This is a genomic window from Chitinophaga solisilvae (genome assembly GCF_009928525.1).
Taxonomy (GTDB): Bacteria; Bacteroidota; Bacteroidia; order Chitinophagales; family Chitinophagaceae; genus Chitinophaga; species Chitinophaga solisilvae.
On record NZ_JAABOK010000010.1, the window covers coordinates 1 to 57,671 of the forward strand.

Sequence of the window (57,671 nt, forward strand, 5' to 3'; positions counted from 1 at the left end):
CCTACAGTACAAGTAATATCGGGCGCACCATTCCGACGCTGTACAGCTATGTGCTGGACAGTTACGGTCAGCTGCTGCCAGCCGGCGCGGCCGGAGAACTGTACGTAGGCGGCGCTGGCGTATGCCGGGGTTACCTGAACCGTGCAGCGCTGACGGTGCAACGTTTTATCGCCAATCCTTTCCGCGCTGGCGAACGGCTGTACCGCTCCGGCGATAAGGTACGATTGCTGCCCGGCGGTGATCTGGAATACCTGGGCCGCCTGGATGAACAGGTGAAGATCCGTGGCTACCGCATAGAAACCGCTGAGATCGTACATTGTCTGCAGCAACATCCCGCAGTCAGCAGCGCAGTGATCCTGGTGGATAAAGTAGGAGGGATCCATGAACTGGCGGCATATGTGGTATGCCGTTCAGAGGTCAGCGCTGCAGCGCTGCGCCAGTGGACCGGCAGTCACCTGCCGTCCTATATGCTGCCGCAGCGGTTTATTCAGACGGATCATATTCCGTTGAACAGCAATGGTAAGGTGGACCGCCGTCAGCTGTTGCAGTCGGGCGGCATCTCCCTGGAGGAGGATCAGGTTCTCACAGCGCCGGCGACGGCGCGGGAACGCCAACTGGCAGGCATCTGGAGCGAAGTGTTGGGCATTGATGCCGGTCGTATCGGCCTGCAGTCCGACTTCTTTGCACTGGGTGGCCACAGCCTGAAAGCCACACGGCTCATCAGCCAGTTGTACCGTTCGTTTGAAGTTAAAATTCCGCTGAAAGATATTTTCTCCTATCCTGTATTCTCAGAACAGGTTGCATTATTATCCGCAGCAGTACGTGCGGCTTTTGTTCCGATTCCGGCAACACCTGTGCAGGACAGCTATACGCTGTCTTCTTCCCAGCGCCGGTTGTGGGTGCTGAGTCAGTTCTCTTCCGGCAATATCGCCTACAACATCCCCGGGGCTTATGTGTTTGAAGGCACACCCGATGTGGGATCGCTGGAAGAAAGTTTCCGCGTGCTGATAGCGCGTCATGAGATACTGCGTACTGTTTTCCGGGAAGGTGCAGATGGAGAAACCGGCCAGCATATACTGGCGGATATTGATTTTCATATAGCCGTTACTGATATACGGGAGGAGCCTGCCGGTATAGATGAGCAGCTCAACAGGGACTTCAGCCATGTATTCGATTTGTCTGCCGGACCGTTACTGCGGGCGTCTTTATACCAGGTAGCAGACAGCCGCTGGATATTCGGTTTTGTGATGCACCATATCATCAGCGATGGCTGGTCGCTGGGAATACTGATCCGGGAGCTGTTAGCGATATATAACGAACTGGTATCCGGCACGCCGGTAACCTTACCGGCATTGCGCATCCAGTACAGGGATTATGCGGCCTGGCAGCGGCAGCAGCTGGAGCAGACTACTCACCGCACCTACTGGCAGGAGGTTTTCTCCGGAACGTTGCCGGTGCTGGAACTGCCTGCAGATCAGCCACGCCCTGCCGTTAAAAGCTATGCCGGCGGTATTGTCTCCGCACAGTTGCCGGCAGCGCTGAGCCATCGCCTGCGTCAGCTGACGAGGGAACAGGACGCCACGTTGTTTATGGGCTTGCTGGGAACCGTGCAGGCATTGCTGTACCGCTACACTGGTCAGGAAGATATTGTCATTGGTACGCCGGTAGCTGGTCGTGAACATATAGACCTGGAAGACCAGATCGGTTTTTATGTGAACACGCTGGCCCTGCGCAGTCCTTTCAGCGGCGATAACAGCTTTATGGAGTTGTTGTCGGCCGTCCGCACACATACCCTCAATGCTTACGCTCACCAGGCATACCCCTTTGATACCCTGGTGGATGAACTCCCGTTGAACAGGGATATGAGCCGGCATCCGTTATTCGACGTATTCGTGGTGCTGCATAATGAAACGGTTTACCAGGATGCATGGCACAGCGGCGGACTGCACATCTCCCGCTATCAGGAGGATACGGCGCTCTCCTGCAAGTTTGATCTGCAGTTCGACTTCACAGAAACGTCCGACAGTATAGCCGTGAGCGTTACCTATAATAAAGATATTTTCGGCGCCCCCACTGTGCAGCGCCTGCTGACACATCTGGAACAGCTGTTGTCTGCGCTTACCACGCATCCGTCAGTAGCGGTGGCTGAGCTGGATTACCTGAGCGATACAGAGCGGCAGCAACTATTGCATCATTTCAACGACACAACGCACGTTTATCCATCCGATAAAACGATCATTGACCTGTTCGGGGAACAGGTATTACATAACGGTGCGCGCACTGCGCTGGTATGGGGCGAAACAGCACTGAGCTATCAGCAGCTGGATAAACTCTCGAACCGCGTAGCGCGCTACCTGCAGCAACATTATCACATCGCTGCCAATGACCTGGTAGGCGTGGAGCTGGAGCGCAGCGACTGGCAGGTGATCTGCCTGCTGGGAATATTAAAGTCAGGCGGCGCTTATGTGCCGGTAGATCCGCAGTATCCGGCAGACCGCATTGATTACCTGCGTACAGACAGCGGCTGTAAAGTGTCCATCAACGCTTCTCTGCTGGAAACCATACAATCCACGTTGCAGGATTACAGCGATGAGGCGTTGCAAACGCAGGTACGCCCGCAGGACCTGATGTATGTACTCTACACCTCAGGATCTACGGGGCTTCCCAAGGGCTGTATGCTGTCGCATCGGGGTGTGGTGAACCGCCTGTACTGGATGTGGGAACACTACGCTTTTACCGGGGAAGATGTTATCCTGCAGAAAACGACTTTCACCTTTGATGTATCAGTATGGGAGCTGTTTCTTCCTTTGTGCTTCGGCGCCACGGAAGTACTGTGCCCGCGGGAACATATAGCATCGCCGGAACACCTGGCTTCACTGATAGATGCTACCGGCATTACCTGCCTGCATTTCGTGCCTTCCATGCTGAACAGTTTCCTCGAATATTCACTGGAATATCCGCAGCTGAAAAGCCTGAATAAAGTGATGTGCAGCGGGGAGGCGCTGACAGCTGGTACAGTGGCCCGCTGGTATGAACGGTTCTCTGTTCCGCTACATAACCTGTACGGCCCTACGGAGGCATCCATAGACGTTACCTGTTACAGTCCGCTTAAAGGCGATGCGCTGATCCCTATTGGCCGCCCTATCTGGAATACGCGCATGTATGTACTGGGCCGCCGTAATGAGCTGCTGCCTCCCGGTGTGAACGGTGAAATCTGCATAGGCGGCGCAGGACTGGCACAGGGCTACCTGAACCGTCCGGAGCTGACCGCAGAGAAATTTACAGCAGATCCCTTTATCACCGGCGAACGCATTTACCGTACCGGCGATACAGGCTACTGGCGGGCGGATGGGAATATTGTATTTACCGGCCGTAAAGACTACCAGGTGAAGGTGCGTGGTTACCGTATAGAGCCGGGCGAGATAGAACATGTGTTGCAGCAGTATCCCGGTATCAGCGCCGTGGCAGTTACAGCCCATGCAGGCCAGGATGGTGATCATACGCTGATTGCCTATATGACAGCCGCAGCATCCCTGCATGTAACGGATATACGTAGCTGGCTGGCAGAAAAACTACCATCGTACATGGTGCCCTCTCATTACCTGCAGCTGGATGTATTTCCGCTGACATCCAGCGGGAAAACAGACAGGAAACTGCTCCCGCTTCCGGAAACAACCGGTATGCAGGGCGCTACAACGTATATAGCACCACGAACACCAATGGAAACCATGCTGGTAGAGCTGTGGAGCGAGGTGCTGGGAATAGGAAAAGATAAAATTGGTGTGAAGGATAACTTCTTTGACCTGGGAGCACACAGCCTGAAAGCAGTAAGACTGATCTCCCGCATAAATGCCACTTTCCAGATCAGGTTTAATATACAAAATGTATTTGCAGACCCTACCATCGAGAACCTGGCCGGACAGATTGCATTTATACAGAACAGCAACAAACAGGCAAAGAATAAGGAATCTCTCATCCAGATTGATATTTAACAGGCAAACCACTCCGATATGAACAGATTACTAAAGGATATAGCTGATAATAATATTCTGCTGGAAGTAGTGGAAGGGGAACTGAAAGTATTTGCCGGTACTACTGGTATAAGCGCAGAACTGATACAACGCATAAAAGAACATAAGCAGCAACTGATCAGCTTTCTGCTGAAGAATGAGCAGACAGGTACAGGCGCCGCTTCAGGAGAAAGTATTCCGGCTGTTCCGGTGCAGGACAGCTATGCCTTGTCTTCTTCCCAGCACCGGCTGTGGATACTGAGCAGGTTTTCTTCAGGGGGTACTGCCTATAATATACCCGGCGCTTATGTGTTTGAAGGCACACCTGATGTAACAGCGCTGGAAGAAAGTTTCCGCCTGCTGATAGCACGGCATGAAATACTGCGCACAGTTTTCCGGGAAGATGTAAACGGTGATGCCACGCAGTATATTCTGACAGCAACGAATTTTCATATAGCCGTTACCGATATACGGCGACACGCAGCTGCGATCGGGGAGTACCTGAACCGGGACTTTAACCATGTATTTGATTTATCTGCAGGTCCGCTGCTGCGAGCCTCCTTATACCAGGTAACAGACAGCCGCTGGATATTCAGTTTCGTGATGCACCATATCATCAGCGATGGCTGGTCGCTGGGAGTACTGATCCGCGAATTGTTAGGGATCTATAACGAACTGGTGGCCGGAAGGGAAGTAAACTTACCGGCATTGCGCATCCAGTACAAGGATTACGCGGCCTGGCAGCGGCAGCAACAACTGGGGCAGACGGCTCACCGCACCTACTGGCAGGAGGTCTTCTCCGGAACGTTACCGGTACTGGAACTGCCGGCAGACCAGCCACGGCCTGCCGTTAAAAGCTATGCCGGCGGTATTGTCTCCGCACAGTTGCCGGCAGCGCTCAGCCATAGCCTGCGTCAGCTGACCAGGGAACAGGATGCTACCCTGTTTATGGGCTTGCTGGGAGCTGTACAGGTACTGCTGTACCGCTACACCGGCCAGGAAGATATTATCATCGGTACGCCGGTAGCCGGCCGCGAACATATAGACCTGGAAGACCAGATCGGTTTTTATGTGAATACGCTGGCGCTGCGCAGCCCTTTCAGCGGGGATAACAATTTTACGCAGTTATTGTCTGCCGTCCGCTCACATACCCTGAACGCTTATGTGCACCAGGCGTACCCGTTTGATGCATTGATAGATGAACTTCCGCTGGCCAGGGATATGAGCCGGCATCCGCTGTTTGACGTGTTTGTGGTGCTGCATAATGAAGCTGAGCACCAGGATGCATGGCACAGCGGCGGACTGCACATCTCCCGGCATCAGGATGCGACGGAAGTGGCCTGCAAGTTTGATCTGCAGTTCGACTTCACGGAAACGTCTGACAGTATAGCCGTGAGCGTTACCTATAACAGTGATATTTTTAACACTGCCACCATACGCCGCCTGCTGGCGCACCTGGAGCAGCTGCTCTATGCCCTTACTACCCGGCCGTCGGTAGCGGTGGCCGAACTGGACTATCTGAGCGATACAGAACGGCAGCAGCTGCTGCATCAGTTCAATGACACCGCACACGTTTATCCATCCGATAAAACAATCATTGACCTGTTCCGGGAACAGGCATTACATAACGGCGCGCGCACTGCGCTGGTATGGGGCGAAACAGCGCTGAGCTATCAGCAGCTGGACAAACTCTCGAACCGCGTAGCACACTATCTGCAGCAACATTATCACATCGCTGCCAATGACCTGGTAGGCGTGGAGCTGGAGCGCAGCGACTGGCAGGTGATCTGCCTGCTGGGAATATTAAAGTCCGGCGGCGCTTATGTGCCGGTAGATCCGCAGTATCCGGCGGACCGCATCGATTACCTGCGTACAGATAGCGGCTGTAAAGTGTCCATCAACGCCGCACTGCTGGAAACCATCCAGTCCACATTGCAGGATTACAGCGATGAGGCGTTGCAAACACAGGTACATCCGCAGGACCTGATGTATGTACTCTACACCTCAGGATCTACAGGGCTTCCCAAGGGTTGTATGCTGTCGCATCAGGGCGTTGTGAACCGCCTGTACTGGATGTGGGAACACTACGCTTTTACCAGGGAAGATGTTATCCTGCAGAAAACAACTTTTACTTTCGATGTGTCGGTATGGGAGCTGTTTCTTCCTTTGTGCTTCGGCGCCACGGAAGTACTGTGCCCGCGGGAACATATAGCATCGCCGGAACACCTGGCCTCACTGATAGATGCCACCGGTGTTACCTGCCTGCATTTTGTGCCTTCCATGCTGAATAGTTTTCTCGAATATACTTTTACTCCGGGGCTGCTCAGCAGTCTGAACAAGGTGATGTGCAGCGGGGAAGCGTTAACGGCCGGTACTGTTGACCGTTGGTATGAGCGGTTCTCTATTCCGCTGCATAACCTGTACGGCCCTACGGAGGCATCCATAGATGTTACCTGTTACAGTCCGCTTAAGGGTGATGCGCTGATTCCTATTGGCCGCCCTATCTGGAATACGCGCATGTATGTACTGGGCCGCCGCAATGAGTTGCTGCCTCCCGGCGTGAACGGCGAAATCTGTATAGGCGGTATAGGACTGGCGAAGGGCTACCTGAACCGTCCGGAGCTGACCGCAGAGAAGTTTACGGAAGATCCCTTTATCACCGGCGAACGCATTTACCGTACCGGCGATACAGGCTACTGGCGGGCAGATGGGAATATTGTATTTACCGGCCGTAAAGACTACCAGGTGAAGGTGCGTGGTTACCGTATAGAGCCGGGCGAGATAGAACATGTGTTGCAGCAGTATCCCGGTATCAGCGCCGTGGCAGTTACAGCACATGCGGGCCAGGATGGAGATCACACGCTGATCGCTTATCTGACAGCCGCAGAACCCCTGCATGTAACGGATATACGTAGCTGGATGGCCCGTAAGCTGCCATCGTATATGATACCGGCGCATTATGTACAGCTGGATGCATTTCCGCTGACATCCAGCGGGAAAACGGACCGCCGTGCCTTACCCGCTCCGGAAGGGCTGCTGCTTTCTGTGAAAACGGTGCACGTCAGTGCGCGTAATGCCACAGAAGCCGGATTGGTAAGTATCTGGAGCCAGGTGCTGGGCATGGCAGAAGAAGGTATCAGTATCACGGATAACTTTTTCCTGCTCGGTGGTCACAGCATTAAGGCGAACCGGCTGGCCGCCCGGATATCCCGGCATTTTGAAGTGAAGGTTTCCCTCCATGATATTTTTACAAACCCGGTACTGGAATCCCAGGCACAGCTGATTGCTTCCCTGGGCCATACAGCGTTTGCACATATTCCGGTAGTGCCGGAGCAGGACAGCTACGTATTATCCTCTGCGCAACGCCGCCTGTGGGTGCTGAGTCAGCTGGATGGTGGCAGCGTTGCCTATAATGTCCCTGCTGCCTACGTTTTCGAAGGGCCGCTGGATGTAACAGCGCTGGAAGAAAGTTTCCGCAGCCTGGCTGCCCGTCATGAAATACTGCGTACCGTTTTCCGGGAAGATGGGGAAGGCGGACTGCGGCAGTTTATCCTGCCATCTCCGGAATCTGATATAACAATAACGGATATACGTGAAAATACTGCTGTGCTGAATGAACAGCTGGAGGCTGATTTTCAGACACCCTTTGATCTCAGCAGCGGTCCGCTGCTGCGCGCAGCATTGTATCAGGTAGCTGACAACCGCTGGGTGCTCAGTGTGGTGATGCACCATATTATCAGCGACGGTGTGTCGGTGGTGATCCTGATGCAGGAATGGCTGCAGCTGTACCGGGGCGCCTCGTTGTTGCCTTTACGCCTGCAGTACCGCGACTATGCCGCCTGGGAACAGCAGCAGCTGGCTGGCGGACAGCTGGCGCATCACCGGGATTACTGGCTGTCGCAGCTCAGCGGCGATCTGCCGGTGCTGTTACTGGAAACGGATAAATCCCGTCCCGCTATGAAGAGCTATGCCGGCGGAACTGTTACCCGCTGGATTTCCGCGGACCTTACCGGTCAGCTGCAACAGCTGCTGCTGCAACAGGATGCTACGCTGTTTATGGGATTGCTGGCTGCCGTCAATACCTTGTTATACCGGTATACCGGCCAGGAAGATATTATCACCGGCAGCCAGATTGCCGGACGTGAGCATATAGACCTGCAGCCACAGATTGGCAACTACCTGAATACACTGGCGCTGCGCCTGCGTTTCCAGGGAACAGGCAGTTTCCTGGAACTGCTGTCTGCTGTACGTCGTCAGACACTGGACGCGTATTCGCATCAGCTGTATCCTTTCGATCAGCTGGTGGAAGAATTGTCTTTACAACATGACCTGAGCCGCCACCCGCTGTTCGACGTCTCTGTGGTATTACAGAATATGGACGCCCTGCAGGCAACGGAAGGCGCTTTACGCATATCCGGTTATGAAGGGTTGCAGGATGAAATCAGCAAATTTGATCTCGCCTTCAACTTCACGGAGTCCGGTGGTATGCTGCGCGCAGACCTTGTCTACAACAGTGATATCTATCTGCAAAGTACTGCCGTACAATTGCTGGAGCATCTGGAACAACTGCTGTTATCTGTTACAGCAACGCCTGCATTACCCTTGTACCAACTGGAATATATTACAGTGGCGGAAAGAAACCGGTTGCTGCTGGAACTGAATGATACCAAACGTCCTTACCCGTCAGATAAAACAATAGCAGCAATATTCCGGCAGCAGGCAGCGCTGACACCTGATAAAACAGCGCTCTTATATGGTGATACCAGCTGCAGCTACCGGGAGCTGGATGAGGCTTCTGACCGGCTGGCGTATTACCTGAAAAATGAATGCGGCATCCAGCGTAACGAGCTGGTAGGTATTTTGACGGAGCGCTCTCCCGCGCTGATAATTGCCATCCTGGGAGTGCTGAAATCCGGTGGCGCCTACGCTCCGCTGGATCCTTCCTTCCCGGAATCCCGTAAATCATTTATCCTGAAAGATACAGGCGCCAGGGTACTGCTGACGCAGAGCGATTATCTTTTTGAACTGAGCTATTTTGAAGGCACCATCTTCGCGATGGATATACAACTGGATGGCCTGGCAACACCACCGGAAAAACCAGTGGTGGCAGATGCTGCTGCAGATGACCTGGCTTATGTGATGTACACTTCAGGGTCTACCGGTCAGCCGAAAGGCGTGCTGATAGAGCAACGCAGCGTACTGCGACTGGTGCTGCCCTGCAGCTATGTAACGCTGACAGGTAATGAAACCCTGCTGCTGACAGGCGCCTTATCATTCGACGCTACCACCTTTGAATACTGGAGTATGTTGCTGACAGGTGGCCGCCTGGTGCTCTGCAGCCGCGATACCCTGCTGGATCCCGTGCTGATGGGTAAAGAAATTACTGACAAGCAGGTAGATACCCTCTGGATCACCACCGGCTGGCTGCATGAGCTGACTGATAAAAATCCGGAAGTATTCGCCGGCCTGAAAGCCATCATCACCGGTGGAGAAATACTATCGCCGGCACGTATAGCCCGCCTGTTCACCTACTATCCGGATCTGCATATCGGTAACGCTTACGGACCTACGGAGAATACTACTTTCTCTACTGTTCATCCTATAGAGGTGGTAGAAGAAAATATTCCGATCGGATACCCGATATACAATAGCCGCATTTATATCGTAGACCAGTACGGACAGCTATGCGGTACTGGTGTGGCCGGAGAAATCTGTGTGGCCGGAGACGGTATTGCACGCGGATATCTGCATCAGCCGGAGCTGACGGCGGAGAAATTTGTACCAGATCCGTTTTATCCGAGCGAACGCATGTACCGTACCGGCGATATCGGCCGCTGGCGCGCTGATGGCGCTGTCCTGTTCATCGGCCGCAGAGACGATCAGGTAAAGATCCGCGGCTTCCGGGTGGAAACCGGTGAGATTACGCATGTGCTGGAAACGCATCCCGATATTACTGCAGCAGTAGTGACCGTTCATACCATGCCATCTGGCGATAAGCAGCTGGCAGCCTATGTCGTAGGCAACAGTAATCTGCAGCCGGGCACATTGCCGGAATTTCTGTCTGGATCATTACCTGCCTACATGGTGCCACTGTATTATACACAACTGGAATCACTGCCGCTGAATGCCAACGGAAAGGTGGACAGGAAACGGTTGCCCTTGCCGGAAGATATGGTGACGCACAGCGCTGCGGCCTATGAAGCTCCCAGAAATGCAGTAGAACGTCAACTCGCTGCCATCTGGAGCGAAATACTTTCCCTGCAAGAAAAAAGTATCGGTATCAGGGATAACTTCTTTGATCTCGGCGGGCATAGCCTGCGGGCTATCCGCCTGGTTAGTACGCTGTACCAGCACTTTGAAGTGAAAGTAGCCCTGAAGGATATCTTCGCACATCCTGAACTGGAATCGCTGGCGCAGCTGATTACTTCTCTCGGCCACGCGGAGTTTATACATATTCCGGTGACGCCGGAGCAGGACAGCTATGTACTGTCTTCCGCGCAGCGTCGCCTCTGGGTACTGAGCCAGCTGGACGGCGGCAGCGTGGCCTATAACGTTCCGTTTGCCTATGTGTTTGAAGGTTTGCTGGATGTCTCTCTGCTGGAAGATAGCTTCCGGCGGCTGATTGCGCGTCATGAGATCCTGCGCACGGTTTTCCGGGAAAATGAAGCAGGAGAACTAAGGCAGTTCATACAACCGGCAGATAATGTTAATGTAACTATAACGGATATACGAAATAATGCATCCGCGCTGGAAGAATTCCTGCTGCAGGATTTTCATCAGCCATTCGATCTGTATAACGGCCCGCTGCTGCGCGCTGTATTATACCGGCTGGAGGATCAGCGCTGGGTGCTCAGCCTGGTGATGCATCATATCATCAGCGACGGAGTGTCGATGGTCATCATGATGCGGGAATGGCTGCAGCTCTACCAGGGTAAGGCGGCTTTGTTGCCGTTGCGCCTGCAGTACCGCGACTATGCGGCCTGGGAGCAGCAACAGCTGTCGGACAACACGCTGGTATCTCACCGCAACTATTGGCTGGAACAGCTCAGTGGTGAATTACCGGTACTGTTACTGCCTGCGGATAAACCCCGCCCTGCAGTAAAGAGTTATGCCGGCGGTACCATCACCCGCTGGCTGCCGGCAGCCCTGACCAGCAACCTGAAGCAGCTGCTGCAGCAACACGATGCCACCCTGTTCATGGGATTGCTGGCAGCTGTCAATACACTCCTATACCGTTATACCGGCCAGGAAGATATCATCACCGGCAGCCAGATTGCCGGCCGTGAACATATAGACCTGCAGCCACAGATAGGAAATTACCTGAACACGCTGGCGCTGCGGCTGCAGTTCAGAGGGGCAGACAGCTTCCTGGAACTGTTGTCTGCGGTACGTCGTCAGACACTGGACGCCTACGCACATCAGCTGTATCCTTTTGATCAGCTGGTGGATGAATTGCCTTTGCAACATGATCCGGGCCGTCATCCGCTGTTCGATGTGTCCGTAGTATTGCAGAATATGGAACCGTTGTCGGCGGCAGACGATCTGCTGCATATCAGCGGCTATACAGGGCTGCACAATGAAGTGAGTAAATTCGATCTGGCTTTTAACTTCATAGAATCAGCAGGTACAATCTGTATAGATCTTGTGTATAACAGTGATATTTATCTCCACAGCACGGCCATACAGCTGTTAGCACATTTTGAACAACTGCTGCAGTCTGTAACCGCTGCTCCCGCACTCCCGTTGTACCAGCTGGAATATATCAGTGCGGCAGAAAGAAACCAGTTGCTGCATACCTTCAACGATACACTGCAACCTTATCCGTCGGATAAAACGATTGCCGCTGTTTTCAGGGAGCAGGTGCAACGTACGCCTGGTAAGCCTGCATTATATGCCGGAGATGAAGTATATACCTATCAGCAGCTGGATGAGATTTCTGACCGGGTAGCCCATTATCTGCTGACCGAATGCGGCTTGCAGCGTGATGAACTGGTAGGTGTGATGGTGGATCGTTCCGCGGAACTGCTGATAGCGATACTCGGTATCCTGAAGGCAGGCGGCGCTTACGTGCCTGTAGATCCTTCCTACCCGGAAGTCCGCAAATCCTTCATCCTGAAGGATACTGCCACCAGGGTGCTGCTGACACAGAGCGGTTACCTCTTTGAACTGCATTACTATGAAGGAACAGTCTTCGCTATGGATATACAGCTCGAAGGACTGGTACAGCCACCCGCAGTGCCGCTGGTGGCAGGGGCATCGGCCGCAGACCTGGCCTATGTAATGTATACCTCCGGTTCTACCGGTCAGCCGAAAGGGGTGCTGATAGCGCAACGCAGCGTACTGCGTCTCGTGCTTCCGTGCAGCTATGTGCCGTTGAGTGGCGAAGAAACGCTGCTGGTAACGGGTTCCCTCTCTTTCGATGCTACCACTTTCGAATACTGGAGCATGTTACTCACCGGCGGCAGTCTGGTGTTATGCAGCCGGGATACCCTGCTGGACCCGGCTTTGCTCGGTAACGAAATAATACAAAGGAAAGTTGATACGATGTGGTTCACCGCCGGATGGCTGCATGAACTGATTGATAAAAGTCCGGAGCTGTTCCGCGGACTACGCACTGTAATCGCCGGCGGCGATCAGTTGTCGCCCGTACACATCGGGCGGCTGCGGGAACTGTATCCGGAGCTTCGCATTGTTAACGGTTACGGACCTACGGAGAACACTACCTTCTCCCTGACCTGGAACATCGGAACGCAGACAGATATTATTCCCATTGGTGTTCCGCTGTATAACAGCCGCGCCTATATCATTGACCGCGACGGACAACTGTGCGGCGCCGGCGTGACCGGTGAAATCTGTGTGGCCGGCGATGGCCTTGCTCGCGGATACCTGCATCAGCCGGAACTGACTGCAGAGAAATTTGTTCCCGATCCTTTTTATCCGGGCGAACGTATGTACCGTACCGGCGATCTGGGCCGCCGCCGCGAAGATGGCGCCATCCTGTTCCTGGGCCGCAAGGATGATCAGGTAAAGATCCGCGGCTTCCGCGTGGAAACAGGAGAGATCGCACACGTGCTGGAATCTCATCCCGATATTACCGCTGCCGTAGTAACGGTGTATACCACGCCTGCCGGCGATAAACAACTGGCAGCATATCTCGTGACCGAAATCCCTGTAACGCCGGGCATCATCAGAGTATGGCTGGAACATGCTCTTCCGCCCTATATGATACCCGCTTATTTCATCTTCCTGGATGAACTGCCGCTGAATGATAACGGTAAGGTGGACAGAAAACTGCTGCCTCCGCCGGGTGATGCTGTAATAGCCGCAGATGTATTCATTGCTCCGCGCAACCCTACGGAAAGCAGGCTGGCAGCCATCTGGAGTGAAGTGCTGGAAATAGCAGAAGAAAAGATCGGCGCCGGCAGTAACTTCTTTATGTCCGGCGGCCACAGCCTGCGGGCTATCCGGCTTATTAACCTGGTGCACCGCGATTTCGGGGTGAAAGTATTGCTGAAAGATATTTTCTCGAATCCGATACTGGAACAGCAGGCGTTATTGTTAAACGAAGCGGATGAAACAGCTTTCGCACATATCCCGCCGGCAGCGCCGCAGGATAGTTATGTACTCTCTTCCTCACAGCACCGCCTGTGGCTGCTCAGTCAGTTCGAAGCCGGTAATGCCGCCTACAACGTACCAGGGGCATATCTCTTTAAAGGCCCGCTGAATAAGGAAAAGCTGGAGAACAGCATCCGCTCCCTGGTAGACCGGCATGAAATTATGCGTACCGTATTCCGGGAAAATGAACAGGGAGATGTCAGACAATATATTCAGGCAGAGAATAACTTTGCCTTATCCTGCTTTGATCTGCGTAACAGCGACTCGCTGCTGCCGGACCTGCTGGAAAAAGATGCTGCGCATACTTTTGATCTGACACAGGGGCCGCTGCTGTCTGCGGCCTTATACCAGCTGACCGCCGATACCTGGGTGTTCAGCTATGTCATGCACCACATTATCAGCGATGGCGTTTCCGGCGAAGTATTGATGCGGGAACTATTGCAGCTGTATAAAGGAACAGAAGACCTGCAGCCGCTGCGTATACAATACAAGGATTACGCCGTATGGCAGCAGGAACAGCTGAACAGCGATGCACCGGATGCTGCCCGTCAATACTGGCTGGAACGTTTGGCCGGTGAACTGCCGGTGCTGGAACTGCTGACAGACAAGGCGCGCCCGGCTGTTAAAACCTACGAAGGCGGAGAAGTAAGCCGTAAATTAAACGGCCCGTTATGCCGGCAGTTCAGGCAACTGCTGCAGGAACAGGATGCCACGCTGTTTATGGGGCTGCTCTCCGCGCTGAATGCACTGTTATACCGGTATACCGGGCAGGAAGATATCATTGTCGGTTCACCGGTATCCGGAAGGGAACATGCCGACCTGGAAGGCCAGATTGGTTTCTATGTAAATACGCTGGCGTTGCGCACACAGTTTTCCGGTGATGACAGCTTCCTGCAGCTGCTCTCCGATATCCGCCGCCATACCCTCAACGCCTATACGTTCCAGCAGTATCCTTTTGATGAACTGGTAGAAGAGCTGCAGCTGCAACGTGACCTGAGCCGCAACCCGCTGTTCGATGTGGCGCTGTCCCTGCAACAGGACAACCGGCATATCTGGAATCAGGAAACCGCCGGGCTGGAGTTGCAACCTTATCACGCCAACAGGGCTGTCAGCAGTAAGTTTGATCTGCAGTTTACTTTTAATGAATCAGGAGAAGATATATATGCTACCATCACCTATACCCGGGAGCTGTATACGGAAGCGATGGCGGCAGGTATGCTGGCACACCTCGAACAGCTGATGACCTCCGCTGCCGCAGATCCGTCAACTGCCGTCAGCCATCTGGATTACCTGGGAGATGAAGAGCGGCATACCGTACTGAAAGCGTTTAACGATACGGCTGTCAGCTATCCGCGCAACAGCAATATCATAGCTGAATTTGAGCAACAGGTAACGCTTACACCGGAGAAAACTGCGCTGGTTTACGAAGAAACATATCTTGCCTATGATGCCCTGAACATGGAAGCCAACCGGCTGGCGGATTACCTGCATCATCAATGCGGGGTTCGTGCCGGCGATAATGTCGCCGTGATGCTGGGCCGGTCAGAAAAAGTAATCATTGCCATCCTGGGCATTCTCAAGGCGGGTGCTGCATATGTGCCGGTAGATCCGGATTATCCGGCCGCCCGTATCACATTCATGCTGGCTGACTGCGCCTGTAAGGCGACTATAGATGAAGATGCCTTTGCTGTTTTTGAAACGGAAAAGCATACCTGCAATGCAGCGAATCCTGCAGCGATCATCCAGGCAGAAGATACGGCCTATATCATGTATACTTCCGGTTCCACGGGCCAGCCCAAAGGAGTCATCATCACGCACCGTAATGTGCTGCGCCTGGTGATCCCCGGCAGTTTCTTCCCGCTTACCGGAGAGGAAACATTATTGTCAACCGGCTCCATGTCGTTTGACGCCACCACCTTCGAATACTGGGGAACGCTGCTCAGGGGCGGTACACTGGTCATGTGCAGCCGCGATACCCTGCTGGACCCTGTTTTGCTGGGTAAGGAAATTGCAGCTAAGCAGGTGAATGCGATGTGGTTTACAAGCGGCTGGCTGCATGAACTGACAGACAAACATCCGGAGGTATTTGCCGGACTGCGTACCATTATTACAGGAGGCGATAAAGTATCGCCGGCACACATCAGCCGTCTGCGCAGTCGCTATCCTGCACTGAGGCTTATTAACGGTTACGGACCTACGGAGAATACCACTTTCTCCCTGACACATACAATTACTGCTGATGCAGATGTGCTACCGATAGGCCGCCCTGTAAACAATGATAACGTCTATATCCTTGATCGCCACCTGCAGCCCTGCGGCATAGGTGTTGCCGGCGAGATATGCCTCAGCGGCGACGGCCTCGCACGCGGATACCTGCACCAGCCGGAGCTGACAGCCTTGAAGTTTATACCGCATCCCTTCAGAAGCGGTGAGCGTCTTTACCGCACCGGTGATATTGGCCGCTGGCAGCCTGATGGCGTCATCGTATTTGTTGGCCGCAAAGACACCCAGGTGAAGATCCGTGGCTTCCGCGTGGAAACAGGCGAAATAGAAGCGGCGCTGCTCGGGTATCCTGGTGTCAGCAGTGCAGCTGTAGATGTACACACAACTGCCGCCGGTGCAAAAGAGCTGGCCGCATGGATCGTCAGCGATGAAACGCTGCATGTTTCCGCCGTGGTAAATTATCTCAATGGAATACTGCCGGCATACATGATGCCCGCGCATTATATACAACTGCCGGCATTACCGCTTACCAGCAACGGTAAGGTGGACCGCCGGGCGCTGCCGTCTCCGGAAGAACACGCCATGAGTACCGGCACAACGTATATTCCTCCCCGTTATGCCACGGAAGAGCGGCTGGCGCTTATCTGGAGTCATGTACTGGGAAAAGAAAAAATAAGTGTGAAGGACAACTTCTTTGAGCTGGGAGGCGACAGCATCAAGGCTTCCCGCGTCATCAGCCAGGTATACAGGGAATTGCAGGTGAAGTTCAGTATGAAAGACTTTTTTATCCGCCCGCTGCTGGAAGATCAGGCGCAGCTGCTGGAAAGCAGCGCTAAAAGCACTTTTGCCGAGATCCCTGCAGTAGCTGCACAGGAAGGATATGAGCTGTCTTCTTCCCAGCACCGGCTGTGGATACTGTACCGCCTGGATCGTGCCAATGCCGCCTATAATGTGCCCGGCGCCTATGTGTTTGAAGGCGCGCTGGATATTGCAGCACTGGAAGAAAGCCTGACTGCCGTAGCCGGAAGACATGAAGCGCTGCGCACTGTTTTCCGGGAAGATGTTCCCGGTAAGGTATTGCAGGTAATACTGCCGCCAGCGCCATGTACGCTGCAACAGACAGATATGCGGGAGCATCCCGCTGACACATACGCACAGTTACAGCAGGAATTTGCGCGGCCATTCGATCTCTCCGAAGGCCCGCTGCTGCGGGTAACATTGTACAGGGTGGCTGCTGATAAATGGATTTTCTGCTATGTGATGCACCACATCATCAGCGACGGCTGGTCGATGAATGTGCTGATACGTGAATTGCTGCACTATTATAACGGCGGACAGCCATTGACACCGCTGCGTATACAGTACAGGGATTACGCTGCATGGCAGCGCCGCCAGCTGGAAGGCGAACAGCTGAAGCACTACCGTGCCTACTGGATGCAGCAGTTCTCCGGTGAGTTACCCCTGCTGAACCTGCCCGGTGATCAACCACGTCCGCCGGTGAAAACCTATGCGGGCAACCGTGTCAGCCGCCGCCTGAATGCCCGTATCAGCAGCGGATTACAGGCATTGATCCGCCAGGAAGGCGCTACCTTGTTTATGGGGTTGCTCACCGGCGTATATGCCTTGTTGTACCGTTATACCGGCCAGGAAGATATCATCACCGGCAGCCCCGTTGCCGGCCGTGAACATATTGACCTGGAACAGCAGATCGGGTTTTATGTCAATACCATTGCGCTGCGTGCACGCTTCAGCGGAGACGACAGCTTCGCCTCGCTGCTGGCAGCGGTGCGCCGCCTGACCACGGATGCGTACGCACATCAGCAGTATCCTTTTGATGAGCTGATAGAACAACTGAAACTGCAGCGCGATATGAGCCGTAACCCGCTCTTCGATGTGATGGTAATGCTGCAGGATGAAGCAGCCGACAGCCATACCCGCAGGCTGGGAAAAGTAGCCGTACATGCGCATGAAGAAGGCAGGAATCTTACCAGCAGATTCGACCTCGCTTTCAGTTTCACGCCGGCAGGGGAAGAGATAACAGCAGATCTTACCTACAACACTGATATTTTTTATGAAGATACTGCCGTAACCATGTTACGCCATCTGGAACAACTGCTGGAAGCTGCTATTACCGCACCTTCCACGCCGCTGCATCATATCGGCTACCTGAATACGACAGAGCAGCAGCAATTGCTGCCGTTACCGGCAACCACGCAACTGCCATACCCGGCTGATAAAACGATTACAGCGCTGTTTACAGAACAGGTAACGCGTACGCCTGCACGAAAAGCGCTGGCATTTAATGAAGTATCGCTGACCTACGGGGAACTGAACAGCCAGGCAAACCGGCTGGCGCATTTCCTGCTGGAACAATACCAGCTGCGCCCCGACGACCTGGTGGCTGTCAGCCTCCGGCGCAGTGAGAAAATGATTGTCGCCATACTGGCGGTATTAAAGGCAGGAGCAGCCTATGTACCAATAGATACCGATTACCCGCAGGAACGCACTGCCTACATGATCCGGGAAAGCCATTGCAAGGCACTGCTGGATGATAATGAGCTGGAACGTTTCTCGCTGCTGCAGTCCGGCTATCCTGACAGTAATCCTGTTACAGCGGCAACGCCGGATAACCTGGCCTATGTGATTTATACTTCCGGTTCTACCGGTACGCCCAAAGGGGTGATGATTACGCATCGCTCACTGGTGGATTATTCTTACGGCATCAGAAGCCGCACCAATATTGAATCCTGTGAGCATTTCGGCTTGATGTCCACCATTGCGGCAGACCTGGGAAATACGATTATTTACACTTCCTTGCTGATCGGTGGTTGCCTGCATGTATTTTCTGTGACGGATGTGATGAGCCCTGAAAAACTGATCAGCGCGAACCTGGACTGTATAAAAATTGTGCCTTCGCATTATGCTTCCCTGCAAAGAAAAGGAAAACTGTTTGCGCCCCGTAAATGCCTGATCCTCGGCGGTGAGCAGTTATCTGCTGAACTGGTGCAGCTCTTAGCCGCAGAAGGCGCTACCTGCAGTATATATAACCACTACGGCCCTACGGAAACAACAATCGGTAAACTGGTACAGCATATTGATCCGGCTGCGGCAGGAAGAATTGCGCTGGGTCGCCCGTTTGGCCATAACTACGTATACATACTGGATAATCACCTGCAGCTGACGCCCGCCGGCGTGAGAGGTGAAATATGTATCGGCGGGCACGGGCTGGCTAAAGGATACCTGGGAGATCCGCTGCTGACCGCAGAGAAATTCATTCCCGATCCGTTCATTCCCGGTGAGCGCATCTATAAAACAGGCGACCTGGGATACCGCTTACCCGATGGCAGTATCGTCTTCCTGGGCAGAAAAGATGAACAGGTAAAAATCAGGGGATTCAGAATAGAACCGGGAGAAATAGAACGGGTACTGATGCTGCATGAGTCTGTTGATACTGCGCTGATACTGCCGGTAAATAATGAAAGCCTTATCGCCTATATCACCGGCGGCGTCGCAATAGATATTCCTGCGCTCCGCAGTTGGATGTCGCGCAAACTGCCGGCATTCATGATACCTGCCCGTTTCGTGCAGCTGGAAAAATTACCGATCACCCTCAATGGAAAGGTAGATCGGAAAGCCTTGCCTGTACCGGATCTGCATGATGATAGCCGGCAGGTGGATTTTGTTGCGGGCAGAAATGAAGTAGAAGAAAAACTGGTGATGATATGGAGCGAAGTGTTGGGAATAGATAAAGACAAGATCAGCGTAAAGGATAACTTCTTTGAGCTGGGCGGGCATAGTATCTCCGCCATGAGAGTGATGATGAAAATACACGAGCATTTCGATATAGCCACAGATCTGGCTGAATTCCTGAATAATCCTGATATAGAATCTATAGGAACAGAAATAGAAAATGTGCTGTGGTTAAGGGAATCAGATCAGCGTATCTCATAGTCACACCCCGATCCATTCTTTAAAATGCAAATTGTTAATCTTTATGAAAGATGTTAAGGAAATAATCAAAGCACTGAGAGAAGCGAATGTCCGCCTGTCGCTGCACAATGGCGAGCTGGTGACAGACGAGGCTTCCGGAGAAGCGGGAGAGGAGTTACGCGCTGCCATCCTGCAGAATAAAGACAAACTGGTAGCTTATTTCAGAAAGAATCTGCAGGGCAGGGCTGCTGCCGCCAGCATCAGGCCCGTTGAAGCGCAGGAGAGTTATCCGCTTTCTTCTTCCCAGCGCAGGCTTTGGATACTTAACCAGGTGAATGGCGGCAGCATCGCCTATAATATGCCAAGGGCTTACCTGTTCCATGGCAGTATTGATACAGCATCACTGGAAAAGGCCTTCAGGGAACTGGTCGCCAGGCATGAAAGTCTGCGTACCGTTTTCCGGGAAACTACCGCCGGAGATCCGCGGCAGTTCATTCTGCCGGCTCCTGATGCCACTTCCGCAATGCTGGAGGTAAAAGACCTGCGCAACAGCAACCTGCGGGAACAACAGGTGGCAGACCTCGTGCAACATGAACTCAGCACCCCTTTCGATCTCAGCAGCGGCCCGTTGATAAAACCTTTTCTGTACCGCCTGGAAGACGAAAAATGGATTTTCTCATTCGTGCTGCATCATATCATCAGTGATGGATGGTCCAACAGTATACTAATGAAAGAGCTGCTGACACTATACAGCGCCTTCAGCCAGGGTACCGCTTCCCCACTGCCACCGCTGCCGGTCCAATATAAAGATTACGCCTTCTGGCAGCAGCAACAGCTGCAGCTCGGAGATATGCAGCAACATAAAGCATGGTGGCTGGAGCAGATGGAAGGAGAACTGCCGGTACTGCAATTGCCCGCCGACAAAGAACCATCCGGCTTTAAAACCCATAGCGGCGGCCTGGTGACAGGCTCCGTGGACGCATCAGTGGTAGCAGGCATCCGGCAGCTGGCTCAGGAAGAGAAAGCGACCCTGTTCATGACTTTACTAACGGCAACGGATATACTGTTGTATCGTTATTCCGGACAGGACGACCTCATTGTGGGAACGCCTGTAGCCGGCAGGGATCATGTAGAACTGGAAGGCCAGATCGGCCTCTATCTGAATACGCTGGCGCTGAGATCGCGCCTCAGCGGAGAAGATGATTTCAGATCTGTGCTGCAGCAGGTGCGTCAGGTAATGCTGCAGGCGTACAGCCATCAGGCATATCCGCTGGATGAACTGGTAGAAGCCTTACCGGTGAAAAGCACCGGCGGTAATGTACTGTTTAACGTGCTGATAGATTTTCATGAAGAAGTGAAGCCCGCCGAAACCCGCCAGCCGGAAGGCTTGCAGGTGACGGCATTTGAAGCCGGCGAACACCTGGTCAGCAAATTTGATCTTACCTTCATGTTCACACTGACAGCCGCCGGGCTTACGCTCACCATAGAATACAGCAGGGACCTGTATCTGCCGGAAACCATTGAAAGAATGCACCGGCATTTCTGCACCCTGCTTCGTGGTATCATCGACCAGCCCGGAACGCCGGTAAACAGCCTGCCTTATATACCCGCAGCAGAACTGGCGCAGCTGCAGGAATCCGGTCCGTCAGATCCGCAGTACCAGCCGGTGTTATCGCGCATTGAACAGCAGGCCGCTGCAGCGCCGGATAAGACCGCCCTGCAGTACGGAGATATTGCCGTCAGCTATCATGCCCTGGAAGATAAAGCTGCCCGCCTGGCGCATTACCTGGTGACAGAATGCGGTATTAAGAAGGGGGAGCCGGTAGGGATTTTGCTGGACAGGTCTGAACACATGATTATCGCCATACTCGGCATCCTCAAAGCCGGCGCGGTATACGTGCCGATAGATACCGCCTATCCCAAACCCAAACAGGAACAGATTATACAGGATACGGAGATGCGCGTACTGCTCACACAGACTTTTTACGCCTTCGACCTGACAGATTATGACGGCCGCGTTTTTGCCATGGATGTACAGCTGGATATACTGGACGCACCATCGGGCCCATTAACAGTTGATATAGCTGCCTCAGATCCTGCCTATATCATCTTTACTTCCGGTTCTACAGGCCGTTCCAAAGGTTGCTGCATCACGCACGGTAATCTTTCCAACTACATCAGCTGGTGCAGTGCATATTATTTCAAATCTGCTGCTGCAGGCAATTTCGGTCTGTATACCTCTTTATCTTTCGACCTGACCATCACCAGTATTTTCTGCCCGCTGGTTCGCGGTAATACCCTGTACATCTATCCGCAGGATGATGCGCTGTCAGATATACTTACCCATAGTTTCAGCGCCGGCAGCGGTATTGACAGTATCAAGCTGACGCCTTCCCATATCAGTTACCTACAGGATATGGGGCTGACTTCAGATACGGTGTCATGCGCAATCGTTGGCGGGGAAGAAGTACTGCCCCGTCATGTGGAGATCCTCCGGAACATAAATCCTGCTATGAGGATATATAACGAGTACGGGCCTACGGAAACTACAGTAGGATGTATGGTGGAAGAGCTGGAGGCGGATGCCCCCGTAACAATAGGAAAGGCGATCAGCAATACGGATATATACATCCTTGATAAAAACCTGCAGCGCTGTGCCATCGGTATAGAAGGAGAGATATGTGTGGGTGGTGCAGGTGTGAGCCTGGGCTATATTACACAGCAGCCCTCTACAGCAGGTAAATTTATTCCTGATCCTTTTAAACCGGGTGCACGCCTTTACCGAACCGGCGATACCGGCCGCCGCCTGCCGGATGGCCGTATCCGTTATACCGGCCGTAATGATGACCAGGTGAAGATCCGCGGATACCGCGTGGAGCCGGGTGAAATAGAAACGGCCCTGATGGAATGCCCCGGTGTGACAATGGCCGCAGTAATTGCGCGGCGCGCACCGGACGGCGTCAATGAACTCGCGGCCTATGTAGCCGGCCGGGAAGACCTTACCACCACCACCCTGCGCACCCATGCCGCAAAATTGCTGTCGGAATACATGGTGCCGCAGTATTTCATTATACTGCCGGAACTGCCGCTGACAGCGCACGGTAAAATTAACCGCAAAGCGCTGCCGGACATGGCAGCGGAAGAAACGGCTGATAATACCACTGCTCCGTTGAACAGCACGGAAGAAAGACTGATTGCCATCTGGAGCGATGTGCTGTTTGTGGATAAGGCCCGCCTTCATGGTAAAAGCGACTTCTCCGCGCTGGGTGGTCACAGTCTCAAAATCACGCGCCTCGCTTCCCTGATATATAAAGAGTTTGAAGTAAAGATTGAATTGCGCACCCTTTTCACTACTACCGTGCTGGAAGAACAGGCCCGGTTGATTGCGGCCTCGCAGCGGATGATCTTCTCTGAAATTAAACCGGTAGAACCGCAGGCAGGAGGTTATGAACTGTCCGCCTCGCAGCGCCGGTTATGGATCCTGAGTAAGCTGAATGAAGAAAATGCCGCTTACAATGTTCCCGGCGCCTGTGTGTTTGAAGGAGGTCTTAGTCTGGATGCACTCACACAGGGCTTCAATACCCTGATCCGCCGGCATGAAGTATTGCGTACTGTCTTCAGGGGAGATGAACTGGGCATGGTACGCCAGGTGGTGCTATCACCGGAAGAATTGGGATTCGCTATCGGCTGCATCGATCTCAGGAATGATCCATCACAGGAGGAACGCCTGCGGGAACTGGTGCAGGAAAATTATGCCAGGCCCTTCAACCTGAGTACCGGACCGCTGTTACGCGCCAACCTCTTCCAGCTGTCAGATAACAAATGGGTATTTGTTTATGCCATGCATCATATTATCAGCGACGACTGGTCGGTAGGTATCCTGAACAGGGAGCTGATGGTGAACTACAACGCTTTCCTGAAAGGAGATACAGACCCGCTGCCGCCGCTCCGTATCCAGTACAGGGACTACGCCGCCTGGCAACAGCAGCAGCTTACCAACGATGCGCTGAACATACATAAAAATTACTGGAAGCTCTGCTTTGAAGGAGAGCTGCCCGTGCTGAACCTGCCCGGCGATTATCCGCGCCCGCCGGTGAAGACATATGCCGGAGGCATCGTCAGAAAATGGCTCAGCAACAGCACGGCTTCTGCATTCCATGAACTGCTGCAGCAACAGGATGCCACCCTGTTTATGGGATTGCTGGCATCTGTAAACGCGCTGCTGTACAGGTATACCGGCCAGGAAGATATTGTTGTGGGTACTTCTATTGCCAGCAGGCAACATCCTGACCTGGAAGACCAGATCGGGTTCTATGTTAATACCCTCGCACTGCGCTCCCGCTTTGAAGGAACAGGCAATTATGAAAACCTGCTGGAAACAGTGAAACAGGTAACGATCGGTGCATTTGAACACCAGCTATATCCATTCGACGAACTGGTGGAACAGCTCAAACTGCAACGCGACGCCAGCCGCCACCCGCTGTTTGAAGTGATGGTGGTGCTGCAGCGCAGCGATGCCGGCAGCTCCGCTTTCGGCGCAGGCATGGGCGATCTGTTTGTCAGCAGGTACGACACCGGAAAAGATGTAGCCAGCAAATTCGATATTACCTTCTTCTTCTCCGAATCCGGCGATGGCAACCTGCACCTCAGTATTGTCTATAACAGGGCCATCTTCAGTGAAAGTGCCGCCGGCCGTATATTACAGCATTTCGAAACACTGTTCGACGCTATTGTTAGCCATCCTAAAACAGCGCTTCCTGAACTGGACCTGCTGCCGCTCACAGAGAAAGAACAGCTTAACCTGTTCAGAGCCTCCACCGTCGAATATCCGGCAGATAAGACCATCATAGATATTTTCCGGGAACAGGCCGCTGCCCGCCCCGATGATACCGCGCTGGTGTTTGAAAACAAGGCACTCAGCTACCGTGAACTGGATGAACAGTCGGATCGTATTGCAGCACACCTGCGGACGACCTACCAGGCAGATAATCGTACGCGCATAGGCGTTATGCTGGACAGGTCTGAGAAGATGATTGTGGCCATACTGAGTATACTTAAAGCCGGCGCCGCTTACGTGCCGGTAGATCCCGACTACCCGAAGGCAAGGAAATCATTCATGCTGAACGATAGCGGCGTAACAGTACTGTTGACAGAATCCCATTACATTTTCGATCTTGATTTTTACGACGGAAGTATTTTTGCCGTTGACATACAATCAGACGATACCATACCGGCGGTACTATCCCCTGAAACAGCCCCGCAGCCGGCAGATACGGCATATGTTATCTATACATCCGGCTCTACCGGCCGGCCTAAAGGTGTAGTCATCCGTCATCGTTCGCTGGTAGATTATGTATTCGGCCTGCTGGACCGGACAAACATCAGCGATTGCCGCAGCTTCGGCCTGATGTCTACCCTCGCGGGAGATCTGGGCAATACCGTCATTTACAGCGCGCTGGCACTGGGTGGCAGCCTGCATGTATTCTCCTCCTCGGCCGTCATGGATGCGGAAGCACTGGCCGCCACGCCGGTAGATTGCATGAAGATAGTACCCTCTCACTGGAAGGCGCTGCAGGAAGAAGGCCGCCTGGTGATTCCCCGCAGAAGCCTCGTGTTTGGAGGCGAACAACTCACGCGCGATGTGATAGACTATCTCATCAGCAACGACGCCACCTGCGAGGTATATAACCACTACGGACCTACGGAGACAACCATCGGCAAGCTGCTGTACCATGTGCCGCTGCAACAGTTCGACGGACAGGTGCCGTTAGGAAAACCTTTCAGCAACACCCGCATCTATATCCTGGACGAGCATCAGCATCAGGTACCCATAGGCATTCCCGGAGAGATCTGTATCGCCGGCGATGGCCTGGCAACAGGATACCTCAACAACCCGGAGCTGACCGCAGAAAGATTCAGGGAAATTGCAGGAGATAATCAGGAACGCATCTATAAAACCGGTGACCTCGGACGCTGGCTGCCGGAAGGTAACATCGCCTTCCTCGGCAGGAAGGACGGACAGGTGAAAATCCGCGGCTATCGCATTGAACCGGGCGAAATAGAAAACGTGCTGGCAGGTCACGAAGCTGTCAGCAGCGCAGCCGTCAGCATCAAAACAGATAAGGATGGCAACAAAATTATTGTCGCCTATGTATCCGGCCGCGAAGTGCCGCCGGCAGTAGAACTGCAGTCGTACCTGCAGCAATCCCTGCCTGCCTACATGATTCCCGCTTACATTGTTCCGCTGGAACAGCTGCCGCTGACTGCCAACGGAAAGATTGACAGGAAGGCATTGCCAGACCCCGAAGCGCTGGGCCTGGGCGGCGAAGTTGTTTATGTAGCGCCGCGCAACGAAAGAGAAGAAGCACTGGTAACAGTATTCCAGGAGGTGCTGAATAAAAAACCGCTGGGCATCAACGATAACTTCTTCCTGCTGGGAGGTGACTCCATCAAAGCGATACAGGTAATTGCCCGCCTCCGGAAACTGGGATTCACTACCGGCATACAGGATATATTGTTGTATCCGGTGATAGAACACCTGGCAGATTACGTAAAGGCCGCCACCCGCTCCATCAGCCAGGAAACCGTTACCGGACTGGTGCCATTAAGTCCCATACAGCAATATTTCCTGCAGCAGCCAACAGCCGTCAAGGCACACTTCAACCAGTCTGCCCTGCTGCACAGCAAAACGCCGCTGGATGAAGCCGGCCTGCATGCCGCATTTGCAAAGCTGGTACTGCATCATGATGCGCTGAGAATGGTATTCCGGGAAGCAGAAGAAGGCTGGGTACAGGAGAACAAAGGTGAGGAGCAGGGATATACGCTGGAAGTACTCACACCTCAGCACGAAGATGAATACAATGCCGCATGCGACCGGCTCCATGCATCCTTCGACCTGGCGCAGGGCCCGCTGTTCAAGGTAGCGCTGTTCCGCGGCAACGACGGGGATCGCCTGCTGATAGTAGCGCATCACCTGGTGGTAGACGGCGTATCGTGGAGAATACTTTTTGAAGATCTCTCTACGCTGTACCAGCAGCATGTGGCAGGAGAAGCATTCAGTCTGCCGCTCAAAACAGACGCCTTCAGATACTGGATGGAAAAGCAGGTGGCTTACGCCTACAGTCCCGCATTGAAAGAAGAGGAACTGTACTGGGATGCCATTAATGCCACACCGTTTAAACAGCTGACACCTGACTGGCCGGGCGGATCTAATCTCAAGAAAGATGCAGCCGCGAAATCAGTATTCCTGGATACCGTGCAAACGGAGCGCCTGCTCACAAAATGCCACAAGGCTTACAGAACAACCATCAACGATATACTGCTCACCGCATTGAGCCTGGCAGTTTATCATAGCATGGGTGCGGATAAAGTGGTGGCCCGCCTCGAAGGCCACGGAAGGGAGCCGATAGAAGAAGATCTGGACATCAGCAGAACAATAGGCTGGTTTACCACGCACTACCCCGTAGTGCTGGATGTCAGGGATGGTAACAACATCATCCGCCAGCTCCTGGAAGTGAAAGAATTCCTGCATCGTATTCCGGGCAAGGGTATCGGCTTCGGTATCCTGAAATACCTGACCGGCAAGCATTACAGCATCGCGCCTGAAATAGCGTTTAACTACCTGGGCGATTTCGGTGGCGGGGTGAGTGCCGGTGAAGGTACCCCGTTGTTCAGTTTCCTGGGCGACTATAAAGGCAAGGAAACACCGGACAACACCGCCAGGGAAGTATTGCTGAATGTAAACTGTATGGTGGCCGCGGGCAGTATGCGGCTGGTCATTGAGTACAGCGCACAGCAATTCAAGGCGGAAACCATCGACGGGCTGCTGACTGCCTTCCGCAACTACCTCCAGGAACTGATCGACCACCTCTCCCGCGAAGAGAAGGTACACGTAAGCCCTGTAGACCTTACCTACAAAGGGCTTAACCTGGAACAACTGGAAGAACTGGATAAACTGTAATACCTGTATCATTCATCTAAAACTTTTATAAACACATAACAATGACAAGCAATAACTGGTACACAAAGCCCAACCTGGTTATCGAACCACTGTACGACAGATGGTATGCCTGGTCCCACCTGATTTCTCCTGCAACAGCAGCCATGAACATCGTAGGCCGGCACCTTAAAATCATGACTTCCTATATTCAGTCGCCACAGATTCATGCGGCCGCTGTACAGAACCCTAAGATGCTGGGAGGTCCTTTTATGGACTACAAACGTCCGCGGGTGGAAGATATTAAAGAGCTGAAAGCAGCTACCATAGAGAAACAGGCACGGCTGATACAATTCGCGGATGCCATTAAGGAGCTGGATGAAATGCTTAAGAAATATGCAAAGGGATACGCACTGGAAACCCTGTACGAAAAAGTGCCGGAAATCCTGAGAGGATATGTGGAGCTGACCTATGACCTCAACAACAATCCTTCCTTCCGTTTCTTTGAAGCACTGCTCTATCACAGTGAATTCTACAATAAAGCTGCCCAGAGCATCGCGTTGTGGATCACTGATAATGACGAACGTCCTTTCTGCCTCAGTACCGCCCGGCTCGATGAACCCAATGTGCTCCATCTCAACGTACCACTGGATCATCCCGGCATCGATGCACTCAGCAGAATGAAAAGGGAAGGCGGTTCCATTGATGAGATAGCAGCGAAACTGGGTATTAAGGAAGAAGACCGTGCGCTCTTCGATACCTTCTTTACACAGGAATCACAGCCTACCTACAAGAAATATGAAGGCCCGTACGCGCGCATGAGATATTTCGGTCATGCCTGCATCCTGATTGAAACAAAAGATATCAGCATACTGGTAGATCCGCTCATCAGCTACTATGGTTATCAGTCCAGCGTAAACCACTTCTCTGATATTGACCTGCCGGATGTAATCGACTATGTACTCATCACGCATAACCACCAGGATCATATCCTGTTTGAAACCTTGCTGCCGCTCCGTCATAAAGTGAAAAATATAGTAGTGCCGAGAAGTACTACCGGTGCACTGCAGGACCCGAATCTGAAGATGGTGTTCAACCAGGTAGGATTCAAAAATGTGATAGAGATCGATGATATGGAAGAAATCGCGTTTGAGAACTGCGTGGTAAAAGGTATACCGTTTACCGGTGAACACAGCGATCTGAACATACAGTCCAAAGCCTGCTTCCATATTGCCGTGGGTGACTTCAAGTTCCTGTTTGTGGCGGACTCCCGGATTGTGGAATCCAAATTATATGAACATGTGCATAAGATCATCGGCGATGTGGATGTGATATTCCTCGGTATGGAGTGCGACGGTGCGCCGCTTACCTGGCTGTACGGCCCGCTGCTCACAGAAGAGCTGGCAAGGGACAAGGATCAGTCAAGAAGATTATCCGGTTCCAACTACGAACGCGGTATACACCTGATGAACATCTTCCATCCGAAAGAAGCCTATGTATACGCCATGGGACAGGAGCCCTGGCTGGAATTTATCAGCACCGTACGATATACAGATGAATCCAATCCGATCATACAATCTAACCTGCTGGTGGAAGAATGCAGCAAGCGTGGCATCATCGCAGAACGTTTGTACGGAGAAAAAGAGATACTCTACAGCTTTAAAGATAAAGAAGCAGTAGAAGAAGCGGCAGCGGCAGAAGTAGCCCAGTAAGCCGGATTAATCAACTTAACAGAAAAGCGGTGAAGAAACTATTGCAACTGATATTGCCTGTTACCGGTAAAACCGGTATACTGAAATACCTGTTCCTGGGTACAGTTACCGGTTTGTGCGGATTTCTCTTCATCAATGCCATGACCAGGGTAATCGGTATCATGATGGCCGATAACTTTACCTTCATCCGGAAGGAATACCTTATTGCCTTCGCATCGATTATCCTGGTATATGTATGGGCCAGAAGAACGCTGGCGCTGACCAGCATGAACCTGTCGCTCCGGATTACCTGGCACCTCCGTAAACAGATACTGGCATTGGTGCTGAATGCCAACTACCGGCAGGTAGCCAGCAGGGTACCGCGGATACAGACTGCCATCCTCAATGATGTAAATGCCCTGACCAACGCATCGCTCAGTGCGATTGATTTCTGTATCGCCGTCATCATGGCTTTCTCCTGTTTCATATACCTGGCCACCATTTCGCTGGTACTTTTCGGTATTACCATAACGGCCGCCGGCGCGGGTGTTGCCATCTACTACGTATCTGCCAGAAAAAACATGAAGAACCTGGAGAAAGCGCGTAAGCTGGAAAACCTGTTCCAGACGAACCTGAACGCGATGTTGCATGGTTTCAAGGAAATTTATATGGAACCGCGGAAAGGCAGTTTTTTTTATGACCAGAAGATCTGTACCAATGCCAACGAATCTTTCCGGCATAGCGTATGGGCCATCAGCGGGTTTATCAACAACCAGATGATAGGGCAGGTATTATTCTATCTGCTGGTATCTTCCGTGCTGCTTATCTTCAGCGTTGTGTTGCATATACCTCCGCCAAGAGTAGTCAGCTTTGTGCTGACGTTGCTGTTCCTGCAAGGTTCGCTGGAAACAATTATGGTGCAGCTGACCACGCTGGCAAGAGCCAGGGTAGCGGCAGATCAGCTGCTAGGCCTGAAAGCGGAACTGGAAGCGTTGGCCAGCCGTAAACAGCCGCCCGTATGGCATCACTTCGGAGAACCCTTTCAGCAACTCACCGTCCGGGACCTCACCTTTGAATATACCCCTGAGGGGGAAGGCGCTGCATTCCGTATCGGGCCGCTTAACCTGGACATCGGCAGGGGCGAAACCATCTTTATCTACGGCGGCAACGGAAGCGGTAAAACCACTTTTATATTTACGCTGCTGGGCCTGTGCCTGCCGGATGCCGGACAGATCGCCGTAAACGGTGTACCTGTTACCGAAGACAATTACGAAGCCTACAAAACGCAGTTCGCAGTCATATTCAGCAACTTCTATCTTTTCAATGAAATATTAAGCACCGAAGAACCGGACCCTGAAAAATGGCAGTATTATCTCCACCTCTTTGAACTGGAAGGAAAGGTGGAACTGAAAGATAACAGGCTGACCACTACAGAACTCTCCGCCGGCCAACGCAAACGCCTGGCGCTGATTGTTGCCCTGATGGAAGGAAAACCACTGCTGATACTCGACGAATGGGCGGCAGACCAGGACCCGTATTTCAGGAAGAAATTCTATACGGTCATACTTCCCCTGCTGAACCGCGAAGGCTTTACCATACTGGCTATTACACATGACGACAGATACTATCACTGTGCAAATAAACTGTATAAGATGCAGGAAGGGAAAATCATAGAAGAAGACCTGCAGCTATACAACTACCTCGTGCCGGACGAAAAAAATCTGTCTTAAAACGATAGTTATGAAGAAACCACAATTGTTCCTGCTACACTTCGCAGGCGGGAATGCCTGGTCGTTCGATTTCCTCAAACCATACCTGCAGAACTTCGACGTGGTAGTACCGGAACTGCCCGGCAGAGGAAAACGAATGGCGGAACCATTGCTGACAGAATTTTCACAGGGCGTGGCAGACGTATATCAGCATGTTACGGGTAAATTATCCGGCCCTCCGTTTTTTATCTACGGCCACAGTATGGGCGCTTACCTGACCCTGAAACTGGGCCACATGCTCGAACAGAACGGCTACCGGCCTGCTGCCCTCATCGTCAGTGGTAATGCAGGCCCCCATCCGGAAGCGACTAAGAAAAAATATTACCGTATGCCCCACCACGTATTTCTGAAAGAACTGGAAGAACTGGGCGGCATACCACCGGACATTTTATCCAACCCGGAATATTTTGAATACTTCGAACCTATGCTGCGGGCAGATTTTGAATTATCCGAAGAACATGGGCTTATACAGGATTTTGCGGTAAAAGCCCCCATCTACGCCATGATGGGAACAGAAGAGGAAGGCGTAGGCAATATCGCCAACTGGCAACGTTTTACCGCTTCCTGGTTCAGATATGAAACATTGCCCGGCGGACATTTTTTTATTCATCATCATCCGGAAAGAATTGCTGCTGTGATCAACTACTGTTACAGAAGCGCGACCAATTTTCAGCATCTCTAAAATTATGGCTATGAAGGAAACCGGATCAGTTTTTAACAGGAAAGTCCTGACGGCTGCTACTGTACGCGATAAAAAATTTAAACGGGTGATAGCGCTGTATGAGGAAGAACTCTTGTTTATCGGCGATTGCTGCACCAGGTTCAGTCAGTTCAGACACTTTAAGGCATGGCTCAACGATGCCGCTATCACCGTCAACTTCGGCGGGAAGAAGAACCCCGATTACTATAAAGCACTGCTGCTGCATAATCCATACATCTGTCAGATGTCTGCATTACCCTGGGACGAAATAGATTTTCGTGCATACGATGCCGTTATCTGCGTAACCCATGATGATCAGCCGCTGCTGGACTTTCTCCATAACAAGTATGGCAGTACCCCCGGCGAAATGAATACGGATGTATATATTGTTCCTGTCAGCCAGGCGCTGAGAGAACAGGTGGATATGTCGCAGCCCGGTGAAATATATATCAGCCGGGAAGAACAGCAATGGGCCGATGAATGGCTGCTGGCAGGCGGTTATCAGCCGGGAGAAGAACTTTTTATTATGGTAGATTCTTCTTCTACCCGCGAAAAAATACTCAACACCGTTGTATACTTCGATGTACTCAAACAACTGCTCGGCAGACCCAATACACGTTTCCTCGTGTTCGATGAACAGAACAAGGGAAAGCGGCAGTTTTACAGGGAGTGGGTAGGCGAAGAAGGCATCAGCCGCATGATATTTTCTGAAGGCCGCAGCCTGCGTGATAATCTCTGCCTCATCGGCAGCTCGTTCACCCGGATGGTGTTCGGGCCGTGTACCGGCCTGCTGCACTGCGCTTCCGGCATCTTCAATCATTATGTGGATAAAGGACTGCCGCCGGAAAAAATTCCGCTGCTGATCACCTACACCGGTCAGTATTCCATAGAAAACCGGAACGCCAACTACTGGTGGGGCAACTGTCCGCTGATTAACTGCCTGTTGCTGAAAGAAATACACGGCAGGAAAAAGCTGCTGCAGCTATCCGATCTTTCTGCCGCTGAAAAAGAACAACGGGATACGCTGGCTTGTAGCGAATACACGACAGCCATGCTGATGAAATATATTAACCGTAAGCTGAACCCGGCAAAACAACAGCTAACTTTGCCGGCAGCAGCGCGCGTGCTGCTGCTGTTTGAAGAAGAACTGCAGCTGCTGGGTGACAGCTGCCAGCGCTTTCACCAGCTGGCTTACCTCCGGGAATACCTGCAGTGCGCACCGCTGACCGTGAACTTCCCGCCGATGAAAAATCAGCGTTTCTATCAGGCATTACTGCAGCATAATCCGCATATCGCCGCTGTTACATCTGAAGAAAAAGAAGATATTCGCTTTGAAGATTACGATCTCATTATAACAGCCTCCTGTCAGGAAGATAAGCTGAAAACCTGGCTGGATAACAAATACGGCGCACAGCTGCCACCGGTATATTCTATGTCCGGATACCTCCTGAAACCGGTAGCCGGCCAGGTAACAGCATTTCCGCCACTGGAAGAAATGAGTGATTATGCAGATAATGCCAGGCCCGGCGAATTATACATCACCCCGGATGAACGGCAATGGGCGGACAACTGGCTCGTATCTAAAGGTATGCAGCCACATGAACGCCTGTTTGTAATAGTAGATACCGCCGCTGCCAGAAGTAAACTGCTGGACTTCAAAATTTATTTTGAACTGCTGAAAGGCTTACTGGATACGCCGGATGTAAGGATACTCATCTTCGATGAAAAGAAACAGGGAAAGCGGGATTTATATAAGCCATGGCTGGGAACAGAAAAGATGCAGCGGATGATTTTTGCTGAAGGACATACGCTGCGTGAAGACCTCTGCCTCACAGGCAGCTCATTCACCCGCCTGGTATTGGGGCCCTGCACCGGTTTGATGCATGGCGCTTCTGCGATATTCAATCACTACCTGGCAACGGGAACGGACAAAAAAGATATTCCTTCCATCATCGTGTACACCGGCATGTCCGGCGATGAAAGCTACGAGGCAGAACACTGGTGGGGTACTTCTCCGCTGGTAAGCTGCCTGCTGCTGAAAGAACGCGATGGCAATAAAAAAATAATGCAGCTGCACCAGCTGGCTGCTGCAGAAAGAAAATCTGCCGGCACGCTTCCCTGCAACGCCTATACTGCAGATATGCTGCTGGAATTCATAGGCAGCAGGTTTTCCCGCGCCGGCGAAACATTCGGCAGCATTGCCGCTCATACGGAGGCAGCAGATTTTAATGACCTGCGGAAAGTGCTGGTATTGTATGAAGAGAAAACTACCCTGCTGGGCGATTCCTGCATCAAATCCGATAAGTTCCGTTACTTCAAATCTTTCCTGCAGGCAGAAGAAATTCATATCAATTTCACCAACAGGCAAAATCAGAAATTCTACGAAGGGCTGCTGCAAAATAATCCCTACCTGCAAAGTGTGACCTCGCTGCCCTGGGAAGCAATTCCATTTCATGAATTTGATGCCGTCATCTGCATCGCCTATAACGAAGACCGCTTCCTGGAATTCCTGCATCAGCGCTATGGAGAAGCAATTGCAGCCGGCCGGATGAAACTGCCGGTGTTCTCTATGTCCAGGCATATCCTGCGGCCGGAAGAAGATGGCGTATATATTTTTCCGGAAAATGCGGCGCTCTTTGAATACATGAAAACACCGCGGCTGGGCGAATTGTATATCAGTAAGGAAGAACGCGCCTGGGCCGACCAATGGCTGGAATCGCAGGGCATGGAAAAAGATGAACAGCTTTTCATTATGCTCGATTCCTCCGCTGTAAGAAGCAAGCTGCTGCCCATGGATGTTTTCTTTGACCTGCTCAAACAGGTGCTGCAGGCGGATCGTATCAAAGTACTCATCTTTGATGAACAGGGTATAGGTAAAGAAGCGTTTTACCGGGAATGGCTCGGAGATGATGCCATGAAGAAGCTGATTTTTTCCAGCCGCCTGACGTTAAGACAAGACCTCTGCCTGATAGGCTCCGGCTACACACGCACGGTGTTTGGTCCCTGCACCGGATTGATGCACTGCGCCTCCGGCATTTTCAATCACTACCTCGCCAACGGTATGGACCCGGCTAAAACCCCACTGCTGCTGGTTTACACGGGATGGTACGGAAAAGAAAGGTATGATATCAACCTCTGGTGGGAAAATGCTCCGCTGGTAAATTGCCTGCTGCTGAAAGAAAGAAATAATATCAGGGAAATCGTGCTGTTGTCAGAACTGAATGCGGCAGAAAAACAGGCAGAAGATAACCTGCCCTGCACCGATTATACGGCAGAAATGCTGAAAGGTTTTCTTGCCGAACGATTCGGCATCCTTGTACCACAGTTAACCGAATAAACGAATTACAGATGGGAAGAATAAACCTGGAGTCAGTATTTCCGCTGCTGGCCCTGATTATTATTACAATGGCGCTGTCTGGTTCTCTGGCAGATATGCCTCCGCTGGGTAAGTTCCTGGACCCGTTTACCGGTGTAGTCAGAAATGAGCGCACAGGCGCGCCTTCCCTGCAGATGCCCGGCGGACAGCTGAAAGAACCGGTAACTGTTTTCTTTGATGAAAGACAGGTGCCGCATATCTACGCCAGGCATACGCAGGACCTTTATTTCGCGCAGGGCTTCGTTACCGCCAGTCTGCGCCTATGGCAGATGGACTTCCTCAGCTATACTGCTGCCGGAAGGCTCGCCGAAATCCTCGGGCAGAACTTTACGGACTACGACCGTTCGCAGCGCAGGCAAGGCATGCTGGAAGCGGCACGCTCATCACTGGAACTGATGCAGCAGGATCCGGAAACCATCGGCATCATCCGTGCATACACACGCGGCGTGAATGCGTATATCCGTCAGCTGCATTACTGGCAGCTGCCCATCGAATACAAGATGCTGAACTATGAACCGGAACCATGGTCGGATCTGAAAACAGTGCTGGTCATGAAATACTTTGCCAACACGCTCTCCGGCTATGAAGAAGATTTTGATATGACCAGCCTGATGCTGGCATTGGGAGAAGAAAAATTCAACAAATATTTTCCGGGCTTTGCCACAGACCTCAGCCCGGTAGTAAATACCAAAGGCGCTAAAAATCCGGCCCTGTCTTTTCTCAAAAAACCGGATTATCTCAACTATGATTTTATGCGCGCCGGCACCACCGTTCCGGACCGTACCTGGAATCCGTCGCTGGGCAGCAACAGCTGGGTAGTATCCGGGAAAAAGACTCGTTCGGGCCGCCCCATTCTTTGCAATGATCCGCACCTGAACCTCACCATGCCCGCCATCTGGCTGGAGATGCAGTTGTCTGCCCCCGGCGTGAATGTCTATGGTGTGAGCGTTCCCGGAACACCCGCCGTGGTCATTGGTTTCAATGAAGATATTGCCTGGGGTATCACCAATGGGAGCGATGATGTTAAAGACTGGTATAAGCTGAAGATCTCAGCTGATTACAAAAAATATGAACTTGACGGACAGTGGACAGACTTAAAAAGCCGTACCGAAGAAATTAAGGTGCGTGGCCGCAAAACGGTGACAGATACGGTTTACATGGCAGCGCAGGGCCCGGTGGTATATACTGCTGCATTCAAAGGAGCAGACCGCGCCCGCGTTAACCATGCCCTGCGATGGAGCCTGCATATTCCGTCCAACGAAATACTGGCTTACATCAAACTCAACAGGGCGCGCAATTACAGCGGGTATCAGCAGGCTATCAGCAGCTACAGCTGCCCGGTACTCAACTTTACCTTTGCTTCAAAAGAAGATACCATTGCTGTCAATCACCAGGGAAATGTTGCGGTGAAATGGCCGGGGCAAGGCCGGTTTGTGCTCGATGGCACACAGTCGTCACATTTATATACGCATTACATTCCGGCTGACAGCCAGCCACAGTCCTGCAATCCGCCGGAAGGCATCCTCGTCTCCGCCAATCAGCACCCTACTACCGACCGCTATCCCTATTACTACAACGGCTACTACTCCGAGCACAGGGCCAACAGAATCAGGGAAGTGCTGCTGCAAAAAGATACAGTGGACATAGATGATATGATGCAGCTGCAGCTGGATAACACAGCTTATTTCGCAGTGAGGGCAACGCCCGCACTGCTGCATTACCTGCAGGGCAGCAAACTGCCGGCGCAGGCCGCACAGGCAAGGCAGCAGCTGCAGGCATGGCGCGGACAGTACGGCCTGAAAGATGAAAATGCCCTGCTGTATGAGCTTTGGTGGAACAAGGTAAAAGACTATACCTGGGATGAGTTTAGAAATTATCCTTTCATTTCCCGCGTTCCGGACGATTATGTATTGCTGCACCTGCTCACCGCTGAACCCGGCAATGAGTATTTCGATCAGCTGGGCACCACGCAAAAGGAAACTGCGCAGGAAGTAGTAACGGCAGCCTTCCGGGAAGCCGTGCAGGCTTACGACAGTATCCGGAAAACAACCGGCAGCGCCGAATGGGGGCAGCATAATAAAGTTACGCTACAGCATATGCTCCACGTCGCCAAACTGGGTGTGCGGAACCTGCCGTCGGCAGGAGCGCCGGGCGCCGTCAATGCCATGTCTGCCGGCTGGGGGCCTTCCTGGAGAATGATTGTAGAACCGGGAGACAGACCCAGAGCCTGGGGTGTTTATCCCGGCGGACAGTCCGGAGATCCTGCATCTGTATACTACGACAACTTCGCCGCCACCTGGAATAAAGGCGGATACTATGAATTAAAGTTTTTTATGTCAGCAGACGAAGCTGCAAAACAAACCAGCAGAAAATGGATACTCAGATAAAGCAACATAACCGCGATATACATACCGCGCTCATACTGGCGGCGATACTGCTGGGCACCCGGCTGACAGATATATTCCCCTGGTGGTCTTTTGTGATTCCCGTGCTGATTACCGGTGTGGTGATTACCTGGTACCATTGGAAAGTGCACAGTTTTTTCGTCGGGTTCATCACCGGTTTCACCGTGTGGACCGGTGTTTCACTCTGGTTCTGTTTTACTTCCGACTCGTTGATACTGCTGCGTTTCGGCTGGTCCGCAGGTGCAGTGATCCTGCTGGCATCCGGTCTTATCGGCGGCATACTCACTGCGCTGGCGCTGTACACCGGAAAATCAATTGTCAGTAATAAAAAGAAAACCCTTTCACTATAGGAAATATCTCATTATGCAAACGCATTTAATCAGTGAATTCAAACAGTTTAATGTACTGGTAATAGGCGACCTGATGCTGGATGTATACCTCAACGGCGCCTGTAACAGGTTGGCGCCGGAAGCGCCGGTGCCTGTGGTAGATATACTTTCCAGTAACATCTCTCTTGGCGGCGCCGCCAATACGGCTATGAACCTGGCGGGACTGGGCGCTGCCGTTACTTTCTGCAGCATTGCCGGTTACGATGATAACGGGCATAAAGCTATCCGTATGCTGGAAGACGCGGGCATCAGCTGCCAGGTGCTGAAGGACAGGGAAAGAAGCACAATTGTAAAAACAAGGGTGATGTCCGGCAATCAGCTGCTGGTAAGGTACGACGCAGGTACGGAAAGCCCGGTGTCCGACGCTGCTGCCCAGGCATTTGCAGAAATACTGCAGGAACAGTATGCCTTGCACGACGCGGTCCTGATTGCTGATTATGATAAGGGCGTTATTACACAACCCGTGCTGGATATGCTGGAAGCGTTGCAGGCAGATGATAGAAAATTCATTGCCGTAGATTCCAAGCGTTTGCAGTACTTCCGGCGGTTATCACCGGCGCTGGTGAAGCCCAACTATAAAGAGCTGATGCAGTTGCTGCAGGTGCCGCCTGTGCATACCGGCCGCGTACAGCAGGTGAATACACTGGGAGCGGAAGCATTTGCAGCTACCGGCGCTGCGCTCACCATTGTTACGCTGGATGAGGAAGGCGCGGTTATATTTGAACGCGACCAGCCGGCATATCGCAGCCATGCGCATCAGGTGCAGGTATTTCATGTTGCCGGTGCGGGAGACACCTACGTCAGCGCCTTCACGCTGGCCATGCTCGCCGGCGCTGATATCACCATAGCTGCAGAACTATCATCAGCTGCCGCAGCAGTGGCGATCAGCAAAAAAGTAACCGCGCACTGCACCTGGCAGGAACTGGATATGTACATGTCTGTCCGCGAAAAATTTATTACCGATCCGCAGCAGCTGGAATATATCAGCGCCCTGTACCGCGCGCAGGGGAGAAAGATCGTATTCACCAACGGTTGTTTCGACATTCTGCATAACGGCCATGTCAGTTATCTCAACAAAGCCAGGGAACTCGGCGATGTACTGATGATCGGTATCAATGTAGACGACAGCATCCGCCGCCTGAAAGGCAGCAACCGGCCTATCAATACACTGAAAGACCGCATGGAAGTGCTGGCCGGACTGAGTGCCGTTACACATATCATTCCCTTCGGCGATGTGAAAGATGATACCGCTTCGCCGCTCATCAGGCTGATACGGCCGCATGTGTATACTAAAGCGGCCGACTATACGATAGAAACGCTGCCGGAAAAATCCAGCGTTGAAGAAGGCGGCGGAGAAGTGATCCTGCTGCCCTTATTACCCGATCGTTCCACCACGCTTATTGTTAACAAAATAAATACGGTATATGGATAATGATTCACGGATACTCATCACCGGAGGCGCCGGCTTCATTGGAAGTTGCATGGCAGGATTCCTCAACAGAAAAGGGTTTAACCAGCTTATCCTGGCAGATAACTTCTTCCCGGAAAATAAAGAGAAAAATCTGCAGGGAAAACAATTCTCCCATAAAATCAACAGAGAAGATCTTTTCCACTGGCTGCCGTCTTCCGGAGAAAACATCCGTTTTGTTTTTCACCTGGGAGCACGCACCGATACCACAGAATACGACTATGCCATCCATGAACGCCTTAACCTGGAATACTCAAAACAGCTGTGGAACTGGTGTGTGCAGGAGAATGTACCGCTGGTATACGCTTCCTCTGCTGCCACCTACGGAGCCGGAGAGCTGGGCTATTCCGACGATCACCGCTTTATTCCACAGCTACGCCCCCTGAATGAATATGCCGTTTCTAAAAATGAATTCGATAAATGGGTGCTGCAACAGACCGCCACGCCCCCCTTCTGGGCCGGATTGAAATTCTTTAATGTATACGGACCCAATGAATACCATAAATCCCGGATGGCCAGCATGATATGGCATGCCTACCGGCAGATACAACAGCACGGCGAAGTAAGGCTGTTCAGATCCTATCACCCGGATTATAAAGACGGACAACAGTTACGCGATTTCATCTACGTAAAAGATATCCTGCAGGTCGGCTACTGGCTGATGCATCACCGGCAGGCCTCCGGAAATATCTACAACCTCGGTACCGGCAAAGCCCGGACCTTCGAAGACCTCGTAAAAGCCACCTTCTCCGGCGCAGGTCATCCGCAACAGATCCGTTATATAGACATAGACGGAGAACTGCGACACAAGTACCAGTATTTTACAGAAGCAGACATGAAAAAACTGAGAGAGGCCGGATACACCGACCGCTTTTTTACATTGGAGGAAGGTGTGGAAGACTATGTGAAAAACTACCTCTCGCAGGAGCGATACTACTGATTAAAATTCCACCATATGAATACATTTACGTCAAACTTTATCCGGAAAAACGATTTTCGCGCGAATGCACACACTATTGCCATGCTGAAACAAGGGTGGCAGGACTACGCCGCCACTATCCCGCCATACCCTGGCGGCTTCGAAGGAAAAGGTATTGTCATCTGTGCCGGCGGTATTACCCATGTGACATGTGCATGGGTTAATATCAGTATGCTCAGGAACAACGGCTGCCAGCTGCCCGTTGAAATCTGGTATACCGGCGCTGAACTCAACGAAGAAACCATCGCCGCGTTCCGGCAGCTGGGCGCTGAATGCATTAACAGTAACGACTATACGACAAACGAAGACGTAAAGGGACTTGTCCTGAAACCATTTGCCATCCTGCACAGCAGGTTCCGGGAAATACTTTTCCTGGATGCCGACAACAACTGCCTGACCGATCCGTCGTATCTCTTCAGCGATGTACTTTATCAGGCCTACGGCACCATCTTCTGGCCTGACTTCTGGAAAACAGATAAAATCAATCCCATCTGGGAAATCATCGGCGACACCGATTATCATGCGCAGGAGCAGGAAAGCGGACAGCTGCTCGTCCATAAGGAAAAATGCTGGCTGGAACTGAATCTCTGCATGTATTTTAACCTGAAACATGAATATTATTATCAGATGCTGCTGGGAGATAAGGATACTTTCAGGTTTGCCTGGAAAGCCCTGGGTACGCGGTATTACATGATCCCTGCAGCTGTAGGTACCTGCGGATTTGAGCTGTCTGACAACGGTTTCCTGTATGGGCTTACCATGGTACAGCATGACAGTGCAGAGAATATCCTCTTCCTGCACAGGAACTGGTTTAAATGGGATGTAACACAGGAAGGTGAATGTGTGTGGGAGAAGATCAGGCGCTTTAAACAGGGAGCCAGGGAAAAAATATGTCAGGTGAACTACATCGATGCCGGCTCCATACGGCGTCCCTTCTGGGATCTTGACGGCGATGTGGAAACCCTTTCCTTCAGGGAGCTGTTCGGCGATTATGAAGACAGATGCCTCGATATACTCAAAACCCTCCGTGGGTATAAGTTTTATGCACGCTTCCTGATCCATATGCACCTGGTGAAATTCAGACCCGGATATGCCATGGGTATCAGGGACAAAACATTTTTAAGTCACCCCTCTATCGTTAATGCCTGATATATGTTATATCTCAATGAAAATGATATCAACCAAATCGGAATCAACTGGAAAGAAATTATTGCTGTCATACATAACGCCTGCAACACAATGGCAAAAGAAGATTTTGCCCAGCCTGTAAAACCTTATCTGCGTTACCGGAACAGGAAGAACAGGATTATTGCCATGCCGGGCTTCCTCGGCGGAGAAACGGAGCTTGCCGGTATCAAATGGATAGCCAGCTTCCCGGATAACCTGGAGAAAGGTATCCGGCGGGCACACTCGGTTACCATCCTGAATGATGCCGGTACCGGCCAGCCGTTAAGCATCATCAACACCCCGCTGATAAGCGGTATACGTACTGCTGCGGTATCCGGACTGATGCTGCAGTTATGGCTGCAGCAACATGGCAGGGAGCCGGTGAAGGTAGGTATAACAGGCATGGGGCCAATAGGCAGGCTGCATGCAGGAATGCTGCAGACCTTACTGGGCGAACACCTGGAAGTATTGAAGGTATACGACATCCGGCCCTGCGGTACAGTGGTGAATGAATTACCTCACCCTGACAAGGTGCATATCTGCTATTCCTGGCAGGAAGCCTTCGCAGACGCAGATGTTTTCATCACCTGCACCGTGTCCGATGAGCCTTACATCAACCTGCCGCCGAAGCCATGTTCCCTGCACCTGAACGTGTCGCTGCGCGATTATGACGCTTCCTGGATCAGGTATGCAGACATGATTATTGTTGATGACTGGGAAGAAGTATGCCGGGAAAATACAGATATTGAAAGAATGCATCTGCATTACGGACTACAGCAGGAACACGTGTATAACATTGTCTCGCTGGCAGGCGGGAGTTATGCAGACCTGCTGAAGAATGCAGGTGCTATTATGTTTAACCCGATGGGTATGTCAGTTTTCGATATTGCCGTTGCAGGCCATTTTGTGAATGAGGCGAAACAGAATGCAGTAGGTACTATACTTGATTAGCCACTGTAAATTTTGCCATATGACATCCAATACCATTGTTTTAGAAGGCCATACTATCACAGAGGAGGATAGGGCCGCCCTGCAGCGTATATGCCATCTTTACCTGTCCAGCGGTAATGAACTGGAAAATATCCTGCATAAAGAAGGGACCGATGAATTTCAGCAGATGCTGGGCGTAGGCGCCTACACCAGAAAGCTGCTGGGTCCCCATTGTAAAGCCATTATTACGGAAACAGCCCGCGGCCTGTTCGCCTGCGATCCGGAAGATTATGGCGTAGGCTGGGACATCCGGCGGGACGGCGCTTACGGGGAGCGCCTGCTGAAATCGCTCTCCCGCGTGCTCTCCCCCTCGTCCAACGTACTGGTGGTAGGCGCACATGTAGGCACCATCGCTATCCCGCTGGCCTCCATGTGCGGATACGTAGCTGCCATAGAACCCAGCCCGCACAACTTCCGCCTGCTGGAAATGAATATCCGCCTCAATAACATCACCAATTGCGGCATTTTCAACGTTGCAGCCAATGATAAGGAAGAATCCCTGAAATTTCTTCTCAACAGGGCTAACTCCGGCGGCAGCAAACGTAAACCGGTCAACGACCACTACATCTACAGCTACGATAAACCGGAAGAAGTCCTTGTTCCGGCTGTTCCCCTTGACAAGTTTTTTGAACGCAGAGACTTCGAACTGATCCTCATGGATATTGAAGGCTCAGAATATTTCGCCCTGAAAGGTATGCAGCAAATCCTGCAACATACCCGCGTCCTCATCATGGAATTCGTACCGCACCACCTCCGCAATATCAGTGGTGTAACCGTAGCAGATCTCCTGGACCAGATAAAGGGCTTCTCCCTGTTACGCATTCCATCGCTGGATAAAAAAGGCGGCCCCGCAGAATTTGCTTCCCTGCTGAACCATATGTATGAGAGGGATGTGAGTGATGATGGGATTATATTTCAGAAATAATTACGAATTACGAATTGCGAATTACGAATGTAGGCGAAGATTAAAGCGAAAATAAATTCTTTATTCGCTTTAATCTTCGCCTACATTCGTAATTCGCAATTCGTAATTCGTAATTATTTTATTTTCTTCAGATTCAGCTGCTTTTCCTGCTTCGTCTCCGCCAATACAAACAAGCTGCGTATTTTGGCAATATTATCCAGTTTGGATAAGCGGGCAGAATAAAACTGATCGTAGGCTTCCATATCGGCTACGACTATTTTCAGGAGGTAATCGAACTGACCACTCATCTTATAGCATTCCTGTACCTCCGGGAAAAAATTCATTTTGTATTCAAAGGCAGACAACCGGTCGTGCCCATGCGCCTCCAGCGTTACGCTGGTATAGGCAACGAGCGCATTGCCGAGCTTGTAGCGGTTCAGCACAGCTACATACCCCTGGATATATCCTTCTGTTTCGAGACGCTTTACCCTGTCAAAGATGGAAGTAACGGACTTGCCCAGTTTTGAAGCGATTTCTTTATTGGTGGTGCGTGCATCCTGTTGAAGTATGTCCAAAATACACATATCCGTCATGTCAGGTACAAAGCTCATGGCCTGTTTTTGATCAAAAATAGGCAACTCGAAGCATTTAGGCGAAAAAAAATCGGGTTTGAATTCTTTTTCATGAATTGTTTTCGGCAATCATCCTTTCCTCCCTTAAATCATCCCGCTACACGCTAATTTCCGGCACGATATCATTTACAACCACGTATGGAAGACGATCAGCCGCTTCCTTAACTATTAAATTCAAACCGATGAGCGAAAACATCGTGCTGCCACTGGAAGAAGTGGGTATGGAAGCTATTGCCCTGGTAGGAGGGAAATCCGCCTCCCTGGGAGAAATGATCCGGGGCCTTAAAAGCACCGGCGTAAAAATTCCGGCCGGATTTGCAATCACGACGAAAGCATATTACGAGTTTATTCAACGCAGCGGACTGGAACAGTTTATTAAAGAACAGATCGGGCAGATTGACTACAACAACATTACCTCCCTGCGGAAAGCCGGTAAAAAAATCCGCCAGGCTATTTCCAGTACGCGCTTCCCGCATGACCTCAGCGAAGAAATTATTGCAGCCTATCATGCGCTGTCAGCCTCCTACGGCCATACACAGACGGATGTGGCAGTCCGCTCTTCCGCTACGGCAGAGGATCTGCCGGATGCTTCCTTTGCCGGGCAGCAGGAAACCTTCCTCAACGTACGCGGCCCCGTTGCATTGATAGATGCAGTCCGTAACTGCTTTGCCTCCCTCTTCACCGACCGCGCCATCAGCTACCGGGAAAATTTTGGCTTCGACCATTTTAGTATAGGCTTGTCCGTATGTGTGCAGAAAATGGTGCGTTCTGACCTCGGCGCCTCCGGCGTAGCCTTTTCGCTGGACACAGAATCCGGCTTCCCGGATGTGGTGCTCATCAATGGCGCATGGGGATTGGGCGAGATGGTGGTGCAGGGCGCTATCTCCCCGGATGAATTTATTGTGTACAAACCATTGCTGGGCACAGGTTATATGCCTGTTCTCGAAAAGAAACTCGGTAACAAGGACCAGAAAATGGTTTATGGCGAACATAGTGATGAACGTACGCGCATCATCCCGGTAGAAAAGCAGCAACAGCAAAAGTTTTGTCTGACCGATGACCAGATTATGCTGCTCGCAGAATGGGTGAAGCGTATTGAAACCTATTACTCCGGGAAGAAAGGCAGGTGGTGCCCCATGGATATTGAATGGGCGGTGGATGGCTACAGCCAGGACCTGTACATTGTACAGGCCCGGCCGGAAACAATTCATTCCCGGAAAGACAGGAACATCGTGACCTCCCAGCGGATAGCTGCCGGCGCTGCGCCTGCCCGCGAAATATTACGGGGTATTGCAGTCGGAAATAAAATAGCTGCCGGAAAAGTCAGGATCCTTTTCTCCCTCGATAACCGCTTGTCTGCCGGTACGGATTTTCAGCCGGGAGACATACTGGTAACGGATATGACGGACCCCGACTGGGAACCGGTGATGAAGATGGCCTCGGCTATCGTGACCAACAAAGGCGGACGTACCTGTCATGCTGCCATCGTAGCCCGTGAAATGGGCGTTCCGGCGGTGGTGGGCTGTGGTAACGCTACTGAGCTGCTGAGCGGCGAGCAGCAGATCACCGTCAGCTGCGCGGAAGGCACTGAAGGCATCGTGTACGACGGCCGCCTGGAAATCATAGAAGAAGAAATAGACCTGTCAGCATTACCGGCTATCAGCACCCCCCTGATGCTGAACGTAGGCTCGCCTGATATGGCATTTCAGTTTACACACCTGCCCAATAATGGTGTAGGGCTGGCCAGGGAAGAATTTATCATCAATAACTACATTAAAGTACATCCGTTAGCGTTACTCCATCACCACACGTTGCAGGATGCTGCACTCTCCGCTGAAATAGCGCGCCTGATCAGGGGATTCGATAATGAAGAAGATTATTTTATCAGCAAGCTGGCCTTCGGCATCGGGAAGATAGCCGCCTCCTGCTATCCGCGTAAGGTGATTGTCCGCTTCTCCGATTTCAAGAGCAACGAATATTACAACCTGCTGGGCGGTAAATATTTTGAACCCGAAGAAGAAAACCCGATGATTGGCTGGAGAGGCGCCTCCCGTTACTATTCCGAGAAATACAAACCCGCCTTCCGCCTGGAATGTGAAGCCATACGGAAAGTAAGAGACACCATGGGGCTGAACAACGTAGTAGTGATGATACCTTTCTGCAGAACAGTGGAGGAACTGGAACAGGTGCTGGCGGTCATGAAGAACTGCGGCCTGCCCAGAGGCCACAACGGCCTGGAAGTATACCTGATGGCGGAACTGCCCTCCAATATTATGATGGCAGAAGAATTTGCACCTTATATAGATGGCTTCTCCATCGGTTCAAACGACCTCACACAGCTGACCCTGGGTATCGACCGCGACTCGGCGCTGGTAGCTGGCCTGTACAACGAAATGAACCCGGCCGTACAACGGATGATCTCCCGGCTGATACAGGCCGCCAAAACCCATGGCGTGAAAGTCGGCATCTGCGGACAAGGACCATCCGACTTCCCGGAGTTTACCAAATTACTTATCCAGCAAGGTATTGATAGCATTTCCGTAACACCTGATGCAGTGGTGAAAACGGTATATGCGATTCATGAAGCAGAAAGAAAATAATTACGAATTACGAATGATGAATGGCGAGTGAAGAGCGGTTATTTGAGATTTTGTTATTTGAGATTTTGTAGCTTATCCTGGTTTTCCCTTGTACTTACCGGTACAAAAGAAAACAAGGATAAGCTACAAAATCTCAAATAACCAAATCTCAAATTATAGTTTCTGTCATAACCAAAACAATCCTAATCAGCAGGGTAACCTGCTCCGGCTGTTGTGCCGGGGCAGGTTTTTTTATTGCTTTTGTCCGTAAACAATCAGCGAGGCTTTCGCTAATGTGGCGAAGTGCATGTTGAAGCCAACGATAGCGGGCGTGGCATGGTGGTCCAGCTCCAGCTTTTTACTGAGTGCATGTACGGTGATGAGGTAGCGGTGTGCAGGGCCATCATTCGGTGCTGCGCCGATGTAACCGGGTATGCCGGCATCAGTATTGCTTTGTACTGCGCCATCGGGGAGTAGCCGTTTGGAGGGATCGCCTGCGCCTGCGGGTAACTCCTGTATGTCTGCAGGGATATTGAAAACTACCCAGTGCCAGAAGCCGCTGCCGGTGGGTGCATCCAGGTCATAGACGGTTACGGCAAAGCATTGCGTTCCCTTCGGGGCATGTTCCCAGTACAGCTGGGGCGACTGATTTGCTCCGTTATATCCCATACCGTTGGCATATTGCTGTATGCCGAGCTGCCCGCCCAGTCCGTTGCTTTTCAGGGTGAAGGTCTGGCTGCTTAAAGCGGCCGCTGTTGTTGCTGTTGTCATCATCTTTACTTTTTTATTTGAATGATGACTCAAAGGTACAGCGGGAGAGAGGCGGCAAAGGATAGGTAACCGTTCAAAAAGTGTAGCTAAACGTTCAGTTTGATAACTGATATTGTTTAGGGGTTACACCATAAATCTGTTTGAAGGATTGAATAAAACTGGAGAGGTTTTCGTAACCCAGTTCATAATAGATCTCGCTTGCCTTGCGGTTTTCCTGGCGCAGCATGTGGGCGGCTCTTTCCATTCTTTTTTCCAGCAGCCATTTGTTGGGACTGTTATCATATATGCGTGCGAACCGGCGTTTAAAGGAGGAGAGGCTCATGTTGCACAGGAAGGCCAGTTCTTCTACCGTAATGTTATTGTTGATATGTGAGGTAACTGCCTGCCGGATGACAAGGTCTTCACTGGCCTCATCGCTCATGTTCCGGATCTGTTGTATCTGTCCGGGATAGTGCAGGGCAAGATATAGAAACAATTCTTCCAGCTTTATCCTTTGCAGCGCATGATGTATAGGCATATCACTTCTGAGCATGCAGTCCAGCGAGTGGATGAAGTTCACGAGGAACTCATCTTTTTCGAACAGGAGAAAGGGGAGGTTATCAGTCTGCGCAGGTAGCTGGCCGGAGAGAAAAGGATGACGGTTAAAAAAGCCGGACAGCAGCTTGCGGTCGTATACCAGCAGGATACTGTGATAGCCCGCATCTTTTGCCGCCACTTTTTCGCTCATGAGGCAGTTGCCGGCGGCCAGCATCACAAACTGGTGCGGCTTTACCGTAACCTGCGTGCCTGCAAAGTGAACGGTTTTTTCACCTGACAGCAAAAAGGTGAACATATTATGCTGCAGCACAATTCTGGCCTTTACAACAGGCGCATCGGTGCGGTGGCGGTGAATGGAAATATGTGCGGTTTCCTGATGCATATGGGAGACTACCGTTGATAACAGCGCAAAGGTAGCACAGGTTTTTTATCTCCCGTTTTCTTTCTTGTTAAAACAAAAAAGGCATTGATGGAAATCAGCGCCTTTATTGTTTAAGAGTACTTAATATACCCTATCGGAATGTTGTCAGATGAAGAAGTATTTTTTATGGTTATCTGAGGAAAGTACGTATCCTGTCCGCTATCTCTGTAACATATTCCTCCAGTGCAAAATGCCCTGTAGGATAAAAATGTATTTCAGCGGCAGGAATATCTTTTTTAAATGCAAGGGCGCCGGGTTTCAGGAATACGGGATCATTTTCGCCCCATACAATCAGTACCCTGGGAGCGAGCTTACGCAAGGTTTCCTGCCACTGTGGATATGCTGCTATGTTGAAGCGGTAGTCATATTTCAGCTGGTATTGTATGGCTTTGTTGCCCGGCCTGTCCATCAGCAGCTGGTCCAGCTGATAGCTTTCCGGCGATACCTTTGAAGGGTCGCCCACACCATGTAAATATTCAAACATGGTATACTCCAGTTCAAAGGCTTTATATACTTCTGCGCGTGATGCTTCGGTGTTGGCATCAATATTTTTCCGGTAATTCTTTAGTATATCGCTCAGCCCTTCTGCATAAATATTGCCGTTCTGTACGATGAGGTGTTCCAGTATAGCAGGATTCCGCTGTATGATTCTCATGCCTACCGGTGCGCCGTAATCGAACAGGTACATACTGCATTTATCCACCCCTTTCAGCTGAAGAAATTTTTCGATGTAGCGGGAATAGTTGTCGAATGTATAATCGAAGGCAGTCATGGGAGGCATGTCGCTGAATCCAAAACCGGGATAGTCCGGGGCCAGTATATGAAAATCATTTTTCAGAAGGGGTATGAGCGTCCGGAAATTATGTGAAGAAGAAGGGAAGCCATGCAGCAGCAGCAGCGTGGGTTTCGCCGGATCGCCGGCTTCGCGGTAAAAAATTTTAATACCATCGATGAGTATTGTGTTATGATATACCGGGTAATTGTTTTGCAGTTCTTTTGCGGCGGTAGTTAAAGCAGGTGTCATAATCAGGGAGATTAAAAAGATTTGAAAAAGATGGCGAAGTTTCATGTGGTCATGATTTAATGCGGATAATATTCTTTCAGGAAGAAAAGCAGGGTGATGACGGCTCCCAGTACAACGATGATTTTGCGGAGTACGGCCTGCGGTATTTTTCTGGCGAGCCTGGCGCCATAGTATCCTCCCAGCAGTGCGCCGGTGAGCATGATGAGGGTATGTTCCCAGATAATCATACGGGAGGCGATAAAGGTAATGGCAGCGATGCCATTGTTCCACGATACCAGCAGTACTTTGAGTCCGTTCATTTCGTTGAGCTGCCTGTATCCGAGGAAGCTGAAGATAGTGAGCAGCAGCATGCCCAGTCCGGCTCCGAAGAAGCCGCCGTAGATGCCGGTCAGCAGCAGGATAACTGTTTTTCCGGCAATGCCGGTGTGCTGTTGTGGTCCGGCAAGAAAACGGCGGATGATGACAGGGCTGCAGACGAACACCAGCCAGGTGAACAGCAGGAAGAACGGTACAAACCTGCTGAAGAGGGCGGGAGATGATTTTACTGCGAGCAGTGAGCCGATCAGCCCGCCCAGGGTAATGGCCATGATAAGCGGACCGGTTTGTTTCCAGCTGTAGTCTGCATCGGTGCGGTAAGCCCTGAAGCTGGCCATGTTTCCGGGCCACAGGGCTACGGTGCTGATGGCGTTGGCTGCCAGTGGGCCTGCGCCTGCGGATATCAGTGACGGGTAGGATACAAAACCGCCGCCGCCAGCAACAGCATTGACGGAGCTGCCGAAGATGGCGGCGCTGAAAATGACAAGGGCATCCTGTACGGGTATCATGTGCATGTGTATTTAGGGAGTAGAATATCCGGGAGTGGTGGTGACAGCGCGCTCCCGGATATGATGTAATCAGGCGGTTATTTGTGTCCGGCGGGTAACCTTTTTGCTGAGAAATTCCCGGATGGTGGCAGCAATTTCATCTCCGTGAGTTTCCAGTGCGAAGTGGCCGGCATCGTAGAGGTGGTATTGCAGGTTCTTCACATCTTTTTTGTAGGCTTCAGCGCCGGCTACCGGGAAGATGTAGTCGTTTTTGCCGTACACAATCAGCATTTCAGGATTGTAGGTGCGGAAGTATTGCTGCCATTCAGGGTATAAGGTAACGTTATGCTGGTAGTCATGGAACAGCTGCAATTGTATTCTGTCGTTGCCGGGGCGCAGGAGGTGACGCAGGTCGTTTTCCCAGTTATCAGGACTTACTGTGGTAACATCGGATACGCCGTGTGTATATTGCCATTTCAGGCCGTCAATGCTGTGAAATCCTTCCAGGGTACGTTCCGCAACTTTGTTGTTTTTGTCTTTCCAGTATTCCTTGATGGGATCCCAGAACTGTTCCAGTCCTTCGTTATAGGCGCAGCCATTCTGCACGATGAGGGATTCAATTCTTTCCGGATGTGCGGTGGCTATGCGGAATCCTACCGGTGCGCCGTAGTCCATGAGGTAGAGGCTGTAGCGGTCCAGTCCGAGTTGGTCCAGCAGTCCCTGTACGATGCCGGCGAAGCTGTTGAAAGAATATTCAAAGTCGGCCATGTGGGGCTGGGCGCTTCTGCCAAAGCCGGGATAGTCGGGAGCAATCAGGTAGTAATCGTCTGCCAGTGAGCGCATCAGGTTGCGGTACATATGGGAGGAGGTGGGGTATCCGTGTAATAATACCAGAGCTGGTTTTCCTTTCTGACCGGCTTCTCTGTAGAAGATATCGATTCCGTTTACGGTGGTGGTGTGGTGTTTTACGCTGTTCATATTATTTGTTTTAAAGAAGATGAAATGATATTACCGAACGTTCGGTAAAATTAAAATGAAAAATTTTTTCAGGTATTGATATAAAGTTTTTTCAGTTCTGCCAGTGCCTGATGAAAGTAGGCGGTATTGCCTGATCCTCTGGCCAGTACGAGGCTGCCTTCCACGAGGATAAGCACCTGCCTGGCTTTGGCGTCTGCCTGGGATGTGGTAAGTCCTTGTCCGGTGCCCAGCGCGGTAAATGCATCTATCCACAACTGCATGGATGTACTGATTTCATTTTTTATTCCGGTTAAGCCGGAATCGAAGGAGAGGGCATTCAGGATGCAGTTTTTCTCTCCTTGCTGATACCGTTCCCGGATATGTTGCAGGGCCAGGTCCAGTTTAGCTTCAGGGGCCATGTCCTGCCGGGTGAGCACCAGGTAAATGTGATCTTTTATCCATGCCTGCACGTGTCTGAGCGCGGTGATGGCTATTTCCTGCTTCCCGCCCGGAAAGCGGTGGTAGAGGCTTGCCTTTTGCAGGCCTGCGGCTTGCGCCAGGTCGTTGAGACTGGCGCCTTCAAAACCCCTGGATTGGAGAACTGTTATCAGTCCTTCTATCAGCCGGGTGTCGTTTGTTTTTTGCGGTCTCATGGTACAAAGGTAAGGGAATATTTTATTTTACCAAACGTTCGGTAAAATATTTTGAAGAAATAATTACCCGGAGGAATTTTATTGCAGCAGATCAGCGGAAGATGGGCCAGGAGAGGAGGTTTTATCATTCGGAAAAAAAATGATCGTTTTTCGCGGAGAATAAACAGGTTAATCTACGCAGAATGTGCGGAGAATATGCAGGTCTGAGGCGAATATTTGATATATTTGACAGATAAGGTGTATAAAATGAGTAATATCTATATTCATCAATTGAAAGACTGGCCACATTTTCAATGGGATAACGGAAGAATTGCTCAAATCCTGGCAGACTTACGTTACCGGCAAGGCCGGTTGTTAGGACGTATGGAAGGATTAGGATTTAATCTGCAGGACGAAGCTACGCTGGAAATGTTGACACTGGATGTCTTGAAATCCAGTGAGATTGAAGGGGAAATACTTAATCATGACCAGGTGAGATCTTCCATTGCACGTCGTCTTGGAATAGAAGTGGCAGGATTGATCCCTGCTGACCGGAATGTAGAAGGCGTAGTTGAGATGATGCTCGACGCAACACAGCATTATGACAGATTGTTAACAAATGAGCGTTTGTTTGGATGGCAGGCATCCATGTTTCCGACAGGTTACAGCGGGATGTATAAGATTGTTGTAGGCTCCTGGCGCAATAACGCAAAGGATGATCCCATGCAGGTTATTTCAGGAGGAATGGGCAGGGAAAAAATTCACTTTCAGGCGCCGGATTCCGATAAACTGAACGTAGAGATGAATCAGTTTGTGGATTGGTTCAATACGGAATTAATAATCGACCCGATGATAAAAGCGGCTATCGCACATCTGTGGTTTGTCACTATTCATCCGTTTGACGATGGGAACGGTCGTATTGCCCGTGCCATTACAGATATGCAACTGGCAAGGGCTGATGAAACATCCCGGCGGTTTTATAGTATGTCAGCTCAAATCAGAATTGAAAGAAACGTTTACTATGATATGCTGGAAAGAACGCAAAAAGGCACATTGGATATTACAGCATGGGTAGAATGGTTTCTGCAGTGTTTGGGACGTGCGTTGGTGGCTACAGATCAGGCGCTTGCAGTTGTGATCAGGAAAGCAAAATTCTGGGACAATCCTGTTACCCGGAAACTGAATGACAGGCAGCAACTGATGCTGAACAAATTGCTGGATGGGTTTGAAGGTAAATTTACTTCTTCCAAATGGGCTAAAATAGCTAAATGTTCTCAGGATACCGCTATTCGTGATATACAGGATCTGATGGATCAGAAGATACTGATTAAAGAACCTAACGGTGGCAGAAGTTCCAGTTATATACTGAATGAGGCGTTATTTGGATCTGATCAGTTTTAACAATTGCAACATACTATATAAAAACAAAAGCCGGTTTATCCATAAACCGGCTTTTGCTTTAAATGGAAGTTATCAGAAGCGGTAAGCTATATTAAATCTGAGGTTACGGCCAGCTTCGGTTTGCCAGGAATAAAATTTTGCCCAGTCTTCATAAGTACCGGTATACAGATATTTATCCAGTATGTTATAGATATTGGCGGTGATCCTCATTTTTCCTTTCTCCCAGAACAGGCTGCCATCCAGGCGGAAATAATCCGGTAATCCGGCAATGTCATCATGCCCGGTCCAGGTCCAGCTGTCACGATTTTTCAGATAGGAGAACCCGCCGGCAAATCCCAGTCCTTTCAGTGCGCTTTTTTCGAGTTTATAGCTCAGCCAGGCGTTTGCGTTATGGGTGGCATAACCGGGAACGCGGTCACCAACTTTTAATTCAGGAATGGCTTTGGTGGCCTGATCAATTTTAGCGTCAGTATAGGCATAATTGATCAGCAGGTTTAATCCTGGCAGTAACTCCCCTTTCATGTCGAACTCAATGCCCTGTGTTTTTGTTTGTCCCAGCACAACGGAGAATTTTTCTGTTGGCTGATTGTTGGGATCCGATCTCAGCTCGCCTTTCCGGATAATACGATAAACGGAGAGGGTAGTGCTCCATTTGCTATCCATCCAATCCCGTTTTATGCCCAGCTCCAGATTATTGCCTGTCTGAGGTTTGATCTGGCTGCTGTCCCGTAAGAACCCGGTTTGCGGAATAAATGACTGATCGTAGAGCGCATAGGCAGCGGTTTGCTTATCAATGGAAACGCTCAGGCCCAGGCGGGGAGTAAACTTCTTTGCATCATAAGTGGGACCGCCTTCATTTTGTTTCACATAGGTGTAGCGTCCTGCCAGTGTGAGGCGAACCCTGTTATCAAAGAAGCCCAGTTCATCCTGGATATACAACCCGGTGTAGGACTGATCATTGATGTTGGTGCCACGCTGGTTCAGTGGCGTGTTCCAGTCCCATACAGGATAACCGTTATTGGGAGGTCCGTAGTTGGGATGGCGGGGATCAAATTCTCCCCCAACGGAGTCCAGCAGGAAATACTGGTTAAAGTCGGCCATGAAATTTTTGGTACCCATGTCCAGTCCGCCGAGGATGCGGTGACGGACTATACCGGTCTGTACATCGCCATTCACATAGGCCTGTGCAAATTTATACTGGCTCCTGGCATCCCAGCTGCCCATTCCCCTTCTGATGGTGCCATCCGGATGTACCGCATCCGGCCAGATGTTGGCGCCCCGTTGTGCATAGTCGAAGTAGGCTACCTGCGCGGTGAGTTTCCACTGACTGCTGATCTGGTGCTGCAGATTTACAAAGGCACTGTGATCATCAATGTTGGTGGGGGTAAGACCGCTGCTTACCAATGTAAAATCGCGGGGTAGTACGCCATAGCCTGCGGTGGAAAAGGAGTACGCACTTCCGGGGTCAGACATCTTTACATGCTGGTAGGTATATTCTGCGGTAAGTGTAGTCTGATCGTTGATTTTATAAGTGATGACCGGCGCCAGGAGATAGCGGTTATTATATTCATTGGGGCGGAATGAGTTTTTTTGCTGGCCCATAACATTTAAGCGGTAGAGCAGCTTCCCGGTTTTTTCGAGTTTACCGTCCAGGTCCAGGGAGGCACGGTACAAATCAAAGCTACCCATGGTAAAGGAGGCTTCCCCGTTAAATCCTGTGCCGGTGGGCTTTTTGGTAACTACGTTATAAATCCCGGCTGGTTCGCCATTGCTCATCATAAAGCCGGCAGGGCCTTTTACAAATTCAATATGATCTGTCATGCTCATATCTTCACTTAAAGGTCCCCAGCTGGAGGTGACATTCACGCCGTTACGGAAGGCGCTGGCGCGTGATCCGCGGGTATTGACACGGGTGTAAAGATCGGCCCAGTGTTCAACGCGGGTAGCGCCGCTCACCAGTTTCTGCACGCCATCGGCCATGGAAAGTATCTGCTGATCGGCCAGTACCCGGGAGGTAACGATCTGTACATTCTGCGGTATTTCTTTCAGTGGCTCATTTAACCGTAGGGAAGAGGAAGGGATGTCTGATTTATAACGGTTCTTTTTTTCGGTGACAGCTATTTCCAGGAGCTCTCCGGTCATTGGCTGCAGGGTGAAATCAGCGACTGTAGTTTTTCCGCTGCGGATGTTTATTCTCCGCTCTTCCTGCTTTACGCCTACTCCGGAAACACGCAGCTGGTGGTTGCCTGCCGGAACGCCGGATAACAGGAAATGCCCGTCATCGTTCGTAACTGCACCTTTGTTTAACGCAGGAATAGCTACGGTAACAGCTACTGCCGGGTTGCCTGCCGGGTTTAAAATGATTCCGGTAACTGTGCCTGTTCCCTGTTGCTGTGCTGTTGTCAGCAAAGGTATTACAAGACTCAATAAAAGGATAGCGGGAGTGAAATAGCGCCGGATGGCTGCTGTCATCCGGTTGTTTATCAAATAGCGTTGATTCATTATCATAGTGGTTAAGACAGGCAAAACTATCGTTGCCGGAAACTGTTAGTTTACGTAATTAGGAAAAATACTTACGCAAATGGGAAATAATGTCATGTAAGGTTGCCTGTCAGGCTATCGGCATTTCATGAATCGCTCCTGCAGCCGGATTTTTGCCGGAATTTTACCCCTAAGTTGTCGTTTTTACACCTGATGAAATCCTTCGGCGATACTTAGTTTTGTATTGTCAGCAAAAATCCGGATCAAAATTGTTTCAGGGATATGAAAAAGTTTTTTAAAACATCTCTTCTTATTAAGTCAATACTACTAATTGCAATAATTATGACTACAGCCTCCACGTCCGGCGGACAAAACATTAAACCTTCCCAAAGCGGCTATGCGCCGGTAAACGGCATTCAGATGTATTATGAGGTGTATGGCGAAGGACGCCCGGTAATTTTACTGCATGGTGCTTATATGACTATTGGCACCAACTGGAGCCGGTTAATCCCGGAGCTGGCAAAAAACAGAAAAGTAATTGCTGTTGAACTGCAGGGACATGGGCACACGCCGTATACAGACCGAAAGCTATCACTTGCAACACTGGCGGATGATGTGGAAGCATTAATGGATTATCTCAAAACAGACAACGCCGATATTATAGGGTACAGTTTCGGCGGCAAGGTGGCTTATCAGTTTGCCATAAAATATCCCCAGCGGTTAAAACACCTGGTCATCATATCTTCTACCCATAAAAGCAGTGGCTGGCGGCCGGAGGTAAACAACGCATTTAAATCACTGAAGCCGGAGCTTTTCGACAACACGCCTATGAAAGCTGCCTATGATGCCGTAGCACCTGATAAAACAAAATGGACTAAGTTTCTGGAACAGATGTTTGCCAGCGCTGCTGAGCCATTTGACCTGGGAGATGAGAATATTGCGAAAATTACGGCGCCGGTATTAATCATCTCCGGCGACAATGATGGAATGGATAAAGGGGAGCTGATAAAAACCTATCAGTTGCTGGGAGGTGGTATCAGTGCAGACTTTGCAGGAGTGCCTAAGTCACAGCTGGCCATTGTGCCCGGACAGGGACATGTTGGTCTGATGCAGCAGACACCGGTGATTGCAGGTTATCTGGAAAATTTTTTAAAGTAGCCTGCCTGGCAGGTTGAATATCTGTTCACGGTATTAAAGGCACTGATAAATTTTATCAGTGCCTTTAATGTATAAAGAATGTTGTTGGAGCTGGTTATAATGCCAGTGCTTCAGTCGTTTTATTCTTTGCGTTATCCGGTGAAATAGCCGTGTCAATCTTAGGTAGTGGTATATTCAGAAAAGCTGCGTAAACCCCGATCTGATGCTGGGCTCCTGCCTGCCCCATCCAGGCCAGTGCATTATTCTCAATGATTCCCTCTTTTTCTATCACCTTTATATTAAGTGGCTTAAGATAACGCATATTTGGTTCTTTGTAATTCAGGGCTTTTAATTTCCCTGCCAGCATCATTATAGCTGCGCTCAGGAATATGGTACCTCCGAAAGGATCCTTACCTATCTCTATAGTGTGGGCAGAAGGATGCGGGTGATACAGATCTTTCACATAATCCATTCCGCTGTAGGTCGGGAAAAAGGGCACCACATCGCTCGTATTCTGATAATGAATCTGCTGCGTCAGTTTTGCATCCAGATCATTGGTGAAGGCAACGTTTCCGGAAGCAGGCGCTGCAAAGGTACAAAGGCTGACCTGCGCCATTGCTTCGGGAGAATGCTCAATTTTACTAAGATAATCCAGGTAAAAGGAGGTATATACTTTTGCTGTATTACCACCGAGACTATGCCCACCGATAACCAGCTGATAGCCGGGGTTAGCTTTGCTGAAGT

26 protein-coding genes (1 of these 26 running past the window's edge) are annotated in these 57,671 nt (G+C 51.1%); 17 read left to right on the forward strand and 9 right to left on the reverse strand.

The features are described 5' to 3' along the window. The 14 genes from GWG06_RS20365 to GWG06_RS20430 form a co-directional block, all read left to right on the forward strand. The coding region (locus GWG06_RS20365) for a non-ribosomal peptide synthetase (RefSeq protein ID WP_160715569.1) at positions 1–3,992 on the forward strand (3,992 nt) is incomplete at its 5' end. Positions 3,993–4,010: 18 nt separating this feature from the next. Further along, entirely contained in the window at positions 4,011–19,799 is a 15,789-nt protein-coding gene (locus GWG06_RS20370; protein WP_160715571.1) for a non-ribosomal peptide synthetase, read from the forward strand. Positions 19,800–19,842: 43 nt separating this feature from the next. Next, entirely contained in the window at positions 19,843–27,738 is a 7,896-nt protein-coding gene (locus tag GWG06_RS20375; RefSeq protein WP_160715573.1) for a non-ribosomal peptide synthetase, read from the forward strand. A gap of 41 nt (positions 27,739–27,779) precedes the next feature. Next, positions 27,780–29,426, forward strand: coding sequence for an MBL fold metallo-hydrolase (locus GWG06_RS20380; RefSeq protein ID WP_160715575.1), 1,647 nt, complete (start codon positions 27,780–27,782; stop codon positions 29,424–29,426). A 29-nt stretch (positions 29,427–29,455) separates the two neighbouring features. Beyond that, on the forward strand, positions 29,456–31,135 hold the full coding sequence (locus tag GWG06_RS20385; protein ID WP_160715577.1) for a cyclic peptide export ABC transporter: 1,680 nt from the start codon (positions 29,456–29,458) through the stop codon (positions 31,133–31,135). Positions 31,136–31,145: 10 nt separating this feature from the next. After that, positions 31,146–31,856, forward strand: a complete 711-nt coding sequence (locus GWG06_RS20390) for a thioesterase II family protein (protein WP_160715579.1) — start codon at positions 31,146–31,148, stop codon at positions 31,854–31,856. 10 nt (positions 31,857–31,866) lie between these two features. Next, entirely contained in the window at positions 31,867–35,211 is a 3,345-nt protein-coding gene (locus tag GWG06_RS20395) for a glycosyltransferase family 9 protein (protein ID WP_160715581.1), read from the forward strand. Between the two features lie 11 nt (positions 35,212–35,222). Further along, complete coding sequence (locus GWG06_RS20400; protein WP_160715583.1) at positions 35,223–37,637, forward strand: penicillin acylase family protein; 2,415 nt, start codon at positions 35,223–35,225, stop codon at positions 37,635–37,637. After that, positions 37,622–38,005 (forward strand): hypothetical protein, encoded by a 384-nt coding sequence (locus GWG06_RS20405; protein ID WP_160715585.1) that lies wholly within the window; start codon positions 37,622–37,624, stop codon positions 38,003–38,005. Before GWG06_RS20400 ends, GWG06_RS20405 begins: the two co-directional genes overlap by 16 nt. 13 nt (positions 38,006–38,018) lie before the next feature. Next, positions 38,019–39,476, forward strand: a complete 1,458-nt coding sequence (locus tag GWG06_RS20410; RefSeq protein WP_160715587.1) for a PfkB family carbohydrate kinase — start codon at positions 38,019–38,021, stop codon at positions 39,474–39,476. Then, positions 39,469–40,452 (forward strand): ADP-glyceromanno-heptose 6-epimerase, encoded by a 984-nt coding sequence (rfaD, locus tag GWG06_RS20415; RefSeq protein WP_160715589.1) that lies wholly within the window; start codon positions 39,469–39,471, stop codon positions 40,450–40,452. Before GWG06_RS20410 ends, rfaD begins: the two co-directional genes overlap by 8 nt. 15 nt (positions 40,453–40,467) lie before the next feature. Further along, entirely contained in the window at positions 40,468–41,640 is a 1,173-nt protein-coding gene (locus tag GWG06_RS20420) for an alpha-mannosyltransferase (protein ID WP_160715591.1), read from the forward strand. Between the two features lie 3 nt (positions 41,641–41,643). After that, positions 41,644–42,609 (forward strand): 2,3-diaminopropionate biosynthesis protein SbnB, encoded by a 966-nt coding sequence (locus tag GWG06_RS20425; RefSeq protein ID WP_127034070.1) that lies wholly within the window; start codon positions 41,644–41,646, stop codon positions 42,607–42,609. Positions 42,610–42,628: 19 nt separating this feature from the next. Next, positions 42,629–43,573 carry an FkbM family methyltransferase gene (locus GWG06_RS20430; protein ID WP_127034072.1) on the forward strand — a complete coding sequence of 315 codons (945 nt, stop codon included), beginning with the start codon at positions 42,629–42,631 and terminating at the stop codon, positions 43,571–43,573. A 113-nt stretch (positions 43,574–43,686) separates the two neighbouring features. Here GWG06_RS20430 and GWG06_RS20435 read toward each other — a convergent pair whose 3' ends face one another. Continuing rightward, positions 43,687–44,163, reverse strand: coding sequence for an Lrp/AsnC family transcriptional regulator (locus GWG06_RS20435; protein WP_127034074.1), 477 nt, complete (start codon positions 44,161–44,163; stop codon positions 43,687–43,689). Between the two features lie 203 nt (positions 44,164–44,366). Between GWG06_RS20435 and ppsA the strand changes: the two genes are divergently transcribed. Then, complete coding sequence (gene ppsA, locus GWG06_RS20440) at positions 44,367–46,784, forward strand: phosphoenolpyruvate synthase (RefSeq protein ID WP_160715593.1); 2,418 nt, start codon at positions 44,367–44,369, stop codon at positions 46,782–46,784. Between the two features lie 231 nt (positions 46,785–47,015). Here ppsA and GWG06_RS20445 read toward each other — a convergent pair whose 3' ends face one another. From GWG06_RS20445 to GWG06_RS20470, 6 genes are all read right to left on the reverse strand, one after another. Next, the gene (locus GWG06_RS20445; protein WP_160715595.1) at positions 47,016–47,537 is read right to left on the reverse strand and encodes a YbhB/YbcL family Raf kinase inhibitor-like protein; all 522 of its coding nucleotides are present in this window, start codon (positions 47,535–47,537) and stop codon (positions 47,016–47,018) included. A gap of 91 nt (positions 47,538–47,628) precedes the next feature. Continuing rightward, positions 47,629–48,453 (reverse strand): helix-turn-helix transcriptional regulator, encoded by an 825-nt coding sequence (locus GWG06_RS20450; RefSeq protein ID WP_160715597.1) that lies wholly within the window; start codon positions 48,451–48,453, stop codon positions 47,629–47,631. Between the two features lie 169 nt (positions 48,454–48,622). Further along, positions 48,623–49,516 (reverse strand): alpha/beta fold hydrolase, encoded by an 894-nt coding sequence (locus GWG06_RS20455; RefSeq protein WP_160715599.1) that lies wholly within the window; start codon positions 49,514–49,516, stop codon positions 48,623–48,625. A 56-nt stretch (positions 49,517–49,572) separates the two neighbouring features. Next, positions 49,573–50,340 (reverse strand): sulfite exporter TauE/SafE family protein, encoded by a 768-nt coding sequence (locus GWG06_RS20460; RefSeq protein ID WP_158631298.1) that lies wholly within the window; start codon positions 50,338–50,340, stop codon positions 49,573–49,575. A gap of 69 nt (positions 50,341–50,409) precedes the next feature. Further along, positions 50,410–51,297 carry an alpha/beta fold hydrolase gene (locus GWG06_RS20465; protein ID WP_160715602.1) on the reverse strand — a complete coding sequence of 296 codons (888 nt, stop codon included), beginning with the start codon at positions 51,295–51,297 and terminating at the stop codon, positions 50,410–50,412. 68 nt (positions 51,298–51,365) lie between these two features. Further along, positions 51,366–51,929, reverse strand: coding sequence for a TetR/AcrR family transcriptional regulator (locus GWG06_RS20470; protein ID WP_160715604.1), 564 nt, complete (start codon positions 51,927–51,929; stop codon positions 51,366–51,368). 246 nt (positions 51,930–52,175) lie between these two features. Between GWG06_RS20470 and GWG06_RS20475 the strand changes: the two genes are divergently transcribed. Further along, a complete protein-coding gene (locus GWG06_RS20475; RefSeq protein WP_235938446.1) occupies positions 52,176–53,309 on the forward strand; it encodes a Fic family protein in 1,134 nt (377 codons plus the stop codon). 72 nt (positions 53,310–53,381) lie between these two features. Here the strand turns inward: GWG06_RS20475 and GWG06_RS20480 are convergent, their stop codons facing one another. Next, entirely contained in the window at positions 53,382–55,811 is a 2,430-nt protein-coding gene (locus GWG06_RS20480; RefSeq protein WP_235938448.1) for a TonB-dependent siderophore receptor, read from the reverse strand. Positions 55,812–56,132: 321 nt separating this feature from the next. Here GWG06_RS20480 and GWG06_RS20485 point away from each other — a divergent pair, with 321 nt between their 5' ends. Continuing rightward, positions 56,133–56,948, forward strand: a complete 816-nt coding sequence (locus GWG06_RS20485) for an alpha/beta fold hydrolase (protein ID WP_160715606.1) — start codon at positions 56,133–56,135, stop codon at positions 56,946–56,948. 94 nt (positions 56,949–57,042) lie between these two features. On the opposite strand, the gene GWG06_RS20490 is transcribed toward GWG06_RS20485, so the two are convergent. Next, positions 57,043–57,671 carry the 3' portion of a lipase family protein gene (locus GWG06_RS20490; protein WP_160715608.1) on the reverse strand. The gene runs 445 nt beyond the window's last position, so only the last 629 of its 1,074 coding nucleotides appear in the window; the start codon falls outside the window, past its right edge; its stop codon occupies positions 57,043–57,045.

Excerpts from the sequence above, each read along its gene's own strand:
- GWG06_RS20370 (WP_160715571.1), top strand. The coding sequence starts at position 4,011 with ATGAACAGATTACTAAAGGATATAGCTGATAATAATATTCTGCTGGAA.
- GWG06_RS20425 (WP_127034070.1), top strand. The coding sequence starts at position 41,644 with ATGTTATATCTCAATGAAAATGATATCAACCAAATCGGAATCAACTGG.
- GWG06_RS20395 (WP_160715581.1), top strand. The coding sequence starts at position 31,867 with ATGAAGGAAACCGGATCAGTTTTTAACAGGAAAGTCCTGACGGCTGCT.
- GWG06_RS20390 (WP_160715579.1), top strand. The coding sequence starts at position 31,146 with ATGAAGAAACCACAATTGTTCCTGCTACACTTCGCAGGCGGGAATGCC.
- GWG06_RS20460 (WP_158631298.1), bottom strand. The coding sequence starts at position 50,340 with ATGATACCCGTACAGGATGCCCTTGTCATTTTCAGCGCCGCCATCTTC.
- GWG06_RS20445 (WP_160715595.1), bottom strand. The coding sequence starts at position 47,537 with ATGATGACAACAGCAACAACAGCGGCCGCTTTAAGCAGCCAGACCTTC.
- rfaD (WP_160715589.1), top strand. The coding sequence starts at position 39,469 with ATGGATAATGATTCACGGATACTCATCACCGGAGGCGCCGGCTTCATT.
- GWG06_RS20420 (WP_160715591.1), top strand. The coding sequence starts at position 40,468 with ATGAATACATTTACGTCAAACTTTATCCGGAAAAACGATTTTCGCGCG.
- GWG06_RS20470 (WP_160715604.1), bottom strand. The coding sequence starts at position 51,929 with ATGAGACCGCAAAAAACAAACGACACCCGGCTGATAGAAGGACTGATA.
- GWG06_RS20465 (WP_160715602.1), bottom strand. The coding sequence starts at position 51,297 with ATGAACAGCGTAAAACACCACACCACCACCGTAAACGGAATCGATATC.
- GWG06_RS20410 (WP_160715587.1), top strand. The coding sequence starts at position 38,019 with ATGCAAACGCATTTAATCAGTGAATTCAAACAGTTTAATGTACTGGTA.
- GWG06_RS20455 (WP_160715599.1), bottom strand. The coding sequence starts at position 49,516 with ATGACACCTGCTTTAACTACCGCCGCAAAAGAACTGCAAAACAATTAC.
- GWG06_RS20430 (WP_127034072.1), top strand. The coding sequence starts at position 42,629 with ATGACATCCAATACCATTGTTTTAGAAGGCCATACTATCACAGAGGAG.
- GWG06_RS20405 (WP_160715585.1), top strand. The coding sequence starts at position 37,622 with ATGGATACTCAGATAAAGCAACATAACCGCGATATACATACCGCGCTC.
- GWG06_RS20475 (WP_235938446.1), top strand. The coding sequence starts at position 52,176 with ATGAGTAATATCTATATTCATCAATTGAAAGACTGGCCACATTTTCAA.
- GWG06_RS20480 (WP_235938448.1), bottom strand. The coding sequence starts at position 55,811 with ATGAATCAACGCTATTTGATAAACAACCGGATGACAGCAGCCATCCGG.
- GWG06_RS20375 (WP_160715573.1), top strand. The coding sequence starts at position 19,843 with ATGAAAGATGTTAAGGAAATAATCAAAGCACTGAGAGAAGCGAATGTC.
- GWG06_RS20435 (WP_127034074.1), bottom strand. The coding sequence starts at position 44,163 with ATGAGCTTTGTACCTGACATGACGGATATGTGTATTTTGGACATACTT.
- GWG06_RS20450 (WP_160715597.1), bottom strand. The coding sequence starts at position 48,453 with ATGCATCAGGAAACCGCACATATTTCCATTCACCGCCACCGCACCGAT.
- GWG06_RS20400 (WP_160715583.1), top strand. The coding sequence starts at position 35,223 with ATGGGAAGAATAAACCTGGAGTCAGTATTTCCGCTGCTGGCCCTGATT.
- GWG06_RS20485 (WP_160715606.1), top strand. The coding sequence starts at position 56,133 with ATGACTACAGCCTCCACGTCCGGCGGACAAAACATTAAACCTTCCCAA.
- ppsA (WP_160715593.1), top strand. The coding sequence starts at position 44,367 with ATGAGCGAAAACATCGTGCTGCCACTGGAAGAAGTGGGTATGGAAGCT.
- GWG06_RS20380 (WP_160715575.1), top strand. The coding sequence starts at position 27,780 with ATGACAAGCAATAACTGGTACACAAAGCCCAACCTGGTTATCGAACCA.